General features: G+C 47.5%; 52 protein-coding genes, 1 other RNA gene, 1 pseudogene, 1 riboswitch and 1 other annotated feature (1 of these 56 running past the window's edge). Of the genes and pseudogenes, 5 read left to right on the top strand and 49 right to left on the bottom strand.

From position 1 onward, the window contains the following. Both nifS and Ga0451573_RS14035 read right to left on the bottom strand, forming a co-directional pair. Positions 1-474: the 5' end (the start) of a cysteine desulfurase NifS gene (gene nifS / locus Ga0451573_RS14040; protein WP_331459427.1), read on the bottom strand. The gene continues 735 nt to the left of window position 1, outside the view; the window shows 474 of its 1,209 coding nt (coding positions 1-474); the start codon lies at positions 472-474; its stop codon lies off the left edge, out of view. Then, the gene (locus Ga0451573_RS14035; RefSeq protein WP_231684761.1) at positions 467-901 is read right to left on the bottom strand and encodes an RrF2 family transcriptional regulator; all 435 of its coding nucleotides are present in this window, start codon (positions 899-901) and stop codon (positions 467-469) included. Before Ga0451573_RS14035 ends, nifS begins: the two co-directional genes overlap by 8 nt. A gap of 342 nt (positions 902-1,243) precedes the next feature. Between Ga0451573_RS14035 and Ga0451573_RS14030 the strand changes: the two genes are divergently transcribed. Then, the gene (locus tag Ga0451573_RS14030) at positions 1,244-1,501 is read left to right on the top strand and encodes a SpoVG family protein (protein WP_231684760.1); all 258 of its coding nucleotides are present in this window, start codon (positions 1,244-1,246) and stop codon (positions 1,499-1,501) included. A 143-nt stretch (positions 1,502-1,644) separates the two neighbouring features. On the opposite strand, the gene Ga0451573_RS14025 is transcribed toward Ga0451573_RS14030, so the two are convergent. The 15 genes from Ga0451573_RS14025 to Ga0451573_RS13955 form a co-directional block, all read right to left on the bottom strand. Next, a complete protein-coding gene (locus Ga0451573_RS14025) occupies positions 1,645-10,566 on the bottom strand; it encodes a S8 family serine peptidase (protein ID WP_231684759.1) in 8,922 nt (2,973 codons plus the stop codon). A 293-nt stretch (positions 10,567-10,859) separates the two neighbouring features. Next, a complete protein-coding gene (locus Ga0451573_RS14020; protein WP_231684758.1) occupies positions 10,860-12,266 on the bottom strand; it encodes an ArnT family glycosyltransferase in 1,407 nt (468 codons plus the stop codon). A 50-nt stretch (positions 12,267-12,316) separates the two neighbouring features. Beyond that, positions 12,317-12,526, bottom strand: coding sequence for a glutaredoxin family protein (locus Ga0451573_RS14015; protein WP_231684757.1), 210 nt, complete (start codon positions 12,524-12,526; stop codon positions 12,317-12,319). Then, on the bottom strand, positions 12,526-13,884 hold the full coding sequence (locus tag Ga0451573_RS14010) for an AAA family ATPase (protein WP_231684756.1): 1,359 nt from the start codon (positions 13,882-13,884) through the stop codon (positions 12,526-12,528). Before Ga0451573_RS14010 ends, Ga0451573_RS14015 begins: the two co-directional genes overlap by 1 nt. A gap of 98 nt (positions 13,885-13,982) precedes the next feature. Continuing rightward, entirely contained in the window at positions 13,983-14,312 is a 330-nt protein-coding gene (gene trxA / locus Ga0451573_RS14005; RefSeq protein ID WP_231684755.1) for a thioredoxin, read from the bottom strand. A gap of 30 nt (positions 14,313-14,342) precedes the next feature. Then, positions 14,343-14,624 carry a metal-sensitive transcriptional regulator gene (locus tag Ga0451573_RS14000; RefSeq protein ID WP_269438290.1) on the bottom strand — a complete coding sequence of 94 codons (282 nt, stop codon included), beginning with the start codon at positions 14,622-14,624 and terminating at the stop codon, positions 14,343-14,345. 92 nt (positions 14,625-14,716) lie between these two features. Further along, the gene (locus Ga0451573_RS13995) at positions 14,717-15,448 is read right to left on the bottom strand and encodes a tRNA threonylcarbamoyladenosine dehydratase (protein ID WP_231684754.1); all 732 of its coding nucleotides are present in this window, start codon (positions 15,446-15,448) and stop codon (positions 14,717-14,719) included. A 78-nt stretch (positions 15,449-15,526) separates the two neighbouring features. Next, positions 15,527-15,709: non-coding RNA, 6S RNA (gene ssrS / locus Ga0451573_RS13990), on the bottom strand. Positions 15,710-15,894: 185 nt separating this feature from the next. Beyond that, positions 15,895-17,688, bottom strand: a complete 1,794-nt coding sequence (aspS, locus tag Ga0451573_RS13985) for an aspartate--tRNA ligase (protein WP_231684753.1) — start codon at positions 17,686-17,688, stop codon at positions 15,895-15,897. A 62-nt stretch (positions 17,689-17,750) separates the two neighbouring features. After that, the gene (hisS, locus tag Ga0451573_RS13980; RefSeq protein WP_231684752.1) at positions 17,751-19,013 is read right to left on the bottom strand and encodes a histidine--tRNA ligase; all 1,263 of its coding nucleotides are present in this window, start codon (positions 19,011-19,013) and stop codon (positions 17,751-17,753) included. A 64-nt stretch (positions 19,014-19,077) separates the two neighbouring features. Then, positions 19,078-19,310, bottom strand: a binding site (T-box leader). 19 nt (positions 19,311-19,329) lie between these two features. Beyond that, positions 19,330-20,817, bottom strand: a complete 1,488-nt coding sequence (gene hemZ / locus Ga0451573_RS13975) for a coproporphyrinogen dehydrogenase HemZ (protein ID WP_231684751.1) — start codon at positions 20,815-20,817, stop codon at positions 19,330-19,332. A gap of 8 nt (positions 20,818-20,825) precedes the next feature. Then, positions 20,826-21,293, bottom strand: a complete 468-nt coding sequence (locus Ga0451573_RS13970) for a hypothetical protein (protein WP_231684750.1) — start codon at positions 21,291-21,293, stop codon at positions 20,826-20,828. 191 nt (positions 21,294-21,484) lie between these two features. Next, complete coding sequence (locus Ga0451573_RS13965; protein WP_231684749.1) at positions 21,485-22,048, bottom strand: DUF1638 domain-containing protein; 564 nt, start codon at positions 22,046-22,048, stop codon at positions 21,485-21,487. A gap of 193 nt (positions 22,049-22,241) precedes the next feature. Beyond that, a complete protein-coding gene (locus tag Ga0451573_RS13960) occupies positions 22,242-22,523 on the bottom strand; it encodes a hypothetical protein (protein ID WP_231684748.1) in 282 nt (93 codons plus the stop codon). Further along, complete coding sequence (locus Ga0451573_RS13955) at positions 22,516-23,202, bottom strand: Crp/Fnr family transcriptional regulator (RefSeq protein WP_231684747.1); 687 nt, start codon at positions 23,200-23,202, stop codon at positions 22,516-22,518. Before Ga0451573_RS13955 ends, Ga0451573_RS13960 begins: the two co-directional genes overlap by 8 nt. A gap of 217 nt (positions 23,203-23,419) precedes the next feature. Here Ga0451573_RS13955 and Ga0451573_RS13950 point away from each other — a divergent pair, with 217 nt between their 5' ends. Then, positions 23,420-23,569: a hypothetical protein gene (locus Ga0451573_RS13950; RefSeq protein ID WP_231684746.1), complete on the top strand. Its 150-nt coding sequence runs from the start codon at positions 23,420-23,422 to the stop codon at positions 23,567-23,569. A gap of 27 nt (positions 23,570-23,596) precedes the next feature. On the opposite strand, the gene Ga0451573_RS13945 is transcribed toward Ga0451573_RS13950, so the two are convergent. Continuing rightward, positions 23,597-24,430 (bottom strand): delta-lactam-biosynthetic de-N-acetylase, encoded by an 834-nt coding sequence (locus Ga0451573_RS13945; RefSeq protein WP_231684745.1) that lies wholly within the window; start codon positions 24,428-24,430, stop codon positions 23,597-23,599. 186 nt (positions 24,431-24,616) lie between these two features. Here Ga0451573_RS13945 and Ga0451573_RS13940 point away from each other — a divergent pair, with 186 nt between their 5' ends. Continuing rightward, on the top strand, positions 24,617-25,060 hold the full coding sequence (locus tag Ga0451573_RS13940) for an NUDIX domain-containing protein (protein ID WP_231684744.1): 444 nt from the start codon (positions 24,617-24,619) through the stop codon (positions 25,058-25,060). A gap of 10 nt (positions 25,061-25,070) precedes the next feature. Here the strand turns inward: Ga0451573_RS13940 and Ga0451573_RS13935 are convergent, their stop codons facing one another. From Ga0451573_RS13935 to Ga0451573_RS13805, 27 genes are all read right to left on the bottom strand, one after another. Then, on the bottom strand, positions 25,071-25,973 hold the full coding sequence (locus tag Ga0451573_RS13935; protein WP_331459426.1) for an S-layer homology domain-containing protein: 903 nt from the start codon (positions 25,971-25,973) through the stop codon (positions 25,071-25,073). Then, a complete protein-coding gene (locus Ga0451573_RS13930; RefSeq protein WP_231684811.1) occupies positions 25,940-26,692 on the bottom strand; it encodes a WG repeat-containing protein in 753 nt (250 codons plus the stop codon). Before Ga0451573_RS13930 ends, Ga0451573_RS13935 begins: the two co-directional genes overlap by 34 nt. 10 nt (positions 26,693-26,702) lie before the next feature. After that, positions 26,703-27,323 (bottom strand): MBL fold metallo-hydrolase, encoded by a 621-nt coding sequence (locus tag Ga0451573_RS13925; RefSeq protein ID WP_231684742.1) that lies wholly within the window; start codon positions 27,321-27,323, stop codon positions 26,703-26,705. Between the two features lie 355 nt (positions 27,324-27,678). Continuing rightward, entirely contained in the window at positions 27,679-28,128 is a 450-nt protein-coding gene (dtd, locus tag Ga0451573_RS13920; protein ID WP_231684741.1) for a D-aminoacyl-tRNA deacylase, read from the bottom strand. Between the two features lie 40 nt (positions 28,129-28,168). Continuing rightward, complete coding sequence (locus Ga0451573_RS13915) at positions 28,169-30,334, bottom strand: RelA/SpoT family protein (RefSeq protein WP_231684740.1); 2,166 nt, start codon at positions 30,332-30,334, stop codon at positions 28,169-28,171. Positions 30,335-30,408: 74 nt separating this feature from the next. Continuing rightward, entirely contained in the window at positions 30,409-34,173 is a 3,765-nt protein-coding gene (recJ, locus tag Ga0451573_RS13910) for a single-stranded-DNA-specific exonuclease RecJ (protein WP_231684739.1), read from the bottom strand. A 101-nt stretch (positions 34,174-34,274) separates the two neighbouring features. Then, positions 34,275-34,604, bottom strand: coding sequence for a LapA family protein (locus tag Ga0451573_RS13905; protein WP_231684738.1), 330 nt, complete (start codon positions 34,602-34,604; stop codon positions 34,275-34,277). A 356-nt stretch (positions 34,605-34,960) separates the two neighbouring features. Beyond that, positions 34,961-35,842, bottom strand: coding sequence for a protein translocase subunit SecF (gene secF / locus Ga0451573_RS13900; protein ID WP_231684737.1), 882 nt, complete (start codon positions 35,840-35,842; stop codon positions 34,961-34,963). A gap of 13 nt (positions 35,843-35,855) precedes the next feature. Further along, positions 35,856-37,097, bottom strand: coding sequence for a protein translocase subunit SecD (secD, locus tag Ga0451573_RS13895; protein WP_231684736.1), 1,242 nt, complete (start codon positions 37,095-37,097; stop codon positions 35,856-35,858). Between the two features lie 108 nt (positions 37,098-37,205). Then, positions 37,206-37,865 carry an HD domain-containing protein gene (locus tag Ga0451573_RS13890; protein WP_231684735.1) on the bottom strand — a complete coding sequence of 220 codons (660 nt, stop codon included), beginning with the start codon at positions 37,863-37,865 and terminating at the stop codon, positions 37,206-37,208. Between the two features lie 195 nt (positions 37,866-38,060). Further along, complete coding sequence (gene yajC / locus Ga0451573_RS13885) at positions 38,061-38,327, bottom strand: preprotein translocase subunit YajC (protein ID WP_231684734.1); 267 nt, start codon at positions 38,325-38,327, stop codon at positions 38,061-38,063. 30 nt (positions 38,328-38,357) lie between these two features. After that, positions 38,358-39,488, bottom strand: a complete 1,131-nt coding sequence (gene tgt, locus Ga0451573_RS13880) for a tRNA guanosine(34) transglycosylase Tgt (RefSeq protein ID WP_269438288.1) — start codon at positions 39,486-39,488, stop codon at positions 38,358-38,360. A gap of 56 nt (positions 39,489-39,544) precedes the next feature. Then, entirely contained in the window at positions 39,545-39,859 is a 315-nt protein-coding gene (locus Ga0451573_RS13875) for a type II toxin-antitoxin system RelE/ParE family toxin (protein WP_231684733.1), read from the bottom strand. Continuing rightward, positions 39,856-40,119: a type II toxin-antitoxin system prevent-host-death family antitoxin gene (locus Ga0451573_RS13870; protein ID WP_231684809.1), complete on the bottom strand. Its 264-nt coding sequence runs from the start codon at positions 40,117-40,119 to the stop codon at positions 39,856-39,858. Before Ga0451573_RS13870 ends, Ga0451573_RS13875 begins: the two co-directional genes overlap by 4 nt. A 104-nt stretch (positions 40,120-40,223) precedes the next feature. Then, positions 40,224-41,249, bottom strand: a complete 1,026-nt coding sequence (gene queA, locus Ga0451573_RS13865) for a tRNA preQ1(34) S-adenosylmethionine ribosyltransferase-isomerase QueA (RefSeq protein WP_231684732.1) — start codon at positions 41,247-41,249, stop codon at positions 40,224-40,226. Between the two features lie 125 nt (positions 41,250-41,374). Further along, a complete protein-coding gene (locus Ga0451573_RS13860; protein ID WP_231684731.1) occupies positions 41,375-42,829 on the bottom strand; it encodes a SpoIID/LytB domain-containing protein in 1,455 nt (484 codons plus the stop codon). Between the two features lie 124 nt (positions 42,830-42,953). After that, positions 42,954-44,153: an anti-sigma factor domain-containing protein gene (locus Ga0451573_RS13855; protein WP_231684730.1), complete on the bottom strand. Its 1,200-nt coding sequence runs from the start codon at positions 44,151-44,153 to the stop codon at positions 42,954-42,956. 86 nt (positions 44,154-44,239) lie between these two features. After that, positions 44,240-45,001 carry an RNA polymerase sigma factor SigI gene (gene sigI / locus Ga0451573_RS13850; RefSeq protein WP_231684729.1) on the bottom strand — a complete coding sequence of 254 codons (762 nt, stop codon included), beginning with the start codon at positions 44,999-45,001 and terminating at the stop codon, positions 44,240-44,242. Between the two features lie 68 nt (positions 45,002-45,069). Next, positions 45,070-45,294, bottom strand: coding sequence for a DUF2905 domain-containing protein (locus tag Ga0451573_RS13845; RefSeq protein ID WP_231684728.1), 225 nt, complete (start codon positions 45,292-45,294; stop codon positions 45,070-45,072). A gap of 16 nt (positions 45,295-45,310) precedes the next feature. After that, positions 45,311-46,339 carry a Holliday junction branch migration DNA helicase RuvB gene (ruvB, locus tag Ga0451573_RS13840; RefSeq protein WP_231684727.1) on the bottom strand — a complete coding sequence of 343 codons (1,029 nt, stop codon included), beginning with the start codon at positions 46,337-46,339 and terminating at the stop codon, positions 45,311-45,313. A gap of 68 nt (positions 46,340-46,407) precedes the next feature. Next, on the bottom strand, positions 46,408-47,010 hold the full coding sequence (gene ruvA / locus Ga0451573_RS13835; RefSeq protein ID WP_231684726.1) for a Holliday junction branch migration protein RuvA: 603 nt from the start codon (positions 47,008-47,010) through the stop codon (positions 46,408-46,410). Then, the gene (gene ruvC, locus Ga0451573_RS13830; RefSeq protein ID WP_231684725.1) at positions 47,007-47,504 is read right to left on the bottom strand and encodes a crossover junction endodeoxyribonuclease RuvC; all 498 of its coding nucleotides are present in this window, start codon (positions 47,502-47,504) and stop codon (positions 47,007-47,009) included. The genes ruvA and ruvC overlap by 4 nt, the downstream gene beginning before the upstream one ends. Before the next feature lie 139 nt (positions 47,505-47,643). Continuing rightward, on the bottom strand, positions 47,644-48,273 hold the full coding sequence (locus Ga0451573_RS13825) for a hypothetical protein (RefSeq protein ID WP_231684724.1): 630 nt from the start codon (positions 48,271-48,273) through the stop codon (positions 47,644-47,646). Positions 48,274-48,360: 87 nt separating this feature from the next. Continuing rightward, complete coding sequence (locus tag Ga0451573_RS13820; protein WP_231684723.1) at positions 48,361-49,104, bottom strand: YebC/PmpR family DNA-binding transcriptional regulator; 744 nt, start codon at positions 49,102-49,104, stop codon at positions 48,361-48,363. A gap of 65 nt (positions 49,105-49,169) precedes the next feature. Next, entirely contained in the window at positions 49,170-49,931 is a 762-nt protein-coding gene (locus Ga0451573_RS13815) for a UPF0280 family protein (protein WP_231684722.1), read from the bottom strand. 15 nt (positions 49,932-49,946) lie between these two features. After that, the gene (locus Ga0451573_RS13810; RefSeq protein ID WP_231684721.1) at positions 49,947-50,375 is read right to left on the bottom strand and encodes an NIL domain-containing protein; all 429 of its coding nucleotides are present in this window, start codon (positions 50,373-50,375) and stop codon (positions 49,947-49,949) included. Between the two features lie 25 nt (positions 50,376-50,400). Continuing rightward, the gene (locus Ga0451573_RS13805) at positions 50,401-51,606 is read right to left on the bottom strand and encodes a homocysteine biosynthesis protein (protein WP_231684720.1); all 1,206 of its coding nucleotides are present in this window, start codon (positions 51,604-51,606) and stop codon (positions 50,401-50,403) included. A gap of 103 nt (positions 51,607-51,709) precedes the next feature. Continuing rightward, positions 51,710-51,821: riboswitch (SAM riboswitch) on the bottom strand. A 137-nt stretch (positions 51,822-51,958) separates the two neighbouring features. Here Ga0451573_RS13805 and Ga0451573_RS13800 point away from each other — a divergent pair. Continuing rightward, complete coding sequence (locus tag Ga0451573_RS13800; protein ID WP_231684719.1) at positions 51,959-52,384, top strand: hypothetical protein; 426 nt, start codon at positions 51,959-51,961, stop codon at positions 52,382-52,384. A 277-nt stretch (positions 52,385-52,661) separates the two neighbouring features. Here the strand turns inward: Ga0451573_RS13800 and Ga0451573_RS13795 are convergent. The 4 genes and pseudogenes from Ga0451573_RS13795 to Ga0451573_RS13780 all read right to left on the bottom strand — a co-directional run. Beyond that, positions 52,662-54,212, bottom strand: a pseudogene (locus Ga0451573_RS13795) (methyl-accepting chemotaxis protein); the annotation flags it as partial. A 213-nt stretch (positions 54,213-54,425) separates the two neighbouring features. Then, entirely contained in the window at positions 54,426-55,325 is a 900-nt protein-coding gene (gene rocF, locus Ga0451573_RS13790) for an arginase (protein ID WP_231684717.1), read from the bottom strand. A 48-nt stretch (positions 55,326-55,373) separates the two neighbouring features. Beyond that, positions 55,374-56,459 (bottom strand): alanine/ornithine racemase family PLP-dependent enzyme, encoded by a 1,086-nt coding sequence (locus tag Ga0451573_RS13785; protein WP_231684716.1) that lies wholly within the window; start codon positions 56,457-56,459, stop codon positions 55,374-55,376. Further along, entirely contained in the window at positions 56,456-56,941 is a 486-nt protein-coding gene (locus Ga0451573_RS13780) for a GNAT family N-acetyltransferase (protein WP_231684715.1), read from the bottom strand. The genes Ga0451573_RS13785 and Ga0451573_RS13780 overlap by 4 nt, the downstream gene beginning before the upstream one ends. Positions 56,942-56,996: 55 nt before the next feature. Between Ga0451573_RS13780 and Ga0451573_RS13775 the strand changes: the two genes are divergently transcribed. Beyond that, positions 56,997-57,410 carry a zinc ribbon domain-containing protein gene (locus Ga0451573_RS13775; protein ID WP_331459428.1) on the top strand — a complete coding sequence of 138 codons (414 nt, stop codon included), beginning with the start codon at positions 56,997-56,999 and terminating at the stop codon, positions 57,408-57,410. Positions 57,411-57,671: the final 261 nt, after the last annotated feature.

Genomic DNA, 57,671 nt, shown 5'->3' with positions numbered 1-57,671 from the left:
GGGCTGGATTGTGCCAACTTCATTATTAGCATGCATTATCGAAATCAGAATAGTCTGGTCGGTAATAGCATTCCTGATATCATCAATATTTACCATACCATTTTCATCTACAGGAAGGTATGTTACCTGAAATCCTTCCCTTTCCAACGCTTTGCAGGCATCCAACACAGCGTGGTGCTCTATTGAAGAAGTAATAATATGATTACCTCTTTTTTTATTGGCAAAGGCTACTCCCCGGATAGCCAGGTTATCTGCTTCAGTTCCGCCGCTGGTAAAAATAATTTCATTCGGCTCTGCCCCGATTGCTTTTGCTACCTTCTCCCGGGCTTCTTCTACAACTTTCCGGGCTGACCGGCCAAAGGAATGTACACTGGAAGGATTTCCATAAATGTCGGTCATGTATTCGAGCATTGCTTTAGCAACATCTTCATCTGTTCTGGTCGTAGCGCTGTGATCAAGATATATTTTATTCACAATCCTTCATCTCCTTTTCGGCTTCCCTGCACATATCTGCAAGAGATATCGAATCCAGGACATCTTCAATGCTGTCCCTGACCTTTTCCCATACTCCTCGCGTAATGCAAAACTCTGACCTCAAACAGTGCTCTGTTTCATTGTCATTGACACATTCTACAGGTGCAATTGGACCCTCAAGAACCCTAACAATGTCCCCTACTTTAATATCTGCCGGATCCCGCGCGAGTATATACCCGCCCTGGGCGCCCCTCACACTTGAAACCAGTCCGGCCTTGCGGAGACCTGCGATCAACTGTTCCAGATAATGTTCCGATATCTCCTGAAGTTCTGCAATCGCTCTCAGGGATACCGGCCCTGTCCCATAGTGCTGGGCTAATTCAAACATCGCCTGGACTCCATAATGACCTTTGGTGGATATCCTCAAAGGCCTCCCTCCTCACATCTAATCCCTACTGTTTTACTAGGGTATCGTCTAAAAAATATGTTAACATATGGTTTCTCTTATGTCAACGAGAATTCCCACTATTTTAGTATGTTTTTTTTCATAAGTTTTTAAACAAAATATTTTAACTAATTCCATCACCTACTTTTTTTCAATTTATATATTGACCGCGAACACCTGTTCGTGGTATTATTTGGTTAAGGAGGTGATGCCTGGTAATCAGACGCTGTGAAGGTATCAACGACATGTGTTTATTGGGCCCGCACATGCATTAAAATGCCTTCCGGCAAATCAAAAATTTAGCTGTAAATTACCAGGCGGCAAATGAATATTACAGAGGTACGAATCAGAAGGTTTAGCGGGGACAGTAAGATCAGGGCTTTTGCTTCAGTTACAATTGATGATGCATTGGTAGTTCATGATATTAAGGTTATCGAAGGAAGAAACGGGTTATTTGTGGCTATGCCCAACAAAAAGGTTGGGGAAAAATATATAGATATATCCCATCCCATAACCGGTCAGAGCCGTTCCCTTCTCTTTGATGCAGTTTTAAATGAATACAGCCAATTAGCCATCGGATAAAGGAATCTTACTTAAGATGGAGTTTTAGGGGTGTCTGAATGTGCCGAAATGGCATGTGAAATGAAATAATATATGTTAAGCCCCCCATCCAGTAAGATGGGGGGCTTTACTAATTTCCCTCACGGGGAATATTATTGATTGGGTCAGCCGCCACAGTCCTTAGCTATCAGCCCGAGCCGGTTCATGGCTCTTAGAACAACTACAGCCGATTCTGCGCGTGTTGACTTCTCATTTGGGGCAAACAGGTTATTTTCCATGCCCTGCATTAATTTTGCCTGTGTGACAGCCGAAATATAGCCTGCAGCCCATGAAGCCGCTTCAGAGCCGTCATTATAGGATAAACTCCCTGCATCCCCGGCTGTCTGCAGTTGCAGTGCCCGGGCAAACATAACCGCCATTTCCTGTCTCGATACAGGATCATCTGGTCTGAATTCCCCATTATATCCCTGTACCAGGCCCAACTGTGATGCCGTCTCCACATAGGTGTAGTACCAGGTATTGGAAGGTACATCAGTATATGAGGTGTCAGTTGGAGCGGTCAGCCCGGTATCAGACCCCGTGGTCCGGCTGAGCATCACCACCAGAAGTTTAGCCAGTTCAGCCCTTGTAATTGGCCGGTCCGGGGCAAAGGTTGTACTGTTCAGCCCGTCAACCACATATCTGCTGACCAGGATTTCCACATTCGCCCTGCTCCAGTGGCCTGCCAGGTCCTCAAAGCTCTTGTCATAAGCAATAACAGCATAACTTCCTGTACCGGTTACCGGTGCTGTCAGACTGCCGTTTTCAGAGTCATATACACCGCCTGCATATTGCCATGACCCGGCTTCATCCTTCCTGTAAATGCCTAACTTAAGCGGGTCGATGCTGCCCAATAGCTGCGGGTCAAACCCTATGGTGAGTTCTGCCGCATGATTCCACCGGCTTTCAGTGTCAATATCATAAATATCACTCATTATTGTCATATTTAACAGGTTAAGCGGTTTCTGTCCCTGGCGTGTTATGGTGAGTTCTGTGTCAGCCGCAAAGGTGCCGGCGGCAATATCCATGTTTATTGCACCGTCAAATGCGGTTACCTCTTGTGCTGAAGTTACAAGCTTAACACTGTAAATATCTGAAGGCTTGGAGGAATTCTGACTGCCGCCCGAAACTCCTGATTCGGCCTCAGCGGTTACGACCACCGGCAGGGATTCCTTCCCACTGGTCATCTTGGATATAAGGCTTATTTCATAGGTAATTCCTTCTTCCAGCCCGCTGATATTAAACTCGCCAACTCCCTTATCAACTTCCTGGTAGCCGCCTGAACTGCTGCAAACGGTGCAGCCTGCCTCTTTCCACAGGACGCCTATTTTATATAACTCAGAATCAGCCGGGTCGTCCCAGGTGAGGCTTATTTCCCCATTACTGCGGACCAACTGTACATTACTCACCTGCCCAGTCGTTTCAGGGGCTTCGGGTGCAGCTGTCAAAAGAACTCCAGCTGTTTCAATTCCTGAGTTATCTACAGAAGTCAGTTTCACTTCATATTCCGCACCATTATACAGCTCGCTTAAGGTGTAGTATTGTACTCCCGGATTCACCTCAACAGGTGAGCCAAATACATCTCCAAAACCCTTCATACGCTGGTATATCCTTATTTTGGACAACACTTCACTGTCAGGGTCTGTCCAGGTAACTACAGCCTCTCCGTCACCGGAATCAACTACCCCATTCTGCACTTCACCAACTTCAGGAACAGTCACTGACAGCGTTACATCATCTGCCATCATCCTGTCATTATAGCTCTGGACAAGCTGGCTGACAACTACAGTATAGGTTTGGCCTGCTGTGAGAGTCTCATCAGGGATAAACCTGACCTTTTGCACCACATCCCTGCCTTGATACTCAACTGTGCCGGGATATTCAAGGGAACCTGCCACGTTGTTACTATCGTTATCAGAAACAGTGATTATATCTGCCGTCAGAGATGATGCCAGCATATACTTGTCAAAGGTAATTTCAACATACTGGCCTGCCGCATCAGGGGCGATACTCAACACGTCCGGTGATGCGTTACTCTCCATGGGAATGTTGACTTCCGTACGCGGCGGAGGCACAGTCATTGCATCGCTAAGGGCCGGATCATATCCCTGTTTTTGATATGATACCTGCCACAGTCCAGGCGGCACATCCCAGGCATACTTCCCTTCGGAATCTGTCAACTGGGGATTTTCCTGTTCATACCATTCAGCATCCCAGAATACCCATTCTCCCGTGGTCTCATCCTGATAGAGAGCAGTTGCCGTGACACCTTCAATGCGGTTTTCGGGAGCCACCTCATAGACATAACCGCTGGGGTCCCAGATCCAGGTGGGATCAGCCACCCTGTTACCATCGTCCTCGTCATCATGATTATTGTCACTATCTTTATCCCTTCGGCAGTCAGGGTCTGCACCTATAGCTTCTTTAACATTTTCAATAGACTTGTTAATTTTGGCATCCACGGCCTCTGACATAGCCAGGCTGACACCAAACATGGCCACACTTCCGCCAAAGGTAACGGGGGCAAAGACCACGCCGGCAATCCCCAGTAAACCATTGGACACATCACCGATAAGCATATCTGTACTAATATCTTCAATCCAGTCCCGGTAAAAATTACCGCCGCTGCTGCAGTCTTCACTCATTTCCAGCAGGGCATCCAGTTTGTCCCGGGCATCCATAGCATCCCAGGGCCATTCGGCAAGTCCCTTATAATCATAGAGATCCATGCCGACCTTGGCCACATCCTTGACATGGGTCCAAATAACAGAAGATGCTGCATGGAGAACCTGATCAGTACCCGCAATGACATACTCGTTATTTTCCAGCCGGATCTTGTCAAAAGGTATATAGCCGCTCAAAGTTATTTCGGTCCCTCCGGCTACAGGTCTGTGACTGAAGTTGATGCCATATACAGGTACACCGGTTTCCTGGACAAACTGCATTGCTGCAAATGTTGGTATATAATTCATCCCACACTCAATTGTCCGGGTGTATTCCACTTCAGTGTCTTCCATACCGGGAAGACCAAACCTTTCGGTACTGCTGACAGGCCCCTGGAAGGGGTCAGGGACCGACTGGGTACTCATAGCGCCGGCTTCTTCAGGCAGAACCTGATAGTCGCTGGCCCACAGCGGCAGACCCAAACGAAGCTGCTCTTCACTGGGTGCCGGCTGCCGGAAGGCGTCTTCTGCCGGCAGTGTTTCGTAACTGACATAAATCGGGCCCGGCATGTAGTTAATATTTAGTACTGTCCATCCCCTAAAGGTATCCTCTTGCGCATATAGATTAAATGAGGTATTGTCACCTATACGGATTTTTGCATTATAAACCCGTTCCGGCTGGTCGAACTCTACAGTAAACAAGAAATGCTGACTTGGTCTGAATACATAAGGGAACCTGGCAGTACCGGTTTCCTGCGGATTAAATGACATTTTCCGACCATCGGTCTGCTGCATGGTAAAACCGATAATTTTGGGTTTGGTGTTATCAAAACGAACCAGCGCCTCTTCTGACTGCAGCTCCTGCCCATTGTATTGAGTTTCCGCCCGCAGTAAATGCCAGGCAGGATTGCCGAAGTCAGGAAGCGCGGCATTCAGCTTCCATAAACCTCCCTGGGAGGCCTCTGCCTCCCCAACGGGAAAGTTCCTGTCAAATACTTTAACCGTGCTTCCTGCCGGCGCCTTTCCCGAAACGATTGTTTCCGGGCTGTCCAGTTTGGCAGGAACAGCTATTGTGATACCGGGAACCTTAACTACAGAGGAGCCGATAGTTTCCTGAGACTCCATGGAATCCAAATTGTTAGCGGCTCCATAGGAAAAAGCCATCCTGGCTGAAAAATTCAAAGCTGCAATCGATGAGTCAATATCTGGACTTACCTGCAGCTTACAGTCCATAATCCCGCTTTCACCTACATCAAGATAGCCGACCGGCACCTGAAGCACACCGCCTGCACTTACACTGTAGCCCTCGGCAGGCTGTCCGTTTAACATTACACTGTTTGCCACTAAAGTAGCGCCCTGAGGTAAATCAAGCAGCAGCTGAGAATCGTCCAGAACCCAAATACTGTTCCCATAGGGATGTTTACCGGTATTCTTATATACTGTGCGAAGGTTGATAATATCTCCGGGTACGGCATCACCGGGAAGGGCATGCAGGTAGTTTTCTTCACCCGCAAAAAACCCCTTTTTGGCCAGAATAATGGGACTGCTAAGTTCCACAATCTGATTTTCCGGCACATCTACCCTGGTTGAACCATAAAGCACATCATAAACCCCAATAGTTGCCTTAGGAACATTCAAGCTTATAGTTAAATCATAGGTTCCTGCGTCAGGTACACTGACCTTAAGTTTATCATACACGGAGGAGCCGGCCAGGTAATGAATGGGGCGCGCATTAACATGCTTACGCTGTCCATCAGAATCAACTTCAAATAAGGTATAGGTTCCCGACAGGCTTTCTCCCTGCCTCAAACCCGCTGGAGGCTCATCTGTGTATGCATCAAGCAATCCTGCCACAATCCGCCCCTTCTCGGCAAGACGGAATTCCACGCTGGCCTGTAAATTTTCGTCAAGGACAACCGTCTTGGACTGAGGAGACAGACCGCCCTCTTGACCGCTGAATGATATGGTAATTTCAGATCCGGGGGCTACATTTTTAAATACTAAAGGACTTACCGGACCGGTTCTTGTCCCCCCTTTGGTTAATAAACCCAAATGTGATGCTGCTGAATTATCTAGATCCAGAGGACCCATCCACTCTCCGCCCAGATATTTGGTATATACGTTGAGGTGTACTTCCCCGTATCCTTCCAGTTCGTTGAAGGTCAGGTCAAGCTGCTCTTCGCCACCGGAGGGAATAGTAAGATTTATCTCCTGTTCCCCTACAAGTTCATATCGCCCCACTCTGTCTCCCAGATTCACCCAGGCATCCCCTGCCAGAACAACTGCTTCATAATAGCCGTTGGCATCACTCACTGCGGAAAAGGAAAAGCTGCGTCGTTCAAAGGACTGAGAGACCGAAACATTAATCCCTTCGATTGGTTGACCCTCTGTATTTGTAATATATCCCTTAAGAGTACCTGTGGGCAGAGGCTCTAAAACCAAGGTTTTATCTACTGAACCCGGCTGCAGATCAATGGTATATTCCCGGTTATAGTAGTGCAAATTCCCTGTATCCACCTTAGCTCTGAGCTGGGAGGCATAACTCAGCTGTAAGGGCGCCATTCCCAATCTGTCGGTTAAGAACCGTCCCATAAATCCGTTATCATCATAGAAGTCAAGGGTGATACTTGGCACAGAGTCACCGTTTTCATCAGCAACCTTCACCTGCAGCAGGCTGGGGGACGGGACATTCAGGTCCACATTTTCTTTCCTGCCTGCGGCAACAACTGGAGCATCCTGGGTCACCCGGAAAACGCTATCCGGGCCCGTCACTTCCAGGCGGTAATCTCCTGATGGCGAAAGTCCCTTAAGCTCATAAATTTCGGCGCCGGAAATCTGCCTCTGGTCACCACTTGAGGCAAGATTGCTCCAGGTACTTAACCGGGCATCTGTCAGTATCTCAGGAGCATCACAGAGAATATTTACCACCAGTGATCCCGAAACCCCCAGTGCAATACTGCCGGTCTCTCTGGTTACCTCTGAACCTGCTCCGTCAGTGAGGATACCCTTAATAGAGATAATCTCTGCCGTGCCTTCAGCAAGCACAAATGTGCCCTCATACATGCCCGCCTGTTCAAGGTCTTCTGTGAGGCTTACATTAAAGGTTTCATTCTGCAGACTGCCATTTATATCATAAGCCTGATAAGTCACTTCTGCCACCGCTTGGCGGTTGGTTTCTCCCAAGAGGAGAATGTTCAGGCTCTCTTCAAGCCTGGCCAGTCCGTTAATGGTGCGGGGCACCCCCCACTGAATGCCGCTGACAAATATCTGGGGGGTGGCTGCCGTAACCTGTTCAGTATGGTCAAGCTGGCTCTGATCCCCGGTTATAATCCTGATTACATAGCTGTATTCAGTTCCCGCCGCTAAGCCGGTGTCCTGATAATCGGTCGTCCCCAGGGGCACTTCGGCAGCCTGTTCCAAGATGCCGCCGCTTTCTGCTCTCCAGACTGCATATGCTGCTGCCGGGCTTTCAGGAGGCGCTGCATCCCACTGGAGATTGGCTATACCACCGGGGTCCATATCAACCAGAAGGCTGGCAGTCCACGATGAAGCGGAAGTTGCAAAGGTGACAGAAGGGCCATAAACCCAATTGCCCACCGAATCAGCAGCGTCCACCCGGAAGGTGTATTCACTGTCAGGCTGCAGATTTTGAACCATGTAGCCGGTAGTCGCACCATCAACAGTGGCCATAACCTGTTGTGATTCCACCAGGCGGTAGGAATCTATGGCCACACCGTGCTGTGCCGGGGTCCATTCCAGTTGGGCAAAGGTCTGTCCCACATCAGCTGTCGTAAGCTCTGAACCGGCCGGCCAAACAGGCAAACCGAAGCCCGGCTCGGAAACAAATATGTCGTAATCTCCGTTTGTATCTCCATCTACCAGGTTAGTCGCATCTGATTGATAGGCAACTGCCCCGGTATCACTTACACTTAGATAATCACCCATCCACCAGGTGGTACTCTGTACGCCTCCTGATGATACATTCATACGCATAGTTTTGCCGTTCAGGAGGTCACGGAGAAAAACATCTTCAGATTCGTTGGTATCCCCGTACACCAGGTTGTCTGCAGATGACTTGAAGGCCACATAACGCCCGTTATCACTGATGGCCATATAATCGCCTACATAATCATTGCCCGGAGTCCCTCCGGAAGAGACATCAACCATTTCATTACTGACTCCGCCCGGATCGGAGGTCTCATCAAAAATTCCGTCATTATCAGCATCCCTGTCATGGACATAGATGTGCTGGTCGTAATCCACATACTCATCCAGCAGATTGCCTGACCAGGACAGGAAAACAACATAGCGGCCGCTGCCACTGATAGCAGGAAAGAAGCTGTCCGAATCCGCCGGGTCCCCTGAAGCCGAAACATCTACACGGGTATGATTCCCGGTAAAAATATCATAAACATAGATACCCCACCCGCCGGAATCCTTATTATAGACAACATACCTGCCTTCAGAGCCGATGGAAGCGTTTCCTCCGGTTCCGATATTCTGTGTGGTTGTCCCGTCAACTTCATCATAAATACCGTTATTATCACTGTCCCTGTCATAAAGATAAATGTAACCTGAACTTGTACTTACTATATAGCGCCCGTCATCGCTGATGGACGCATAATTCCCGTCAGTAATATATCCGGTTTCACCTGTCTGCCTGTCGTGGACATAGATCCCGCTGCCATTTGGGGATAAGTTGCCTCCGATAACATAAAAAACTACAAATCGTCCATCTGAACTCATATCAGTATCAAAGCCGTCTATGTACCCGGTTGATTCTATACCGTCACTGGTCACACTGACCCTTTCAACAGTCCCGGTTTCACGGTCATGGACAAAAACATCGTTTTTGGCGTTAGTATCATTATCAACAAGGTTACCGGCATCACTTACAAAAGCCACATACCTGCCGTCAGCGCTGATTACAGGCCTGTCCTCATTGTAATTATCGGCCTCTGCCCCGCTGGCGGAAACACTGACCCTTGTTGTATTAACCGATACTGCAGTTTCTGTCTCTGCAGTTATAGAAGCAGAACCTGACTCATTGCCCACTGCATCAACAGCGGTCAGAGTGTACTGATAAATTGTGGTAGGAGTGAGGCCGCCGTCGGTGTATCCTGTGACAACCCGGTCACCTTCATAGGTTGATTCAGTCTCAGTTATTTCTGCAATAAGGACACCGTCCCGGTATACCCGATAGGCTGCCAGGTCATAATCATTGTTTTCCCAGGAAACCCAGCCTCCCGGCTCGGACCAGGTTAACTGCACATTGCTGTCATTTGACATATAAGCCAGGTTTTGCGGAGCATCGGGCGGTTCCATTACTTTGAGTGCCTTGTCTGCATTAAGCACGCTGCGCATTTCATAATTCGACTCGCCCATCCATACCTCATATTCTTTTTCTGCTGCCAAAAGGGTGGAGGTTATTTTCTCTGCCGATTCTGCCGGGTAAGCCGTCCATAAGAGGGCCGCCGTGGCAGAGGCAAAAGGAGCTGCAAAAGAAGTCCCGGTACGGTTCTCATATTTGTAAACACTGCCGGTAACAGTTGTTAGTATATCGACTCCCGGGGCCATGATATCCGCACCGGTATTGGAAGATGATTCCGGAAGATAGTCCCTGTCTGCAGCGCCAACGGAAACCACTCCATTCAGATCAGCCGGGTAAAAACCGCTCACACTGCCGCTGTCATTACCGGCTGCAGCCACAACCACCACACCATTATCAATGGCACGCTGTACAGCATCATCAAGGGTCTGGGGAAATTCAGCCAGCCGTTCACCAAAGCTTAAATTGATAACTTTAACCTTTTCACCGGAAGGGCCTGTCCAATCCACAGCCCAGTTAATTCCATAGGCTATATCAGAAACTGTTCCGGACAAATCATTCTGAAGTACCCTTACGGGCAGAATTTTAACAGGGAATTCCCCTGCCGCCCCGGCGATACCCAGGCCGTTATTTGTGGAGGCAGCGATGATTCCGGCTACTGCAGTGCCATGACCTGAAGTGTCGGAGGTATCCTCAGGGTCAGGTGCACCGGTAATGAGGTTTTGGCCGGGAAGCAACCTTCCTGCCAGATCCTCATGGCCGGCATCCACACCGGTATCCAGCACAGCAACAACTACAGTTTCCGGAGGACTGCCGTTAAGCGCTGCATCTACGGTGTCCCATGCCTTATATGTTTCCACCTGCTCAAATTCCAGAGCCCACTGGTCACTGTACATGGGGTCAGTAGCATGACTCCGGACAATAACCTGCTCAAACTGCTGAATATCTTCGAAACCGTCATCTGCTGCGACAGAAATGCCGGGACTCAGTATCTGAAAAATAAATGAAAATATAATTACAAGGGTAAATGTTTTCCTTTTTTGCAGTTTAGTCACTTTTTCCCCTCCTTTTTTTTTTTAATTTATAGACCTCCTTTTCCTCTAAAAAATCCGAAAACTAACAATAATAATCATTCAGACTTATGGTAATTATAGCATTGTATAAAATTTATTGCCATAAAATATGTATATAAAAGTGATTTATTGATAATATTAAGCATTAGTATGTCTTCTCATAAGCTCTTCTTATAAGCACAGATTCAACCTATTAGGCGCTGACCATAAGCACAAAAAATAAGCCGAGTTATTAGTCAACATGACCAATAACCGGCTTTCTGGCGTTGCATCAATTAATTCATCTCAAACACATACACATCCCTACCATTAAACCTCACTTTCCCCCTGTAAACCGTTCTCTTCTGCAGAAACTCCACAAATTCATCCTCATTTCGGGTAAACAGTCTCCAGCTTTGCTCTACTGTAGCCCGCGGGTCCACAACCAGGTAATCAGGGTCAAGTTCCCCCAGAACTTCATTCATAGTCTTGTTTTCCAGGTCCATTTTCATTCTGACAACATGAAACCCGACGACCTCGGCGGTCTGCAGCGGCACACCCAGTTCCGGAGGACCCAGGATTTTGGATCCCGGCGGCAATAACATATTCACTCTGAACATATCTGTAGGTTCATGATGAAAAGATGCGGTGGCCATCCCGGATACTACACCATTTGCTGCCAGGCTGACGACCAGGAGGGCCACAACAGGGATATTCCGGTTACGTTTTACAGCCAATGCAACGAACAACAGCGTGTAAGGAAGAACAAGCGCAGTATAATAGTTTATATACTTATTGGGAACAAACAGAACCAAACCCAGAAAATTGATTACTGTAATCAGTATCACCGTTATGCCCAACTCATCTTTTTTCCTGCAAAGCCCCCATATAAACAGAAGAAACACCGGTATCTGCAGTTTCAGCCACAGCCCGGCCTTTTCCACAAGGAAAAGGAAGTTCTGCAGCTGAGTTTCTGGGCCGTTCAGCAGCCCCCTGGCATCATAAAGGTATTTCTGGACAACAACATATTGATTGATAAACTCACGCCAATCAAAAAGAACAAAAGATAAGGCAATGGCAAATGGCAACGCCAAACCTGCTGCATAGCGAATGTCAAACATACGGTGATACCGCATTACAACAAAAGTATTAAGTATCGTAAATGCCCCTATCGGGTGAGTGAGCAGCGCCAGAGAGGATACCAGCCCTGCAAGCAGATACTTTTTCTGCAGGGCGTAATAGAAGGCAGCCAGAGACAGGCACATGATGAGAATTTCCATCCTGCCGATTTTGGTAAGAAAAATAAACAGGACATTAAGGGTCAGCATAGCCGGATAAAGATATGGGAATTTCAACAGCCTGCCAATCCTGTAAGCATAAATTAGTGTAATCAGCCCAGTGATTACAGACATCATTTTAATCGACCAGAAGCTGTAGCCAAATATTCTGATGGGAAAATACATCAGCGCTAAATATAGCGGATGCTGCCAGTAGGTCTTTTGCTTAAACTCAAATATCCCGCTCAGGGAAGTGGTCCCAAAATGCCCGTTTTTAATAAAGTTATATGCCGGTTCAGCAAACTGCACCTCATCGGTAGTAATAGGCATATTGCCCAAAAAAGGTACTGTTAACAGGATATAGAGACAGATTCCCCCCATAACAAACAAGAGGAGCTTCCTGTTTAAAAAAACAAGCCGGTCCATAATTATCCCCCCAAGATATTCAACCCGGTTTCCAACCGGATTCAGATACCTCAGCCGCCACCGTTAAATCCTACCGTTACTTTATCTCCTTCTACAATCACCGGGACCTTACGAACCCCTGCAACCTTGACCAATTCATCAATTTTCCCCTTATCCTCGGAAATATTGATTTCAGTATAATCAATATTTTGTCTGCTGAAGTGTTCCTTGGCCGCCTGGCAGTGCGGACAGCCATCCTTGGTATAAATTGTTACACCCATTACTGTTCACCTCCCCCCTTATGCCGGCTTTTACTGGGATCATTTCCCTTCAGGTTCTCAAGCCGTTTGCCAATTTCCTTTTCATACCCGCTGTCATAGGGATGATAATAAGTGACGCCCAGCAATTCATCAGGCAGATACTGCTGTTCCACATAATTCCCTTCAAATTGATGGGGATACTTGTAATACTTGCCGTGCCCAAGTTTTGCTGCACCTTTATAATGAGCATCTCTCAGGTGAGCAGGTACAGTTCCAATCTTCTTTTTCTCAATATCACCCAGAGCGCTGTCTATTGCCTTGATGACAGCATTGCTCTTGGGCGCAGTGGCTATGTAAATAACGGCTTCAGCAAGGGGAAGCCTGGCCTCAGGCATACCGATATACTCAAGGGCATTAGCTGCAGACATAGCCACAACCAGGGCATTGGGGTCAGCCATCCCCACATCCTCGGCGGCATGCACCAGCAGCCTCCGGGCTATGAACCGGGGATCTTCACCGGCATAAATCATCCTGGCCAGCCAGTGCAGAGCCGCATCCGGGTCAGAACCCCTGAGGCTTTTGATAAAGGCTGAGATCACATCATAATGCTGGTCCCCCGACTTGTCATAAGTGACAGACCGTTTTTGAATAGATTCCTCGGCAACCTCCAGGGTTATCTCCCGCAAACCGTTCTCACCGGGCGGTGTCGTCAGCACAGCAAGTTCAATGGCATTCAGGGCTGAACGGGCATCCCCATTGGCAATATCCACTATATGCTTCAGGGCCTCTTCTTTCAGGTCGACCAGGTACTGTCCCAAGCCCCTCTCCTCATCTTGGAGAGCCACTGTAACCAGCCGGGCAATTTCGGCATCATTCAGATAATCAAACCTGAACACCCTGGACCGTGACAAAAGGGGCGCATTTACCTCGAAGTACGGGTTTTCTGTGGTAGCTCCAATCAAAATAACAGTTCCATCCTCGACAAAGGGCAGCAGGGCATCCTGCTGTGATTTGTTAAACCTGTGAATCTCATCAATAAAGAGAATCGTTCTCTGGCTGTACATTCCCAGCCTGTCGCCGGCGTTTTTGACTACCCGCTTGATATCGGCCACACCGGAAATTACAGCATTCAGCTGTTCAAAAAAAGCCCTGGTAGTATTGGCGATAACCCTGGCCAGTGTAGTCTTGCCTGTCCCCGGAGGACCGTAGAATATAACTGAGGACAATTTGTCTGCCTCAATCGCCCGCCGCAGCAGCTTGCCCTGGCCAACTATTTCCTCCTGCCCCACAAACTCATTAAGGGTGCGGGCCCGCATCCTTACCGCCAGAGGCGCCTCTTTTTTCATATGATTCTGCCTGCCTGCTTCAAACAGGTCCATACTGTCATCTCCAGTTTGTTTTTTAAATCATTTTTGAAAAAAAGAGCCGGTTCAACAACCAACTCTTTCATTCCAATTATACGATATTTTTCCAGCAGCTACACGTGTTTTTCCAGCACCGCTTTGAGATCGTTCTTTGACTTGAAACCAACTACCCGGTCAACAGCCTTCCCAGCTTTGAAGACAATCAGGGTCGGAATGCTCATAACCCCGTACTCAATGGCAATTTCACGATTTTCGTCCACATTCACCTTGCCAACCTTGATTTTCCCCTGATATTCACCTGCCAGTTCATCAACAATAGGTCCGATCATACGACACGGGGAACACCATGGGGCCCAGTAGTCAACCAATACCGGTTCTGATGCTTCCAACACTTCACCCTTAAAATTATTATTAGTCAGTACGAGTACCTTATCACTTGCCATATAAGCCATCTCCCTTCTGTAATAAAAAAATTAATCTGCAAACCTGGTAATGGTCTGGATAAGTTTTTGCAATTCCTCAAGTTTAGTCTTGTTATCATCAGCGGAAATAGAATTGCATAGACATTCGGCAGCATAATGGTTGAGTACTAAATTCCCCACCATTTTGAGGGCGGAACGCGCTGCCGAAACCTGGGTCAGGATTTCCTGACAGTTCTTGCCTTCATCAATCATCCTCCTGATACCCTTAACCTGGCCTTCAATCCTTTTTAGTCTCTTATCAAGATTGTCTTTAATATCCTCTACCTCGTGCAATTACTTCACCCTCCACAACTTACCCTACCAGGGTATTAGGTAATTTTATTATAATACCGGTAAAATATAATGTCAATTTATAACTCTGCCTTTTAGGTTCTCCCCAAGATGTCTCTGACAACGATTCCGGCAAGTATCATGCCCAATACCGGAGGTACAAACGAAATACTTCCCGGGACCTGCTTTGCCCTGTCATTTTTTTCATCAGGCTCCATGTCTGATGATTTGGCATGTCTCATGGGCTGTTCTTTGGAATAAACCACCTTAACCCCCTTTAAAATACCGGCATTCCTCAATTCCCGCCTGACCACACGCGCCAGGGGACAGACCGAAGTCTCAGAAATGTCGGCAGCTTCAAAGCCCGCGGGGTCTATTTTATTACCTGCCCCCATGGCTGATACAATTGGAATTCCTTTGCTCACTGAATTCTTAATTAAATCTATTTTACCGGTCACATTATCAATAGCATCAATTATGTAATCAGTTTCACTGTCCACCAGCCGAGAGCCATTTTCGGGAGTATAAAATTCCTGGATTGCCTCAACCCTGATGTCAGGATTAATTTCGAGAACCCTTGCTTTCATTGCCTGGACCTTAGGTTGACCCACCGTAGAAGTCAGTGCATGTATCTGCCGATTGATATTGGTCTCACAGATATTATCAAAGTCCACCATTACCAGACTGCCTATACCTGCCCGCGCCAGAGCCTCCACAGCAAAAGACCCAACTCCGCCGACACCGAAAACCGTAACCCGGCTGTTCTTTAATTTATCCAGGCCGTCCCGGCCTATCAGCATTTCAGTACGAGAAAATCTACGTGACATGACCTTTCCCTTCCCATCCTCTTGATCCATATCTTGCCCATAAATAATATTACCATATATTGAGCCAAAAAGACAAAAAAATACCCCACCTATGCCGTGAGACCGTTGTACGTTGAACCTGTACACAACAGGTGGGTGTCTGCCCAACTGCTTTATGTTTCCTCAACATGGAGGCATACAAGCCACAGCCGGAGCCAAAACTCCCTTAGTATTGATGTTGGCTCAATACTAATCGGTTGCTCACGCGCATCGCAGGGTGTTTTCATTTGCTTTATTAATCTTAATATATCATATAGGCCTAAAGGCTTCAAGTGACAATAACTGTAGTATTATCACGCTAGTAATAGTATTGTTTGAAGCAAACCCATTTATGCATTGTTTTCAGAGTAAGTAAACGGATTACCGGCCTTGACACAGTAAGACACGTTGGTCTATGCCGGCGAAACTTATTTCTTTGCCTTGGCCACATTGAGCCTCATGTGAAGCTCCTGAAGCTGCTTTGGGGCCACTTCCGAGGGCGCCTGGGTCATTAGGTCGGTGGCGCTCTGTGTTTTAGGGAATGGAATAACATCCCTGATAGTATTCTTACCTGCCATTAACATTATCATCCTGTCGAGCCCAAAGGCGATCCCGCCATGGGGCGGAGTTCCATATTCAAAGGCCTCCAGAAGGTAACCGAATTTATCTTTGGCCTCCTCTTCGGACAGACCGAGCAGTGAGAACATTTTTTCCTGGATATCACGCCTGTGAATTCTGATACTCCCGCCACCAAGTTCCACCCCGTTAAGCACCATGTCATAGGCGCGTGCCCTGACACTGCCGGGGTCAGTTTCCATAAGCCCATAATCTTCCTCGAAGGGTGAGGTGAACGGGTGGTGAATCGCAACATAGCGGCGCTCCTCCTCATCATATTCAACCAGAGGGAACTCTACCACCCAGGCAAATTTAAACACACCGGGATCAATCAGATTTTTCTTCCTGGCCAATTCTTCACGTAAGGCGCCCAATGCCGCAGCCACAACTGAAGGCTTGTCTGCCACAAAGAACAGCAAATCCCCGGGCTCGGCCCCGAACTTATCCAGCATAGCATTTATTTCTTCTTCTTTAAAGAACTTTAGAATGGGCGACTTCAGCCCCTCTTCAGTTACCACTATATATGCCAGGCCCTTGGCCCCGTATATGCTGACAAACTTGGTCAGGTCGTCAATCTCTTTTCTGGTGAAATCGGCACAGCCCTTGGCATTGATTCCCCTGACCTGCCCCCCGGCAGCAGCCACAGCGGCAAACACCTTGAAATCAGACGCTGCTGCGAGGCCGGTAAAGTCTTGCAGTTCCAACTCAAACCGCAGGTCCGGCTTGTCTGAACCATATCTGTCCATAGCCTCCCTGTATGTAAGTCTGGGGAACGGTTTCTCGATTTCAATTCCAGCCGCTTCGCTGAATGTGTGTGCTATCATTTCCTCCATCAAGGTGAGCACATCTTCCACATCCACAAAAGACATTTCCATGTCAATCTGGGTAAATTCCGGCTGCCTGTCGGCCCGTAAATCCTCATCACGGAAACAGCGCACAATCTGAAAATATTTATCGACCCCGGAAACCATCAGAAGCTGTTTAAATATCTGGGGTGACTGGGGCAGGGCATAAAATCTCCCCGGGTTAACCCGGCTGGGAACCAAATAATCCCTGGCCCCTTCGGGAGAGCTCTTGGTCAGCATCGGTGTCTCAATCTCCAGAAAACCTTTTTTATCCAGAAAATCCCTGGCAGCCTTAGCCACCTTGTGCCTCAGAATCAGGTTCCGCTGCATATCAGGCCGGCGCAGGTCCAGATACCGGTACCGCAGCCTCAGATTCTCATCAACATCAATACCTTCTTCAATATAAAAGGGCGGGGTCTTGGCAGCATTAAGGACCCTTAGTTCCGTTATATAGACCTCAATCTGACCGGTTTCCAGCTTGGGGTTCACAGCTTCATCACTCCGTCTGCGCACCTCCCCGATTGCTGCCAGGACATACTCCCCGCGAATTTTTTCAGCCTTCAGAAACGAGTCCTGATCAACCTCCGGGCTGAAAACCAGCTGAATAATCCCGGACCGGTCCCGCAAATCCACAAATATCAAGCCGCCGTGGTCCCTTCTGGCATCTACCCATCCCATCAGGGTTACCCTGTCCCCAACATTTGTAACTGAAACCTCGGTTGCCATATGTGTCCTCTTAATTCCCTGCAGTGACTCCATCATCTTTATGCCTTTCTCCTCTCCCTGGTCATCTTATTTTTAGACAGCTAACCGCCAAAACTCTGTTAAGCCAACTGCTCTAACAGGTATTCCACTACCCCGCTCAGGGATACCTCCTGCTGCTCTCCGGAGGTCATATCCCGCACCACGGCAGCCTTTTTCTCTATTTCCGTCTCACCCAGAATCACGGTATAGGCGGTTTCAAACCTGTTGGCAAATTTCATCTGTGCCTTCAGGCTCCTTCCCATCAGGTCAATCTCAGCAGCAAGCCCGGCCCGCCGCAGCTTATGTACCAGCTTAAAAGCTTCCTGCCTTGCTTTTTCACCAAGGGAAGCAATAAACACATCCAACTGCCCTTCTGCAGGAAATTCCACACCCTGCCTTTCCATTGTCGCGATGATTCGCTCTATTCCCAGGGCATACCCGATACCGGGAGTTTCCGGACCGCCAACCTGGGCAATCAGGCTGTCATATCTGCCGCCCCCGCCGATAGAGCTTTGGGCCCCGATATCACTGGCCATTATCTCAAAAGCAGTATTGGTATAGTAATCCAGACCCCGGACGAGCCTGTTATCAACAATATATTGCACACCCACATCATCAAGGTGTTTTTTCACCTGTTCAAAGTGAGCGGCACATGCTTCGCACAGGCAGTCTGTTGTTGTAGGGGCTTCCCTGTTCAGCTCCCGGCATATCTCTTCTTTACAGTCCAGAATCCGCATCGGATTCCGATCGAACCGAGACTGACACAGCTTACAGAGTTTTTCGACCCTGGAGGCCAGATAGCCCTGCAGTTTTTCCCGGTGTACCGGCCTGCAGCCGGGACAGCCAACACTATTGATATGCAGTTCCAGATCCCTGAGCCCCAATCGCCGGTAAAAATCCATGGCCATGGTGATAACCTCTGCGTCAACTGCAGGGTCCTTACTGCCCAGCGCCTCTACGCCAAACTGATGAAACTGCCGGTACCTGCCTGCCTGCACATTGGCATAACGAAACATCGGTCCGGCATAAAAAACCTTAACAGGCTGGGGCAGGGCATAAAGCTTATTCTCCACATAAGCCCTGACCACACAGGCTGTCTGTTCCGGTCTCAGACTAATACTTCTTTTGCCCTTGTCCTCAAATGTGTACATCTCTTTCTCAACCACATCCGTTGTATCCCCGACACCGCGCAAAAACAACTCGGTGTGCTCAAAGACCGGGGTTCTGACCTCAGTGTAACCGTATTCCCGGCAGATTTCCCTGATAACGGTTTCTATGTAGTGCCATTTACTGACCTCTCCCGGTAGAATGTCATTTGTTCCTTTAGGTCTTGAAGTTAACAATGGATATTCCCTCCTTCACCGGATAAATACAAAAACCTCTCATCCATGACAATGAAAATTCATCATCAGGGACGAGAGGATATTCCCGCGGTACCACCCTGTTTGGACAGCGCCAAAGCTGTCCCGCTTCAAATCCGGCATAACGGCGCCATCCGGGAAAACCTACTCACTTCGTCAGCTTCAGTTTTCCGGCTCCCGGGTGTCCTTCACCGTTCCATCCCTGGAGGCGCTTCCAGTCACGACGCCCCCTCCCTGTAAAGCAGGATTGCGGTTACTTTTCCCGATCAAAGCCTTTTTTCATAATTACTAGTCTATTTTAGTCAAAACTCCTGAGCTTGTCAACCTTCAGAGCGATTATTTCATCAATTCGCCTGATATATGTCTCCGGGTCTTTAGGATTATAGTGACTGGTCAGATACCAGGTCCCCGGTTCGACAAATTTTGACCCGGCCCCGCCCCCCAGCCCGATCACTGTCTGGCGTTCCTCGATCATCTGCACATTATAAATACAGTCATGGCCGCAGCGGGCATATCCGATATTCTCCAAGGGACTGACCATGTTTTTCTGCCGGTAGAGGTAGTATGGCCTCATACCCATTTTCCCGGCAGCCTCATGAGCAAGACGGAGCATTTTATCTACCTCCCGCGGCGGAGAAATCTCAAAATTATCTTTTGCTTCATTTATACGTGAAGCACGTTTCACTGCCATTGTATGTACCGTAAGGTTTTCCGGTTCAAATACTGCAATTGCAGCCAGGGTTTGCTGCACATCGGCGGCTGTTTCTCCGGGCAGGCCGGCAATAACATCCATATTTATTGTTTTAAAGCCTGCCTGCCTGGCTATGGCAAAGGCATCAGCCACCTGATGCGGTGAATGCCGGCGTCCGATAACCTCCAGGGTCACCGGGTTCATGGTCTGGGGGTTAATACTCACTCTGGTAACACCCTGTTCCCTGGCTGCCCTGAGTTTTTCCATAGTCACAGTGTCAGGCCGTCCCGCCTCCAAGGTTATTTCAACAGTTGCCTCTGATACTAGTGAATCATTGATAACCTCAAGCAGACGGCACATTTTTTCACTGTCCAGGACAGTGGGAGTCCCGCCGCCCACATAGACAGTCTGCACCTTGCGCCCCATTTCCCCGGCAGCCCTGCCAATCGCCCTGATTTCCCCTGCCAGGGCTTCCACAAACGGTTCAACCAGGCTGGCGCTGTTCTCCACTGAATATGAGGGGAAGGAACAGTACGCACACCTGGTCGGACAGAACGGTATCCCAATATATACACTGATTAATTCCCGGGCCTCTTTTCCTTTCAGCAGGTAAACTCTCTGGCGTAAGGCTGTGTCTGTGAGCAGAACAGCCTTTTCTGCCGACATCTCATATGCCGCAGTCAGGTACTGCTCTATGCTGTCAGGCAGCCATCCTGCATCAAGAAGCCGGTGAACAATCTTGGTTGGCCTGATTCCCGTAAGGATTCCCCATGGGCCGGCGGGTTGTCCGGTGTGTTTCGTCAGCAGCCTGAAAAGGGCCAGCTTAACCAGCCTCTTCAGGTGGTTCCGCAAATCATCCGGGAAAGGGAGTGATTCCAAGTCCCCAGATACCTGTTCGGCAGCAAATTTTCCGCCTTCTTTTAATTGGGCAGTTCCTCTGATAACTGACCCGTCTACATATGAGGCGGCCTTCAGGGAAAGTTCACATTCCTCTGTATGCTCCAGGCTTATTTCTGCATCAGGGAAAAATAAGCGGACCACATCCTGACAGGTAACAGCCAGTTCTTTTTGGTTAGATAACAGTTCAATTATCATGTTTCACCCTATGGAACCATGTCTTGTTCAATAATCCAGTTACCCTCAGGATTAAGTACTACGGTAACCAGGTGTTTTCTGTTACTCCAGGCGTCTTCTTTAGTAAACTCTGTCCCGGCAACCTTTGCCGGATCTACAAAATCCCACGTAACCACAACAGTTTCGAATACTTCTGCTGTTGCCCTTTTGCCGTCAATTTTTAGGCTGCTAATTCGGAGAGTTGTCGAATATTTCATGTCTTTCACATTGTTCCACCGACCATTAGGTGACCAGTCAAGGTAAGCCCTATTCTGTTCCATGGCCTCAGGGCTGAAATACCCGGAGAGTACTTCTTTATCCTTATACAAAAAGACCACATCTGCCCGTGTTTTAAAGGCATCCTCTATAAAAAGCCTGACTTCTTCTTTATTACTTCTTGAACAGCCGGAACTTATCATAAGTATCATCAAAATAAAAATTAAATATACCTTCTTCATCCGACCGCCTCCGTCCTAATGAGAAGAATTCCCTTGTTAATATTATACACTAATTACCTATAAAAACTAAGTGAATTGAATATAAATATTTGATTATCAAATAATAGCTTCATTACCTGGTTGTAGAAACAGGAAGCCCCCAGCTCTTAGCGTCTAGCGTAGCTGGGGGAGTATTCACAAATCCATTAAGTTCACCCTATCAGTCTGCCAATTTCTTTTTTCATGTTTTCCAGGTCTACCGGATAGATTTCCAGAGGAACCCCGGTATATTCATAGAATTCCAGGACCTCTTCATCATTTATTTCTTGAAGTCCGGTATCTATATAGACTATCCGGTCATAATACCCAAAATTAATTCTGGCATCAACAGAATCCCATTTCAGTTCTTCAACAAAAATTTTTTTCCAGTTCTTCAGCCACCCATAAGAGACATAAAAAGTCTTGGCTTCAGCATCCAGGTCCTTCATCTTTTCACCCAGCAGCAGCTCAATACAGTTAATTCCGCTTACTATTTTGGCTTGATACCGTGCAATGATATCCTGTATTTCCGGATGACATTTGGTGCCAACCAGCACTGCCGGTTTCTCATCCTTTCCGGCCTCTTCCAGCCTGCTGACCAGGGCCTTCTCCAGCCTGTCAAAGTCAACATGGAGCGCGGCGTCAAAAAATAATATCCGGTTTTCTGAATTAAGTTCTTCCATAACCTTCTCTATCTCTGCTTTCAGCATGGAGCAGGCTACAAAAACTGTCTTCATATTATTTCAGCCCGGCTCTTTTAAGAATAGTTTCAGCCACATCTTCAGAGCTTTTAATAGTCTCTCTTACTGACATCAGTAAACCACTCCTTTTCACAAATTTTTCTTTTGGAGAACCATGTCCTGTCCTTTATGTTACCGGATAGTTAGCACATTTTCAGTAAAGTGGTTTACAAAAATGAAAAACTATGGTTCAGTTGGCTTTTCCGAAAAGCCTGGTAACTGTTTCCATTACCAGTATAGTGTCAAAACCGGCCTCTATCAGGTTAAATATCAGCCTTTTTTCATTAATGGGGCCATTGTCTACGGCTATCCCTTCAGCTGCCCTGTCAATAAGAAAAATTATGCTTTTCAGCAGTCTGCCTGATTCAGAGTCCTGCTTGATCTCGTATAAAACCCAGCGTGCTGTTTCCAAGTCCCTGACCAACTTGCGAATAGCTGTTTCTGAGTAAGTAAAATTGCTGTAGTTAAGCATTTTTAATTTCATCCTTCACTAATTCACGTTCAGTAAGGTAAAACCGGCGTTCAAAAACAGCAATCCGGCCCTCTCCCTTAAGGTCATTGAGAGTGTTGGTGACCATTACCCGGGAAGCATTTACCAGGTTGGCCAGGTCCTGGTGATTTAACAGAATGTCAATTTTGACTCCTTTTGGAGTATTAAGACCGTAATCCCGGGCCAGGCGCTGCAGAACATCCATGACCCTGCCCTTCACATCCTTGAAAGCCATGTTCGCCATTTGCTCTGTATAGTTGTTTAGCTTGTCTGCCAAGGTTTTAATTATTTTGAGGGAGGTCATCGGATTTTGCAGGAGACGGGGGATATCTTCTCTGGCACAGGTACACACATAGGTATCTTCCATCGCCTTGGCATTCATACTCTGATCAACATTCTCAAAGATAGTGTTTTCTCCAAATATGTCATCCTCCTGAAGAATATCAAGAGTGATTTCCTTACCCTCTTCTGAAATTTTATAAAGCAGAACCCGTCCGGCCCTAACCAAATAAATAGTGTCAGCCGGGTCACCTTCCGAGAATATAAGATCACCCTTCCGGTAAAAGATGCCCCTGGCCAGTTTAGTTACAGTCTGCTTTTCTTCTTCACTGAGGGCGTCAAATAATGCCAGGTCCTTCATACACTTGATTTTTCCGGTCACTCTCCAAATCACCTCAATCGATTGATTCATCTGTATAGTTAAAAGTATATAATAAATTCCCACGTTCTTCAGTAAAACACTTTACAAAAACCGGGTAATCCTCTCATTTCTCCTGGCTGTAATTCGACATTATCTTCCCTTGACTTCTTTGTCCCATAAAATTAAAATTAACATGCAGTTATTTTATTACATATTTTTTAAAAGGAGGTATTTTTTCATGAAGAAATTGGCAGTACTTCTCACAACAGCCGCGTTATTGGTTTCATTCATCGGCGCTGTTCAGGCTACCCCTGATAAGGCGGACAAAACAGGCAAAACCTGTGGTGAATGCCATTCCAAGATAAGTCATAACCCGTTTGGAAGCTAATGAGGGAGGACCAGTATTGGTCCTCCCTTAAATTTTATATATCGGTACAATCCCATAACCCCGTTTTCTGATTTCCTTAATTATCCTGTCAAGCCCCTCAACCACGTCCTCCGAGTTGCCGTGCAGCAAGACAACTGCACCGTTATGCAGCTGAGCGGTTATCCCTTTTATGGCTTCCTGTGGACCTTCCATAGGCAGCCAGTCCTTGATAGCCACACTCCAAAATGCCGTCCGGTAGCCCATATCCCTGGTCAGCTTCAAGGTACGCTCACTATATTCCCCCATCGGCGGTCTCATGTACTTATGCTTAATTTTATAGCCGGCGGCATCTTTAGCGACTTTTTCCCAGCCGAGGATTTCCTCTTTCACTTCATTATCCGAAAGTGTGGGCAGGCTCTTATGTTTTACGGTGTGATTTCCCATAATGTGGCCTTCACTGATAAGCTGCCTGGCCAATTGCGGCTCTTTTTCAATCCAGTGGGTGGTGACAAAAAAACTTGCTTTGACATTATTTTCTTTTAATATTTTTAGTATTCTAGGGGTCAGGCCTTCCTTTTCGTAACCAAGGTCAAAGGTCAGAGTGACCTGTTTTTTGCTGTTATCTCCCATAAACAGGGCATCATATTTCTTCACCAGGTCACGCTGGTGAGCAGTCACCTCCGGAAGCTTCCCCTGTCTGGATTTGACAAACCCCCAGCCTTCCTTTTGGTCATAAACCTCTGCAGCGCCGCTGTTTTCCTGGCCCGGAATGAGGGAACTATGCTCCCGGGACCCTGTTTTATCACTTGTTAATATATTTAGCGCGGTTACGCTGACAACCACCAGGACAATAAAAGTCACCACAAACACCCTGTTTCGCATAACATAACCCCCTGTAGTTAATTAGTCCGCAAAACTGTTTGGTTAATAGTTTTTGCCGACCACAGGGAAGTTATGCCCTCACAGGCACAGGAAAATATTTGGCCTCTGATTAGGATTATGATAGGAATATCCAGTCATGGTGCCGAAAATATGTTGTGAAATATTTTTTTGTAAAGGAGAGTCATCATGAATGTCAGGCCAAGTATCCTCATCATTCAAAACAACAAAATACTCTTATTGAAATACAACTACAGTGGACAAGAAGTCTTTGCGCTCCCCGGAGGCAGTCCAGAAGGTGACGAAACGATGGAGCGCGCCCTTATCAGGGAGTTACACGAAGAACTGATGCTCAGTATATCTGTTGACAAGCTGGTATTTGCCGGAGAGGTTGTGCTGCCTGACAAAAAAAATTCCACCCTCCACTGTGTTTTCACCGGAGAAGTCATCAGCGGCATCCCTGTAGTGAATGCCGCCGAAACGTCAGCGCTGGGTTTTCAGTGGGTGGATGAAAAACTTCTTGATTCACTGAACCTGTACCCTAATATCGGCAGGCACATTCAGACCCTGATAAAAAACGGGCCGTCAAACGAAAATGTTTATCTGGGTAAAATTCCCCAGCAATGGTTTTAGTCGGCAAAATTCAAACCGCCAAAAACAATCGCAATACTGTAATATATGCCTGTTGTCTGGTGTACGGGCTAAAAGGTGAAAAATTGTCATTTCCCGTACCGGCCATAACTGAATTTCCGGTTTCTTTATCGGCTGCTGTGGAAACAAAGTCTATTGCTTCGACAGCATAATCGGAGAAGTTACCGCTGTCGGAAAATACCTTTGGATCACCCGGAGGCTCGGTAAAATCAAGCACTTTTGCTGTCCTCTGCAGCATCACTGCAGCATCCTGCCTGGTTATTGTTCCTGTAGGATTAAACCTGTTGTTTCCCACTCCGTTTACAATGCCCAGACGGCCGGCCGCTAAAATAACCGGTTCGGTTGTATCGGTAAATGTAATTGGTGCAGATACCCGCTTTGACATACCACGGGTATTCATAAATACATCAGCTTTCATCCCCGTTTTAATTTCAATAAGATTAATTGCAAGACGGCAAAAATCAGCCCTGGAGATATCATCCCGGTAATCTTTACGCATATCTTCAGGAACAAGTCCGACAGCAATAGCACGTTCCACCTCAGACTGAGCCCAGGATTCAGGCTGTTCCACGTACTCTGGAAGGCTTATGTATCCAATTAAACCGTTCTTTCTTACGTCCACCATGCTTTCACTGATACGGTATCCTATATACTCAAATTCCCCGAATGGGACAACTATATCTCCGTCTTTATTAAACACAGCATATCCTTTTTCGTTATTTGCTGTGATATAATTATCGTTCACAGGCCCAATACTCCAATATTCACAAGGCAGAACAGTCCTTCCGCTGCGGTCTTTCAGCCCCCATCTGCCAGTAACTGCTGATACAACCAAAATGCTTCCGGTATTATCCCATAGATTTACATTACCATACCTATCGAGCGGCAGTACCACTTTACCATTTTGATTAATAACCGCACACCTACTTCATTGGCCTGAAGGACGGTAAACAGTTTACCGTCATCTGATGATGAAATGTTATCATATTGAAGCGCCACCACAAAGTCACCCGAACTATTGACCAGTCCTGCTTTGCTGCCCAAAAACACACTAAAAGTTAATGAATCTTTGATCGGCATAATGTTTGCGTACATAACCGGCAGGACCTGCTGACCCGTATTCAAATCAAATATGCCCCAAACACCGTCAATTGACCCTGGACCCGGGCGCACCGTCCGACCCTTGCCCACAATCGCGAAACCAGTGCCGGTTATACTAATAGAGTCATAGATACAGGGAATCAGCGGCTTCCCCGAATTATCAATAACTCCCCATTTTTGATTCTGTACAGCAATTAGATAATTACCGGGAACGGGTTTGGCAGCATCAGGGAAATTATAGAAAAGATTATCATATACAAAATCTATGACCACATTACCCATTGTGTTAATAACACCGTATTTCCCGCCATTCTGTACTACAGCCAAGCCTCCATGAAATTGACCGGCATTCCCATCAAACCGGCAGGGAATCTCAACTGTGTAATTAGGTGAATCTGCCGCCCATACCGGAGTTATTATTGAGGATATCCAAATCATGCAAATCAATGTACTTATAAATCTTTTTACCGGTTTTATCGTTTTCATCGTTTTTATCGTTTTTATCGTTTTCATCACTATAGTGTTACCTTAAAAACGGGTTACACCGGCGTTCTGTCCCTATCGTGGATTGGCCCATATGTCCCGGATAAACCTCAGTATCGTCAGGCAGGGCGAGTATCTTTGTCTTGATGGAGTTAATTATGGTATCAAAATCCCCTCCCGGGAAATCTGTCCTCCCGATAGAACCGTTAAACAGGGTGTCACCGGTAAAGACCGCCCCTTCAGTCTTCAGGCTGATACCGCCCCTGGTATGTCCCGGCGTATGCAGGACTTCCAGCTTTATTTCTCCAAATTCGATAGTATCACCATCTGTCAACAGTTCATCAGCAGAATCGAAGGTCTTGGCAAAACCCATAAAAGCTGCCAGGTTCTGCTTAGCATCCCCCAGCATAGCGGCATCTGCCTCATGAATCATTATCTTAGCGCCTGTAGCCTCCCGTAGTTCATCATTTCCGGCAATATGGTCAATATGTCCATGGGTATCAATGATATACTTGAGGGTAAATCCCTGTTCATCAAGATATAACCGGATCTTGGCCACATCGCCTCCGGGGTCTATTACCACAGCTTCTTTGGTCTTTTCACAACCGACAACATAACAGTTCGCCCCCATAAATCCTACCGGGATACCTTTGATTATCATGCAACCGTCCTCCTTCTTTTCCTGTATATCATGGCTTTCCTTTTTCATTCAGCGAGTAGCTTAAGAAATGATTCGCAGCGGCTCTGGAAATGACCGTGAAATATGGTGAGGTGTTGTACAAGATTTTCCTTGCAGGGCCGCCGTAAGAAAGGTTACCGCAGTTCCGCTGAGCGAAGCCACAGACCGGAGCCATAGATGGCGGAGCCGCCACTGAGCCACGGATGGCGAATTGGCGGTTTAGTCTGTGGCTTCGCCAGGAACAAGGTTAGAATTCTCCGGCGGCACTGCGGAAAATCAGTACAATAACTCGCCATATTTCATTGCCGGTCATTTCCCAGAGCCTGCGAATCATTTCTTAAAACACCTTCTTACTATCCAAAAGCATGGTAACCGGACCATGGTTATGTATTTCAACCAGCATTGTCGTCTGAAACCGGCCGGTATTTACCGGGACGCCGGCTTCCCTAAGACTGGCCACAAAATCCTCATACAGGCGTTCTGCGGGTGACGCGGCAGCCGCCTCCGAGAAGCTCGGCCTGCGGCCCTTGCGGCAGTCCCCCATCAGGGTAAACTGGGATACGGCCAATACCGCTCCTCCGGTATCCAGGACCGATACATTCATTTTACCCTCCGGGTCCTCAAATATGCGAAGCCTGGCGATCTTCTCCGCCAGGTATCTGGCATCCTCTATGGTATCCTCACGGCCCACTCCCAGGAGCACAACCAGTCCTGGGCCAATATCCCCAACCACTTCATTTTCCACAGTGACCCTGCCCTTGGTTACCCGCTGCACCACAGCCCTCACATAGCCTTCCTCCCTGAATCTGCAAAATTCATGACGGTCATTATACCCGAGGGGTAACCCTCCAAATATCATAAAGGTCTTTGATTCGCCTGATTTTACTCATTATAAAATCCAACTGTTCCAGGCTGTTGACTTCCAGAACCAGGTCGATGGTTGCCATCCGGTTCTTGGTACCCCGGGCGCTGACCCAGTCGGCGCTGATTTTCATCTCTGAAAGTACTGTCATCACATCATTTAACAGGCCTGCCCGGTCCATAGCCGAAATCTCCAGGTGGACATGGTAAGAACCCTTATCGGTGTTATCCCAGGCTACCTCAATCATCCGTTCATCTTCCCCCAGGCCGTAGACCACCACATTACGGCAGTCCTTACGGTGTACCGAGACCCCCCGGCCCCTGGTTATATACCCGACAATGGGGTCTCCCGGAACCGGGTTGCAGCATCTCGCCAGGCGGACCAGGACATCCTCTTCACCCTTAACAATAACACCACTACCCGGCTTCTGGCTTCTCTTCCGGGGTTCTTTACTGACAAAATCCTCTATGCTGAGAACCTTTTCTTTTTTGGTATCATCCTTGACCCTTGTAATGATTTGCTGTGGTGTTACCACACCCATTCCGATAGCACAATACAGGTCATCAGTGGTCACAAAGTTCAATTTCCTGGCTATTTTGTTTAACTGGTCAGTCTTGATAATTTCAGCCGGTTCGTCATAACCCAGCTTCTTGACTTCCTTTTCAAGTATATCTTTGCCCTTAATGATGTTTTCATCCCTGTTCTCCTTCTTAAACCAGGCCCTGATCTTAGTCCTGGCCTCTGAAGTCTGCACCAGGTTCAGCCAGTCTCTGCTGGGTCCGTTAGCCTGTTTGGTGGTTACAATTTCAACAATATCACCATTCTTGAGCTTGTAGTCCAGGGGTACCAGTTTACCGTTAACCTTGGCCCCTACACAACGGTGTCCAACCTGGGTGTGTATCCTGTACGCAAAATCAATGGGCACAGCATCCCGCGGCAGCTCTACTACATCCCCTTTGGGAGTAAAAACAAAGACAGTGTCGGAAAAGAGGTCAATCTTGAGAGTCTCCATAAATTCCCTGGCATCACCCATGTCTGTCTGCCATTCCAGCAGTTGGCGCAGCCATGACAGCTTATGTTCAAAATCCTCATCCTTGCCGGTCCCCTCTTTATAGCGCCAATGAGCAGCAATACCGTACTCGGAAGTCCTGTGCATCTCCCAGGTCCTGATCTGTATTTCCAGGGGTTCCCCCTGGGGCCCGATAACAGTGGTGTGCAGGGACTGGTACATGTTTGACTTGGGCATGGCTATATAGTCTTTGAACCTGCCCGGTACCGGCTTCCAGAGGGTATGGATCATGCCAAGGGCACCATAACAGTCCTTGACACTTTCCACCAGCACCCTGATGGCCATCAGGTCATAAATCTGGCTCAGTTCCTTATTCTGTTCTTCCATTTTCTTATAAATGCTGTAGAAATTCTTCGGCCTTCCCTGAATCTCGGCCTCTACACCCACCGCTTCCAGTTTATCCTTTAATTCCCTGATAACATTACTGATGAACGCTTCCCTTACGGCGCGCTTTTTAGCAATTCCATCAACAAGGTCATAATAATTATCCGGGTTCAGAAAACGAAACGAAAGGTCTTCCAACTCCCACTTAAGCTTATAGATTCCCAGGCGGTGTGCCAGGGGAGCATATATTTCAAGGGTCTCAAAAGCGATTTCCTTCTGCTTGTCTTCTCTCATATACTTAAGGGTTCTCATGTTGTGCAGTCTGTCGGCAAGCTTTATCATAATGACACGGATGTCTTTTGCCATTGCCAGGAACATCTTGCGGAGGTTTTCCACCTGCTGCTCCATTTTAGTCTTGTATTCGATACGGCTCAATTTGGTAACCCCATCAACCAGAAGGGCGACCTCAGAGCCAAAATCCTCTTCAATATTCTCCAGTGTAATGCCGGTATCCTCCACCACATCATGCAGCAGCCCGGCTGCAATGGTGACTACATCAAGCTCCAGCTTCGCCAGGATAAAGGCCACATTAAGGGGATGATTTATATAGGCCTCCCCCGAAATCCGGGTCTGCCCCTGATGAGCATCCTTGGCAAAGACATATGCCTTTCTGATGAGCTCTATATCGACATATGGGGTATATTTTTGTATTTCTGCAATCAACTGGCGGAATTTCACAAAAGCACCTTCCTTAATTCAAACCCTCGAATGTATGAAGCGCCAATATATTAAAATGGCATTAAAAAAACACCTTAGTTAATAATTATATCACATTTATTCTCCGGTGGATAATGGATATCCAGGTATTTTTCCGGGTAAATGGGCCTGTTAATCAAGCACAGCAATTCATCTGATGATGCCGTAAGAAAACCCTCCTCGAATTCCTGAAAAGCCTGTTTTTCTTCCTGTCCTTCCAGAAATCTGAGTGATGATTCTAAAGCAACTTTTTTATTCGGAACCGATTCCAGGTATATTTCCCTGGCCCTTCCCACCGACTCCCTCCGGATAAGCCTCAATTCCTCCAGGATTCCCAGGCAGGCTGAGACCAGGTTTGGCCTGGCAAATTTTATCCCGGCATCTTTTAACCTTCCGGCTATTTCTTCATTTGATGCGTTTACAGGTTGTGACTTTTCCGCCAATTCCCGGAGAACCACAAAAAGCTTGGCCAAAGTATCCCTGTCAGGTGAGGATGCATCCAGAATAAAACTGTTGATGGCCGCATCCCGTTTCCCGCAGAGCAGGTGAATTTGTGCCTTTTCACCGTCCCGGCCGCATCTGCCGCACTGTTGGTTAAACTCGGTAAAATTAAAATTTAGGTGAAAAACCAGAATATGCCTGATATCCGGGATGTCAATCCCTTCACCAAAAGCGGATGTAGACACAACGGCAGTAATTTCCCCGGTCCGGAACATCCGTTCAATATTATTCCTCTGGGCGCTGCTTAACCCTGCATGATAGAACACAATCCTGTTGGCCTTAGCCGGGAGGGATTCCCGCAGCATTGCAGCCAACTCCACAGTCTGCAGCCTGCTGTTAACATATATAATGCACTTGGAACCGGTACTGACAACCTGTTTCAGATAATTGTTTTTGTCAGGACAGTCCCTTTGATCGATAAGCAGCAGGTTAGTCCTGACGTGTGGGTCAATGACGACCTTTGCCACCCCAAGGGTATGGATAATTTCTCCGGCAACCTCCTCATCGGCGGTTGCCGTAACAGCCAGGACCGGAGGACTGCCCAGAGAAGCGGCAATCTCACCGAGGCGTCTGTATATCGGCCGGTGAGCCATTGATGACATTCCGATATGGTGACTTTCGTCAACCACGAAAAGGCCCATTTTTCTGGTCATCTGCTGCAGCCTCAGCATATGGTGCAGGACAAACTCCGGAGTAGTTAGTAAGACATCTATCTCTTCCGCTTCTAAGGCTGCAAAAAGTTGTGCCCGCTCCATTTCAGATATGGAGCCATTCCCTTTAAAAACACGGAGTCCCAGCCGTTCCAATTTAACAGACATATTTTCGAACTGGTCATTTACCAGAGCCCGCAAAGGATAAACGATAACGGTAATTTCCCGGCTGCGGATCGCTTTAAAGGCGGCTGCCGTCTGAAATACCGCCGACTTGCCCCGCCCGGTTCCAAAAATAGCCAGGGTGTTACAGCCCTGCAACAGATATCTGACAGCCTCTTTTTGTTTGTCCCGGTAAGGCCACTCACCCAGCAGAGCCTGCCTGATCCTGTCCAGCAGTTTTTCGTCATCCAGAGCAGACAGTTCCTCCCTCATAGAGGCAAGTTTTTCCGTCAATTGTTCCCTTGCTTCTTCCCTGGTCTTTTGGATGATGATATTGACACCATAATTCCTGTCTTCACCACCGGTCACCTGGGATACATAGATATCATACCGTTCCCCGCGGTCCAACAGGGGGGCAAAATGCCTGGCCAGCCGCGCATTCAGATACCCGGCCTGGACACCTGAAACAGTCTCCACCCTGATGGCATTAGCATCATGCGGGTTATCCGGTTCCCTGACCAGGTACAGCCGCTGTCCTTCTACGAGGTGGGCTGCCACTTCCTGACGGTTGCCAAAGGTAACCCCGGCAATTTTTGTGTAAAATTCCTCTTTTGCGCCAATATCTCTATAATAATCATCAGTCAGGGATGAAACCGCGTCCCGAAACAGCTCATCAATAAAATTATTTTGGCTCTCGGAGTCTTCCTCCACAGAACCCAGGCTGCCACTTCCGGCAGAAACCTGGCTGTCACTTCCGGCAGCCTGCCGGGCAGGCCTGATGTCCTTGACATTCAGTTGAAGACGTGTCCTCCCGTTCCATTCGTTTTTTTCCAGGGCAAAGACCAAATCAAAACATTCGTCATCCTCCAGAATTGCTCCCTGAGCACCAAGGTTAAATCCTATCCCATCCATTACCAGCTTGTTATCGGTAACCCTTAGTTTGAGATGAGACCCATCTGAGCCGACCTTGCGGTAATCGAGCACCCCTGCATTGCGGCAGGCCAGGACCGGGTCAGGGTTCTGGCACCCATATGGAGCCAGCATCTCCAACTGACAGAATAATTTAATATCAAGTTCACTCAGTTCCACTTCAGTGTCAATAAACACCTCCGGAACCAGATCATCTTCCGTTATCAGCTGAGAGGCATGGCGGTTAACCGCCTCCCTAAATCCGGCAATGTTTTCCGCAGCCAGGGTCAGCCCTGCGGCCTGACTGTGTCCGCCGTACCTAATCAGGTAATCCTGGCCGGCCCTAAAGGCCTCAAAAATGTTAAATGGGGGGATACTTCTGGCTGATCCCTTGGCAGTTTCGCCATCAATGCCGAGAAGGACTACCGGCCTGTAAAAATCCTGCACCAGTTTGGAGGCCACGATCCCAATAACCCCCAGGTGCCAGCCCTCTTTTGCCAGGACTATGACCTTATCCCTGTCGAGGTCAATGCCGCCACCCGGTACGCCACCCTGTATCATTTCCAGAGCCTCCGCATAAATCCCGGCCTCAACGTTCTGTCTTCTCACATTTAATGAACACAGCTCCGCCGCCAGCGCCTTCGCTTCTGCCTCATCCTCGCTGAGCAGGAGCCTGACACAGATAGCGGCATCACCAAGCCTTCCGGCGGCATTGATTCTTGGCGCCATCTGGTAAGCAACCTGACGTGTACTCACATTAGCAGGGTCTATGCCGCACTCCTCCATAAGGGCCCGCAGCCCTATATTTACCGTACTGCCCAGGAATTTAAGCCCTTCCTTTACAAAGACCCTGTTCTCGCCCTTTAATGGCACTATATCGGCAATAGTACCCAGACTGAGAAGTTCTGCCATTTCCCTTAATTCCCCCAGGTCTGTCTCTTCAAGCAGACACTGTCCAAGCTTAAAGGCCACCCCAACTCCTGCCAGGTCCTTAAAGGGGTAAGGACAATCAGCCTGCTTGGGATTGATTACGGCAGATGCCACCGGCAGTTCTGCCGGTGGTTCATGATGGTCTGTAATAATAACATCTATGCCCAGAATGTTGGCCAACCCGACCTCTGCAAGGGCAGAAATTCCGCTGTCAACTGTAATTATCAGATTAACTCCGTCCCTGCCTGCGGCCCTCACCGCTTCCTGATTCATGCCATAACCTTCGGTCAGCCTTACAGGTATGTAATAATCGGCTGCAGCGCCTATCCTTTGCAGCGCTTTTAGCAGCACAGCAGTACTGGTAACCCCGTCAACATCGTAATCTCCGAAAATACGTATTTTTTCGCTGTTAGCCACAGCACGGCGTATTCTGTCCACAGCTTTTTCCATATCCTTCATCAACAACGGGGCATTCAGCAGCTCTGTTTTCCCTGACAGGAAGTTTCGTGCTTCTGCAGTTGTGGTGATCCCCCTGTTAATCAGGATCTGGGCAACCACCCTTGATATACCCAGTTTCAAAGAAAATATATCCATTAGTGCCGCATTTGGTTTTGGGATACGCCAATTCCGGGCAACTCCCGGACCCTGTTGAGAAATATTTTTTGTCACTCACTCTCAGCTCCGCCAAAATTTTATTGTGATATTGGTCCTGATACTCAAAATGAAAAATGGCTTGAGAAATTGATTCCCCCAGCCCTTTTTCACCATTTCTATTGATTACCGCTTTCCTCTGATTCCTGACCTGTACCGTTACTTTGCAGGTCATTCAGCTTTCGCTGCAGGAACCCGACTTCCGTCTCCAGAGTTTCCGCCTGAGATTTATACTGTTTTAACATCTTCCTGAGTTTTAGCTGTTTAACCACTCCAAAAAGCCCGGCTGCCAATGCTCCAATCAACGCTGAGCCAAAGATGACCACAACCAGTGAGATATTCTTCAACTGCCAGAAAAACAATGTAATCTCAACCCGGGAAGCATTCTGTACCGCAAAAACGGCCACACCAATGGAGAATAACAGAGCCAGTACCAGATAAATCTGCAACAGGCAAACCCCCTTAACGGTTTTTTTTAATTATTCTACCTTTTCTCGCAATTTCCTTTTTAAGTTTATCGCAATTTCTTGTTTAAGAAGCAGAAGAAGATGCTTTGTTTCACTCCCGTAATTAAATGTGGCGCTTGTTTTAATTTGGAACATTAATGTAGGAAGTGGCAGATGTATTCCGGAAGGATGAGTCTGACATCAGCTTGTCGGCCACCCGCTTTAGCGGGAGCCGGTAACAAGCTGAGTTGTAGCCATCCTGGAGGGATATATCTGTCACTTCCTTGCATAATCTAAATTTAAAGAGGCCCCCTTTTAATTATGGGAGCCCCCATTGAATCAATTTGCTTCTACAACCTCTATGCTCTGCCCTTCTCCATCCCTTTCAGCATAACCCACATCGGGCTGGCATTAAAGATTGATGAATAAGCCCCGCTGACCACCCCAATCAGGAGCGCCAGGGTGAAAATCTTGATGGTGGCTCCGCCGTAAACCAGCAGGGCCAAAAGAATGAAGACAACTGTCAATACGGTATTTATTGACCTGACCAGTGTCTGCAGAATACTTTTGTTGACCATCTGCTCCAGGTCTTCTCCCTTTTTCCGCTTATTCAGGTTTTCCCTGATGCGGTCAAAAATAACAATGGTATCATTAATGGAATAACCGATAATTGTCAGAATAGCCGCCACAAAGGTACTGTCAACCTCCCACCAGAATATTGAAAAGAGCCCCAGGGTGATAAAAACGTCATGAAGCAAAGCAACAATTGCCGATATCCCGAATCTGAATTCAAACCTGTAGGAAATATAGGCAACCATCAGCGCAGCTGCGATTAACAGCGCCAAAATAGCATTCCGGGTTAATTCCTTCCCGATGGTGGGTCCTATCTTGCTGATACTCAGCTTCTCTTCATCATAGGGACCGATTTTTTCCTTCAATAGAGACATCAAATCGGCCTGTTTCTTATCATCAAGAACTACAGTCCTGATAATTGCAGCCCGGCTGCCGGACATCTGGATACTGCTCTTCTCCAGACCAACTTCTTTTAAGACATCCCTTAACTGGGCAACGGTAACATCACTTTTAAACTCAATGTTAATCAGGTTACCACCGGTAAACTCAATCCCAAGGTTCAGGGGCGAACCCAGAGTAACCCATTTGAATGCCATGCTGATCAGCCCCGGGATAATTACCAGGAGTGAAATGGCAAACCATATCTTACGTCTTCCTACTATATCCATTACAATGCACCTCCTAGGCCCCAAAGAGCTTGGTATTTTTGATTCCGGTGTTCACGGTAAGCCTCAGCAGCCAACGCGTAAAGGTAATCGCTGTAAACATACTGGCAAGAATACCGATACTCAGCGTAATCGCAAAGCCCCTGATAGCTCCTGTACCCAGGAAATACAATATAGCAGCCGCAATCAGTGTCGTGGTATTGGCATCAAAAATTGTGGTAAAGGCCCTGGAAAAGCCTGATTCAATTGCCCTGCGCAGTGAATTCCCCTCCCTGAGTTCATCCTTGACACGCTCAAAAATTATAATATTGGCATCAACAGCCATCCCGATCGACAGGAGAAAACCCGCAATCCCCGGAAGGGTAAGGGTGGCATTCAAGGCAGCTAGAATCCCAAGAACCAGAAACATGTAAATAATCAGGGAAATATTAGCCAGTAAACCCGGCAGGCGATAAAAAGCTATCATAAAAATCAGGATGGCGGCAACGCCTATTATCCCCGCCTTGGTTGATTTCTGCAGGGAATCAACGCCAAGAGTCGGTCCCACGCTCTGCACGGCTACCTTATCCAGCTTAACCGGCAAAGCTCCGGAGCGCAGCAGGATGGCAATCTCGTTGGCATCCTCAAGAGTCTCATAGCCGCCGGAAATCTCGGCATCACCGGTAGTAATAGGTTCTTTTACATAAGGACTCGTCAGTACTTCTTCATCCAAAACTATGGAAATAACTCTGTTAGGGTCATCGGGGTTGGGATACTTGCGGACAAGCTCGGTGGTAATTTGAGAAAACTTCTTCTGCCCTTCAGCATTAAACCGCATGGCCACATATGGCTCATTATCTGTTGGTCTGATGGCTGCCGTGGCATCCTTCAGATCCTGACCCTTGAGAACAACCTTGCCGTCAGCGGTAACAAACGTGAGCTGTGCTGTCCGTCCGATCATGTCAATGGCTTCCTGGGTATTCTTGACCCCCGGAAGTTCCACAATCAGCCTGCGGGAACCTTCCTTCTGGATCATAGGCTCCTTAAGCCCTGTCTGGTTTACCCGGTTTTCGATGACAACTTTCACCCTATCAATGGAGTCCGGCTGCACCGGAGCTTCGGGAGTGTCTACGGCCTCGAGAACGACATGCACCCCACCCTGCAGGTCAAGCCCCAGGTTGATGTTTTTCTGTAAAACCTGATACCTGACCAGCAAATATCCGCCCACTCCTACAACAAGAAAAATAATTAAAAGTATTGCAAGACTTCTGCCCTTCATTATGAACGTTTCCTCCTTAGTTCAATTGTGCGGAACACACTCCCACAAAACCCCCACGGTATATTATATACCCGCCCAAAATGCTTGTCAATGAATGTGAATTCAAGGTTACAGCAGCTTGGCGCCATTGATTTCCAGGGCAAAACGGCTGTTCAGGAAGTCAGCAGCCCGGCGGCATAACACCATCCTGCTGAGAAATATTTCGAAATACTCCATTACAGGACATATTTGGATATCAATGGTTAGTTCCATGGTAATTTTCCTGGTTTCACCGGTAACCCTGAGGAATGAATGTTCCACAGCATAATTGACCCGGTCATGAATATCAAATGTAGCAAAATCCTGATTCCTTACCCTGGACCGGTGCACATCCGATTTATCGGCAAGGATTAGGGCTGCGGCCACACTGTTAACCGGATGCCCGTATTCTTCTTCATGGTTTCCGATTGCTGAGATGACCATGGCAATTTCTTCGGGAGACATGCCCATCTTGGACAGGACATGAAAAGCCAGAGTGGCACCCGACTGACCGTGGTCATAACGGCTGATGACATTGCCGATATCATGCATATACCCGGCAATTGCCGCCAGCTCAACTTCCCTCTGAGGATAATTGAGCCGTTCCAGGATGTTCCGCGAAATCCGGGAGATTAAATTAATATGCCTGTACCCATGTTCGGTAAATCCCATCACACCAAGATATTCATTACCCTTTCGGATACAGGTGTCAACTATGGGGTCCTTTTTTATGTCATCAAGAGTTATCATGTTGTCCTCCCTTTGGGTGCCTTACCCCAAAAATAAAGCTGTTTCTTTTTGCTTATGTTATTTATTTCTATTATTTATTTCTATTTTAATCGATAAAATACCTTTTGGGTACTGTTTACTTTTTTTATGTTCATGATAATCTGTTCCGCGGCAAAAAAAAGGGGCAGGTCTCTTCCCGCCCTTTTTCAGCTTAACTTATTCTGCTTCACCCAGGTAAGCAACAGATGATTTCAGCAGTTCAATATTTACATTATCTGCTACTTTAAGAATGATAGTTTTTTCCTTGACTTTTACCACTGTACCGATAATACCTCCAATGGTAGTAACCTTCACATTCGGTTCAAGACTTTCGACAGTCTGCAGGTGCTGTTTCTTCCTCTGCTGCTGAGGACGAATCAGCATAAAATAGAATATGGCCGCCAGGACTGCGAAATATATTATCGTGGTGCCGTACTGTTCCATAGTTGTTTCCCCCCTTTACTGTAAGTTATGCTAATTATATTCCTTCGCCTGCTCATAGCCGTATTTGGCAAAAAATCTGTCCCTCAATTCAGGGAGGTAATCACCGGCAATCGCCGCCCTGATATCCTTCATCAGGTTCAGCAGGAAATGCAGGTTATGGATGGTAGTCAGCCGCAAGCCCAGAATTTCATCTGCCTTAAAAAGATGCCTGATGTAAGCCCTGGTATAGTTGCGGCAGGTATAACACGAGCATTCCTCATCAAGAGGGCGAAAATCCCGGGCGTTGTTTGCATTTCTCACTACCAGCCTGCCATGTGAGGTCATCACTGTTCCATTCCTGGCAATGCGCGTGGGCAGGACACAGTCAAACATATCAACACCACGAATCACACCTTCAATCAGGCAGTCAGGTGAACCGACCCCCATCAGATACCGCGGTTTGCCTGCAGGAAGCAGGGGTACCGTGCATTCCAGCATTTCATACATCAGCGGCTTTGGCTCACCCACACTCAAGCCCCCGATTCCATAGCCGGGGAAATCCATTGCCGTCAGCTCCCTGACGCTCCGCTCCCGAAGGTCTGCATACATCCCCCCCTGGACAATGGCAAACAGGGCCTGAGCTTCATGGTGATGAGCCTCCTTACACCGTGCCGCCCAGCGAGTGGTACGCTCAAGGGCTGCTTCGGTATATTCCCTGGTACTGGGATATGGGGCACACTCATCAAAAGCCATTGCGATATCTGAGCCCAGAGCCATTTGTACCTGGGTAGCCCGCTCGGGACTCATAAAATGGGTCGAACCGTCAATATGGGATTTAAAAGTCACCCCATCCTCAGCTACTTTCCGCAGCGGTCCCAGGCTGAATACCTGAAATCCCCCGCTGTCGGTAAGTATCGGCCTGTCCCAGTTCATAAACCGGTGCAGCCCCCCGGCCTCTCTGATGAGATCCTCACCGGGCCTCAGATAAAGGTGATATGTATTACTGAGGATTATTTCAGCCTTAAGTTCCTTGAGCTCTTCTGGAGTCATCGCCTTAACAGTAGCCTGGGTACCCACAGGCATAAACACAGGAGTTTCAATAATTCCGTGTGGAGTTTGCAGCCTTCCCAGGCGCGCTCCGGTTCGTTTACATTCTTTTATCAATTCATATCTTACTGCCAAAATACCATGCCACCTTCTATTTGTCCATTATAGCAAAACTGCATAATAAAGGCAAACTATACTATACTCTCCCAGTCACGTCTTCCATGCAGAACACGGACGATGTTGATTGTGTTTTTACTTTTATTCACGGTATAGAATAACAGGTAATTATCAATCGGCAGCTTTCGCATTCCTTTTGCCGCCAGATATTTATCTTGGACGAGGCTATGACGTTCCGGAAGTTCTTCCAAAGCCATCATAGCCGCCTCTATTCTTTCCAGCTGTTTCAACGCCGTAATAGGCTCTTTTAGCTCACAGGAAATATAGTCTGCAATTCTATCAAGGTCAGCTTCGGCAGCTTCTGCGATAACCAGACAATATGTCTTCATTTCCTTAACCTGCCTTCTATCCTTGCAAACACTTCCCGCGCAGGTTTCACACGGCTATTTTCAATATCATCCAATCCCTTTTCAAGCAAGGCGTACAACTCAAATTTTCCAACAAGCCTTTCATATGTCTCAATGCTCATAACCGCAAGGTCCCCGGAACCATTCTTCGTGATATATACAGGCTCATTGTATTTATGGCAAAACTCCGAAATTTCATTATAGCTGTTTCTTAAGTCTGAACTTGGTCTAATGGTTGGCATTTCATCCACCTCCATATTTATCATACTCAAATCTTATCGAAATATTGATATATTGTCAAGAAGGTGTCCGAGCACTTCTTATCAATTCAGCAATGACCAATCTATTATAATATCAGCATAGCATCACCAAAACTGAAAAAACGATACCTTTGAGAAACTGCCTGCCGGTAAGCCTCCAATACCTTTTCCCGGCCCGCAAATGCAGCAACCAGCATCAGGAGGGTTGATTTGGGAAGGTGAAAATTTGTAATCAGCATATCGACAGCCTTAAACCGGTAACCGGGGTAGATGAAAATATCCGTCCACCCGCTGCCCGGAGTGACCATGCCATTATCACCGGCAGCTGTTTCCAGGGTCCTGGCAGAGGTTGTCCCTACTGAGATCACACGGCCCCCTTCCTTTTTAGCCCTGTTGACCGCAGTCGCAGCTTCCGGACTCATTTCATAATATTCCGCGTGCATTTTATGTTCCAGGATATTCTCGGTTTTAACCGGTCTGAAAGTTCCCAGGCCCACATGGAGCAGCAATTCGGCCTTCTCAATACCCGAGCCCGCAATTCTCTCCAGGAGTTCCGGGGTGAAATGAAGTCCCGCAGTAGGGGCAGCTGCCGACCCGGGGACTCTAGCATAAACTGTCTGATACCTTTCCCGGTCATGAAGCTCTTTCCTGATGTACGGGGGGAGGGGCATCTGCCCGAGCCGGTCAAGGATGTCTTCAAATACGCCGTCATAGCTAAAGCACAGCACACGGCCTCCGGCGTCGGTACTGCCGACAGCTTCGGCTGCCAGCATGCCGTCGCCAAAAACAATCCTGGTCCCGGGCCGGACCCTTTTCCCCGGTTTTACCAGGGTCTCCCATGTATTTAAAGCAGCTCTTTTTAACAGCACAACCTCAATCCTGGCCCCGGTCCCTTCCTTGACACCTATCAGTCTTGCGGGAATAACCCGGGTATTATTCAGTACCAATACATCTCCCGGTCTGAAATACTCAATACAGTCAGTAAACCGCCTGTGTTCTATGGCGCCGGTATCCCGGTGCAAAACCAGGAGCCTGGATTTATCCCTTGATTCGGCAGGTTCCTGGGCAATCAACTCCTCAGGAAGGTAATAATCAAATTCGGATAGCTTCACACTTCTGTCTCCTTTATAATAGGCCATTTCTAATGTTCTGATACATAATGCCGGTTCCGGCTGACTCCCGGAAACCGGCATTCATTTGCGCAGCTAATTATCAAATCATTATAGCAGGCTGCTTATCAGCCATCATAATCGTCAGTAACTTGCACTCCCGTATAATAAAAAGCCAAAATATCCAGGTGATTCTTGCCCTGCTGAGCCATTTCATAGGCTCCCCACTGGGACATCCCAACACCATGGCCCCAGCCGTGGCCTTCAAACACCACCATCCCGGTGGCCGACTTATTGTAGGCTGAAGTACTATTGGCATCAACAGCATAAAATTCTGCACTGGTTTGATTAAGGATCGCAGCAGCGCCATCTTCGCTTACCCCGTAAAGCTTTGTTCCCTCAACCGAGGCCTGCTGTCCCGAGCCGTTTAACACAGAATAACTGGGTTTGGTAACCTGGTCTGTCCTAACATCAAAAAACCGGCTCATGAAATTGGAGCTGCTTATATACGTATAAAAACTGGGGTTAAACATCTGCCCGAAACGGGTCCCGGTCATGGTAATAGTATTACCGTTTATATCTGTTATCATTACAGAGTCCACCCGCCCGGAAGGAAACTTGTCCAGCTTAAAGGAGCTAATCGGACCTATCTGCTGTCCGGCCTGGATAACCCGGTTCCTGACCTCATCCAGAGAAGCGGTAAATGTCCAGTTGGCATAACCGTGAACAGCGCTGTACGGGTCAGGTTTGCCCCTCAGGTAAGGGACAGGATCGGTGCCCCACACATTTTCATTATCCTCAGTATGACCCCCGCTGGTAGAGTGATAAACTGCGCTGATCGGTCTTTCGTTATATACAATTATTTTCTCCGAAGTCTCATTCACAGCCTTGGCGGCATTGGCCCCCTCGCTGTTAAAGCCGCCATAAGCCTGATCGCTGGGAGTATCCAGAACATTAAACCCTTCCACAATACGCTTGTTATAATTGGCCACAGTATAGGTACGTGCCGCAATCGCCTGTGCCTTTAATGCTTCCAGCGGCCAGCTATTACTCATCTCCCGGGGCACAACACCATAGAGGTATTCATCCATGGGGAGGTCATTGATCGCTGTGACAGCGCTGCCGGAGTTGCGGAATTCCATATTACCCCGATACCATTTGCCAAGATTTGTACCGGCGTCTTCCAGGTTTGCGTATCCTGAAAGTAATACCCTGTTATCAGAGCTGTGGGTAACTTCCCTGACCATAACAGCGCCTGTGGTTATTTTCTGTGCCTCCCCATTTTTATAAACCTGCACCCCGCTGGGAAGGTAATAAACCTGCCACTGCTCACCTTCTGCCGGTGTTCCGATCACTTCATCCCCCGGGATGGCGGCAAGGTCAACAATCTGGTAGTTTCCCTTGACTGAAAATGTGATTGAAGCCGCATTGCGGTACGCAGACCCGGTATTTGATGTGATGATGCCCACTCTGACCTTACCCGGAATCTGGGCCTGGGAAGATACAGCCGGCAGCAATACCATCAGTACCGCAGCAGTTAATAATATATGTATTTTTCCGGTTAATCTCTTTAAATCCGCCAAGTATGAATTCCCTCCCCAATGCAGTATAACTAAGGCATTTCGACAAAATCAGCTCAGTTTCCTGCTATGGGGGAAAATAAATAGGCTGCCTCCGTTATGTGGAGACAGCCCTGTACTTTTTGGATTAAAATTTGGGGCGCAGGATGTACATCGGTTCATCTGTCCCGGTAATTTCCCAGGGAAGTTCAGGCCCCATGTAATTATCCCTGGTGTTTTCATAAATACTTTCATTAACATTGTTGGGATCTTCAACCGGACCGGCTGCCGGTGTAGCAGCGCCGTTTTGCGGTGTCCCCGGCTGCTGACTGCCTGCCCCCTGACTGCCGGGAACAGTTGTCACTGCAACGCCCGGTTTCAGAGTATCGTTCCTTCTGATTGGATCAATATATCTTATCTTACCATCGGTTTTTTCCGTATCAGACCCTGTATCTGTTTTACCGGTCGACGGCCTTATATCACCAATACCGGAACGGGTATCATCATTTCCTTTTTTGGCGCTGGCAAGGGCAATATATCTTTGCTCCTTGATTCCAAACTGTTCCTCAGTCTGGGCCATTCCGATAATCATCTCCGTCTGGCCGCCCGCCTGTGAGATTACTTCGTCAATGCTATTTTGTTTCATCTCTTCTTCAGTAACCGTCAAGCCTTCATTGACAGCCTCAATAAGAAGGGCATACTTGCCGGTAGACATCCCTTTAACCCGGGCACTTTCCCTGATATCGGAAGGCACACTGATAGTTTTGACTTCACTGTTAATCTTACTGTCTGTAAGGACATTATTGGCAGATGCCAGAACTGCTTTTTCGATAGCATCCTTTTCCAACCCTGAATCAGGCAGAGGGGCAACACTTATCAGGACCGAATTTCCGTCAACATTTTGGATGTAACCCAGTTCCACAGCCTCCCTGGTAATGGAGGTAACTGCTTCATCAATTTTCATACCCTTCAGGTTAAGCCTTTCGAGAATTTCCCTGCCTTCGGAATTGTAGGCATGTGCTTCCAGAACATTCTCCCGGTTGCTTCTGGTTAACTCTATGCTTGGACCAATATCAATAGATACATAAGCGGTGGCAAATTCCGGAGGCTGGTTCATCACAGTCAGCAGGGGACTTGCTGTTAATAACAGGATAACAGCCGCAGCAACCGCTGCCCAACTGGCTCTGGGCAAATTAAAGAAACGCTTCCGGGCTACCGGAATTTGAACTTCCTCGCCAATTCCAGGTAATTTTCCGGTAACTCTGATACGTTTAAACTCACCTTTGGGGGTAATTAAAACCACATGGTTCCTTTCGGTCTCCATGACAACCCCTGTTACCCTTTCCATATCGTCCCCTCCTTCCTTGTAGATTTCAGACTTTCCCGAGCTTTTGCCTAGTATTGCCTCTAGAGAGCTGTGGCAATGTATTCTCTTTAGAGAGCCTTTGTAATATATTCTCTCAGATATTCAAAGTCATTCATCAGAATCAGCGTAATGGCGATAATATACTTTCGCTGTCTTTCCAATGTTTTGCGGCTGATATCAACTGATTTTTCCAACTGCTTCAGGGGCAGTTCTCTTTTGCTTAACAGGTGTGCAGCCAAATCGGCATTATTTGCAATTATTCCGGCCACTTCCATGGCTCTGATGCGGGCATCCTCATGTTTAGGAGATACCTGGACCAATTCCTGAAAACTAATGCCAAAATCCGCCAATTTTTTGGTGAAAATAATTATTTCTTCTTTTCGGTCAGCGGCAATATTTTGGGCCTGGTGCTCTTCTATCGACTGTTTGGCTTCCAGATAATAATGGATACCCTCGACGTTATCATCATCTGCCTGCTCGAAACTGGACATTGGTACTGTCCTTTTGCTGACAGTCGATTCTTTTCTGAAGTAATCTATCAGCCTTCTTTTAATAACAGTTTCAGCAAAGCTGATAAATGAAATGTTTTTGGTTGTGTCAAAACAGTCCATGGCTTCATTAAAAGCCATCAGACCGACACTGACCTCATCGTCTTCTCCCATACGGACATATCGTCCGCTTACCTTTGATACGGTCTTTAGAATAAAAGGGGTGTAACTTCGGAGCAGCCGTTCCCGCGCCATGCCGTTTCCCTTTTGTACCTCCAGGACCAGCGTTCCGCAGTCTTCAGCTTCCCCTTGTGAAGTTCTTTTCTGGAAGAGAAACCCCATGGCGGTTTACACCTCCTCCATTAATAATATTGTTCGAAAACAGTTATTGTTTTCTAAGGGTCAAAAATTTATTTTCTGAACAAAATATTCAACAAAATCGTTAGTACTATGCTTAAGATTATACTGGTAACCAAAGGAAAATAAAAGGTAAAGTTACCTTTCCGTACAAAGATATCGCCCGGCAGCCTGCCAATAGGCAATATCTTGCCTCCAAACGCAATTAAAAACCCCAGCGCCAGCAGGATGACGCCAAACAACATAATCATTTTCCCTAAGGAACCAAACTCTCCCATAAGCCAACTCCTTTGTCTATTTCCACAGGTTTTGCTGATCCGGTTTGTCACCGGGGGCTATCCCCATATGCTCATAAGCCGCAACAGTAACCACTCTGCCCCTGGGTGTACGGTTAATAAAACCAAGCTGCAAAAGGTAAGGTTCATAAACATCCTCAATTGTGTCTGACTCTTCTCCTGTTGCCGCACTGAGGGTATCCAGCCCCACCGGCCCGCCGCCGAATTTGCAGATCATTGTCGACAGGAGCCTGCGGTCGGTGTTGTCAAGCCCGAGCCGGTCAACCTCCAGCATGGTCAGGGCCTGCCGGGCCACCTCAAGGGTAATCCGGCCATCTGCCCGGACCTGGGCATAATCACGGACCCGCTTCAACAGCCGGTTGGCCACCCTGGGGGTCCCCCGGGAACGTGTGGCAACTTCCACGGCCCCCTCACTGTCAATTTCCACTCCAAGAATCCTGGCTGCTCTAACCACTATTTCAGTCAGTTCAGTGGTGTCATAAAATTCCAACCGGCTGATGACACCAAAACGGTCCCTTAACGGCGATGTCAACAGACCGGCCCGGGTAGTGGCCCCAATCAGGGTAAAGCTGGGCAGATCTATCCTGAGGGACCTGGCGCTGGGCCCCTTGCCTATTATTATATCCAAAGCATAATCTTCCATAGCCGGATAAAGCACTTCTTCCACACTGCGGTTTAAACGGTGTATCTCATCAATAAACAACACATCCCCATTGGAGAGGTTGGTAAGTATGGCGGCCAGGTCTCCGGGCCGCTCTATCGCCGGGCCTGAGGTTATCCTGACACTGACACCCATCTCATTGGCAATAATATGGGCAAGTGTTGTTTTGCCAAGACCGGGCGGTCCAAACAGGAGCACATGGTCCAGGGAATCTCCCCGCCCCTGGGCAGCTTCTATAAAAACAGAAAGGTTCTCCTTTATTTTGGACTGTCCAATGTACTCTGATAACCTGCGCGGTCTCAGGCTATATTCTATTTCCATATCCTCTTCCTTGACACCTGATGAAACAATACGTTCTTCCTCCATCTAAACCTCCACAACAAAATTGGCTTCCCTGCCTCCTGACTCCTGCCTCCTGTCTCCTAACTCCTGTCTCACCGCCCCAATTCCTTAAGAGCCAGCCTGACGGTTTCTTCCAGAGCCAGATCCTTATTGCCGGCCACCACTTTAGCCAACGCCTTTTTAGCCTCAGCAGGGTTATACCCAAGTGCGGCCAGGGCCTGCAGGGCATCTCCCGCATTATCCTCCGGGCCCGGAACAAATTCTGTTAGCCCGCTCTCACCGCCAATGTCTATTTTAGCGAACTTATCCTTTAGTTCGACAATCACCCGCTGCGCCATTTTTTTGCCCACACCCGGAATCTGTGTCAGCACATTGACCTGCTCATTGATAACGGCCTGGACCAATGCAGGCACAGTGGTCGCCGATAAAACCGCCAAAGCCACCTTAGGCCCGATCCCGGACACCTGAAGAAGCAGTTCAAATATACCGCGGTCACTTTCTGCCATAAATCCGAATAACTGCATCGCGTCTTCCCTGACATGGAGGTATGTATGCAGGGTTATATCCTGCTGCGGGTCAGCTGCCTTACCGATAACTGTGGTGGGGACAAAGACCTTGTACCCGATTCCGCCGACATCAATGACCACATGGTCTGTTCCGGTATTTACCGCTCTTCCTCTTAAGAATGATATCATTTATTACCTCCGATAATTTTAGCCATTTTATAGTAATGGGTGTGACAAATGGCCACAGCCAAAGCATCAGCGACATCATCAGGCCTGGGAATGTCCGGCAGGTTCAAAATGGTTTTCACCATATGCTGAACCTGAATTTTCTCTGCCCGGCCGAAACCTACCACCGCCTGTTTCACCTGCAAAGGCGTATATTCATGAGCCGGAAGGCCGCCGTCCGCTCCCGCAAGCATGATCACACCCCTGGCGTGACCCACCGTCAGGGCAGTGCGGACATTTTTATTGAAAAAAAGCTCCTCTATCGCAAAATGTTCCGGGCTGTATGTATCTATAAGCTCTTTTATCCCTTTATATATCTTTTGCAGCCTTAATTCCAGCGACAGGTCGGGAGAAGTCCGGATACAACCGTAATCCACGGCCTCCAGCCTGTTTCCGGTCTGTTTCACGATTCCGTAACCTGTAATTGCAGAACCGGGGTCTATTCCCAGAACCAGCATTGATACTTCAGCCCCTTTCCATTCCGAAACATTTCGACATTCACCTGAACTTATCCTGCCTGGGCCCCTCATTCTAAAATATGTAAACTAAAAACGGTTAATGGTCATTTTTCAACCATTAACCGCCCGGCAGTCAGCTCTATTGTTTAAATTCGTCGAAATTCTCCAGAGCCGAATTAAGCTTTTCTTCGGTTTCAAATTCATATAATGACTTTAGTAATCCTTGGGTATCCTGGGTCTGGTTTTCATAAGCAGTAGCCATTACCAGTTCATTCTGCAGCTCCGGGGGCAGGTTCTCCACCCCGATATTTTCCCTCAGCAGGACTTTGTGATTACAGCCCAGCGGCCCTTCATATACCGCCAGAAATCCGTCACTGATGCCCAGATGCCGGTAGTCCCTGTGGTAAAGACAAACCCTGTTTTCATTACGGGCCAGGATGAGGGTGTTTTCCTTGGTGTCATCAATACTCCATCCCTCTTCAGACGGATATTCACTAACCAGTGCGGCAAACTCCATTCCTATCAGGTCCGAAGTTGTCGGAATTCTGGTAGTGGCCCTGTCCCCACAGGTATATCTGATCTCTTCAAAAATCAGGGTGTCTTTTCCTATTGCCGGCCTGACTTCTTTGGTGTTTCCGGAAGCGGTGGTTCCCGGTCGGTACATTGTCCCGTTTTTACTGTAAATGCCATATGCTGAAGCAAAACACGCCAAAAAAATTATGGCAATACCAACATACATGAGTTTGCTTTCTTTTTTTCTGCGAAACATAGTTAACCCTCCTTTCAATGGGTCTAATTAATTACTAGTTATTTCCATTTTAAGGAGGGTTTATACATGCATATTAAATTTTTATGGTTATTCCATCATTTCATCATCAATATCAAAATTGGAATACACATTCTGCACATCGTCATGGTCCTCAAGGGCATCCATAAGCTTCAGCATCTTTTCGGCCTCACTGCCCTCAAGAGCCACTGTGGTCTGCGGGACCATGGTTATTTCCGCCACAGTGACAGGAAAACCGGCCTCACGCAAAGCAGTCTCAACGGCCTCGAATTCTTCCGGTGCACAGGTGACCTCAATACTGTCACCTTCATCTTTCATGTCCTCCGCTCCTGCCTCCAGAGCTGTCATCATTACATCATCCGGGTCAGCTTTCAAATCCTCTTTATCAATCATAATGAGTCCCTTTTTGTCAAACATCCAGGCTACACATCCCGATTCGCCCAGGTTACCGCCATACTTGGAAAACAGATGCCTGACCTCGCCGGCTGTCCTGTTCCGGTTGTCTGTCATTATGTCGAGCATAACAGCAGCGCCGCCGGGACCATAGCCTTCATAGGGAAATTCCTCGTAATTGACGCCTTCCAATTCTCCGGAAGCCTTCTGAATATTTCTGGTAATATTATCCATCGGCATATTGTTGGCCCTGGCCTTCTGGATAGCCATCTTCAGGCGGGCATTGACATCAGGGTCACTGCCGCCCTGCTTGACTGCGATAACAATTTCCTTGCCAATTTTGGTATATATCTTGGCCTTTTTGGCATCCTGCCTGCCCTTTCTATGTTTTATATTAGCCCATTTGGAATGGCCTGACATAATCAAATACCTCCCCTCGAATATAACGTTATAATTTTAGCACCGTCAATCAGATGTGTCAACAATCACCCGGGATTCTGCCCGGGGGAATTGAGAGGTACAATATCAACATCACCCCAGGCCGCCATTTTGTCATCCTTGATGGCCACGGCTCCCAGGACTCCGGGGATTTTGCGGGCAGCTTCAACACCCTTTTTGACTTCCTTTTTATCTTTGACTGCATTCCCGGCCGCTGAAGCAGCAGCATCTGCCAGAGGGGCTGATGCTGAAATAACAATAACCGCATCTGCAGCGCCCATGCTTAGAGATGGCCCCACTGTCCCGGATGAAGTACAGATTCCCAAGGGAGTCTTCTCAGGTGATATTTCAATGGCAAGACGACCGGTAAAAGGAGATTTTCCGGCAAAAACGGCCACCAGCCTTTTTCGGGCAGCTGCCATGAAAATATCGCCGCCGTTTTCCACGATTACCTCACTGCAGGTTTTGAGCAGTTCCCTGCCCACAGCCTCAGCAAAGGCGCCGGCTACGGCAGACATCGGCCCGACACCCGCCACCCGGGCTGCATCCGCCATGGCCCTGGCAAGCAAAGGGGCCCCCGGCGCAAGCGCATGGGGCCTGAGAGTTGTTTTAAACACCGGGTCTGCAGCTATATATTCTTCCAGGTCATATCGTAATGCCAGAACCAGGTTTTCTGTCTTCTTTTCCAATTGGGAACCATAACTTGGCTCATCTACACTGATATACAGGTCAGTCTCCTTTACCGTAACCCGGAAGCTTTTCAGATCCTGATTTGTCAGAGTATTCCTGTAGTCCCTGTTCACATACATATGTTTGGCTCCTGTTTACTGTTTTCCGTTACTGCCATTTACACTTGGCTCCAGGGCTTTAACCGGGCAGGTTTTTAAGCAAACCCCGCAGATAACACACTTTTCGTCATCAAATATTACTTCCATGGAAGGCCGGGAAATATACAGGGCTCCCGAAGGGCAGATACTGGTACAGGCCCCGCAGTGAGTGCACTTGTCGATATTCCTGACAATACCCTCACTGAGGTGATCTACAATAACCCCCTGACGGCGCAGGAAATCCAGCCCCTTGTCATAGTTGGGTGAATCCCCGCTCAGTTCCATGACCATAGAACCCTCTTTGCTGGGATTTACGTTTGCTTTAAGAATATTTACCATCAGGTCATAATCCTTGACCAGGTGATATATCAGAGGTTTTTCCACTATTCCTGAAGGAAATTTGAGAACAATTTTCTTTGGAGACATATTATTACTCCTTTCAGATTCAAATTTAGGGGGCAGACTTTTCTATAAGGCTTTTACCCGTAATTCCCGAATCTGCTGAAGGCAGTGTCTGAACGGGTTCGCCCAACAAAAAGTCCCCTTTGACAATCCATTGTTTCAATGTTTCAGCAATTTCCTTAGCCTTCACATAACTTGACAGAGGGGCTGTGGTCACCTCTTTGCCGTTCACCTCAATAACTCCTGATTTTAACTGGGCATAAGATACAGAAGCCAGGGTTTTGCCTGTACAGTTGGGATAGTCATAACTATAGTCAACTACAGGAGCATATATGTCCTCATCTTTAACAGAAACATACCTTACCATTTCTTCATTAAGTATCGGGATCGGGATTCCTATACCCACCGTCATGGTGGAACCATAGCCCCTGAAGCTGGTGCCTCTCAGCCATTCAGGCTTCATCTGCTTCAGGTCACCCACAACAGCCATTGTTCCCGAACCTCCCATGGGAACCCCGTTTTCACCCCTGGCTCCACACGGGCTGTGCTGAGTGCCATTCCAGGACACATACCCAATACCGCCGCCCAGAAATATCCTGGTTCCAATACCAATTGTCTTATAATACGGGTCATTAAGCAGCGGGCTCAACTGGCCGGCACTGCAATAATGGGCATTACCCATCCGTGGTTTAAGAGTACCCATATAGGTGTAAATTGTTTTCTCAGAAACATTTATAGCAATGTTATAATTCTGATAGGCATTGCGCGGGTTAAACAGAAAAGCTTCGTTAATATCATCAAGTGTTAAATATGTCTCTATCTTGCGGCGCGGATAACAATCCGTACCATATCCGGTTGCTTCAAATTTGATTGCTTTTCCTGCCAGCAGGTCTTCAATTACATGCCCCCCGCCATATCTGAAATCACCGGGATGATTCGAATTAAGGGGGTCATGGTCCGGCAGCTCGTTCACGCCCAGGTAGGCATCAACTGCGGCAACACCGGTATAAGCCGGAATACCGTTCATCCAGACCCGGTGCATTTTAATCCTGGGTTTGGAGTGTCCGAAGTTAAAAAACGCTCCTGATGAGCACATCGGTCCAAAAGTACCCGTTGTCACAACATCAACTTCCCTGGCAACGGCTTCCACCCCTTTTTCGGCAACCATGCCGATAATTTCCTCTGCCGTTACCACAACAACTTTTCCTGATTTGATTTTTTCGTTAATCTCCGCATAGGTTTTCTTCACACCCACGTGTACATCCTCCCCACTTATGCCTGGCATTTCTGCCGGCAGCAAAATAAAAAAACCTCTTCCGGCATAGGAGAGGTTTTTACACAAAAAAGCATATATCCCCCTCTTATCTGCCAGAAGAAAACTCTTCTGCAGGAATTGGCACCTTTCTCACAATAATGTGAAATGGTTGCCGGGTTTCATTGGGCCAGTCCCTCCACCTCTCTGGATAAGAGTACTTTGTATACAATTGTTAATAATATAACTGAAACTATCGTAACAACTTTTGGTCTTATTGTCAATCTATTTTTATTTAATACTTTCAACATGGGCCCGGTTATTATAGAATTAAAGCATAAAGGAGAATACCAATATGTTTAGTTTTACAGCCCAGCACATCCTGGCCATGCGCCTGATAACTCAATTTGAAATACATTCCCTGAGAGTGCTGCATAATTTTCTTTTCCTGGCCTCTGCCGAATCCCTGGAACACCATAATATCGGGTTCTATGACTTTGTCCGGGGCAAAAAAGGGGCTTACAGTCCTACTCTCCAGTCAATTATTGAAGAACTGCTGATAGGGAAAATGCTTGCCAAGGAACCCCTCAAACTTACTGAGCGGGGAATGGATACTTACTGCGCCCTGGCAAGTTCCCTGAAACCCTTTGAGGAATATGTCGACCGCTGTTTTAGTGTATATATGAAGTACAAGGACAGCCTTGAAGCCGTAAACCAGGCGATAAATAACCACTTGATTTTCCGCAGGGCCAAACCAGGTCACAAGGTCTTTACAGTCTGAACCTGGCTACTACTTCCCGGAGTTCCTCAGCCATTCCGGCAAGGTTATCTGACGCTGCTGAAATCTCTTCGATTGAAGCCGTCAACTGCTCTGTGGAAGCGGAAACCTCTTCAGCTGCAGCCGATGTTTCTTCGGTAATTGAGGCGACTCCTGCCATAGACCTGTTAACCTCTGCACTGGATGCCGTCAGTTGCTGTGTGGCAGCAGTGTTTTCCTCAGTAATGGCGCTGACATTATCTATAGCTCTGACAACCTCCTGACTGTTTCCCGAAATCTGTTGTGCAGCTGCGGAGATATTTTGCACCTGTGTATAGGTATCAGCAACGGTTATCAATATCTCTTTGAGGGCATTACCGGCATCAAGAGCCAGCCCGGTTCCTTTTTCAACTTCCCCGGTACCCTCTTCCATCGATATCACTGCAGCTTCTGTCAGTCGCTGGATATTTGTGATAAGTTCGGCTATTTCTTTGGTCGCCTTACCACTCCGTTCCGCTAGCTTCCTTACCTCATCTGCCACCACCGCAAACCCCTTGCCGTGTTCTCCGGCCCGGGCTGCTTCAATAGCCGCATTCAAAGCAAGAAGGTTGGTCTGTTCAGCAATTTCATCAATAACCTGGATTATTTCTCCTATATGCTGTGAGTGTTCCCCCAGTTCCTTTATCTTATTGGCAGAGTCAAAAACCTTGTGCTTAATCCCATCCATGCCCTGAATTGTAAATTCTACAGCATTCTCACCCTTATCGGCAGCCTGTTTCGTTTTCGCCGCAGACTCGGTTACTCTCTGAGCGCTGGAAGAAACCTCATGGATGGACCCGACCATTTGAGCCACCATTTCTGCAGTTGTGGTGATGTGGTTTGTCTGGTCCTGAGCCCCTGAAGCTATCTGCTCAATGGCCTGGCTCACCTGGCTTATTATACCCATTGAATCAGACACAAAGCCTGTCTGCTCAGAAGCTCCTCTGGCAACCTCCTGAATCGCACCGGCCACCTGCTGTGTCACTTTTGAAGCCTCACCGGAATTTACCGAGAGCTCTTCACTCGTAGCGGCAACATTTTGAGCGGACTCGGTCGTTTTTGATATTACGTCCCTTAGATTGCCCACCATTGTTTTAAAAGCGCCGGCCAGTGTTTCAATTTCATCCCCAGTCTTAACACGTGGCAGGTCTATACTCAAATCACCGTCGGCAATCTGGGAAGCAGCAGCCGTAAGGCCCGCGACAGGTCTGGAAATCCCCCTGCTCAGGACAATTCCGATTGTTAAACCCAGAACTGCGGCAGCCGCTATGATTATGTAATTGACCAACATTGCCGAATGGCTGCCCTCTTCAGCCGCCTTCACATGTTCGGCCACTTCCTGATCGTTAATATTGTCCCATTCATGTATTTTGTTATCTATCTGTTCTATTGCACTTTCAACTTTTTTCATATTTGCATAAGCGCCATCATTGTTTCCGCTGTCAACCAATTGAAATACTTCGATAATGGTACTACAAAATTCCTCATCAAGCGCCTTTATTTCAGAAACAACCTGTCTCTCATCTTCATCTAAGTCTGTACTGTCTAGCAGCTGTATAATCTCCTCAATTTCTTCTTCAAGTACATAAAACTCATCTTTTGCCGCCTTTTCTTTATTGACCAGGTACAGGAATGCATGGGCAAACTGCCCGTTATAATTATTAGACAGCTCCCAAATATGAGTACCCAGTGACCTGTGCCGGTCAACTTCGATGTACTGTCCTTCGATAGTGTTCATGCCTCTGATGCCAAAAAAACCTACAACTGCCAGGAAAAGAACAATTAAAACATATCCCGAGGTAATTTTCTGTACTAGTTTTAATTTCATTCCCCTACTCCCCCTATAGGTACTCTGAAGGTACTCATTCATTTATTAAACCAAAAGCATTTATTGTTTTATAACCGAAACCCCCTTCCTTTCGACATTGTTTTCTATATTTCGCGTTTCTTTGTTAGTTCCCTTTTTTTTCTTTTATTTTTTCCATTTATTTTTTATTATTAAGTTTTTTTCATATATTTTTTCCTTTCAATAGAAAATCCGCTTACCCAATGCAGATGTCACCAGTTCAACCGCCAATCTGGCAGTCCTGTTCCCTCCACTGTCCATAATGGGATTTACCTCACACACTTCCAGTGACCGGAGCATTTTGGTCTCAGCAATAAGCTCCAGGGCCAGGTGTGCCTCCCGGTAATTAAGGCCCCCTGTAACCGGTGTGCCGACTCCTGACGCTACTGCCGGTTCCACCACATCAAGGTCAAAGCTGACATGAATACCGTCACCGCCGCGTCCCGCTATAAGCAGCGCTTCCTTAACTACCTCTGCCATTCCCATTTCGTCTACTTTCTTCATGCTGAAAACCGTGATTTTAGACTCCCTGAGCTGTTGCTTTTCCTCAATATCAAGGTCTCTGATTCCAATTAATATTGTTTTTTCTTCTCTTATCTTTGGCGAAATACCGCCGATGTTAACAAGCTTGGGATTGCCGTGTCCTGTAACTGCCGCCAGAGACATCCCGTGAATATTGCCGGTTTCACTGGTTGACAGGGTATTGAAATCACCATGGGCATCAAACCATATTAAGCCCGGATCCTTTAACTCTTTGCTGACCCCTCCAAGTGTCCCCATAGCAATACTGTGATCTCCTCCCAGTACAAGCGGAAAATTACCTCTGCCGATCACTCTCCCTACCGCTTCAGCCAATTTTTCACAAACCTTCGCTATTTCATCAATAAACATAAGTTCCGGGTTAGCAATCTTAATACTTTCAGGTACAGGAACATCAATGTTGCCTTTATCAATAACCTCAAGACCCATTTCCTGCAGCGCCCTGCTGAGTCCCGCATACCGGACAGCGCTGGGCCCCATATCCGTTCCTCTCCTGTTGGCTCCCAGGTCCACAGGTGCCCCGATAATTTCAACAGTCATGACTTTTTCTTCCCCTTTAATTAATTTTTTCACTTGATTCTCAAAATCTCATTCAATATATTCTTTGTTTATATACGGTGAAGTCATAGCTGCAAGCAGTCCAGGATAATCCAGGTTAAACCTGACCTCGCTGCCAACAGCAAAAGTCCTGGTATCCTCGCCGAAATCCAGAACAGTATGGTCACTGGTTGCTCCAATTACATCTATATGGATTTTTTTCTGCGGACACAGAGGCAAAATCGAATCTGGCGGCACATCCTGCCTCCCCAGGGCAGCTATGCCCCGATAGTGCATCTGAAGTTCATTTTCTTCGGCATAATCGCCAAAAACATTTTTCCCGACTTCACCCATTGGAAGAGATGGCTTTTCCTTCATTTCTATCAGTTCAGCCTTCAGGGTAAAGGCATCCCGGTTGGTTCCCCCGATGGGTTCACCATTTGATAAATATCTGCCCAGCAGAATACTCTCACCGATGCGAAACTGGTTTATTCCCCGAGGCACTGAACCACTATCTACCATCTCCAGCCCACTGCTGTTGCCTCCGGAAATAATCTTCAGCTTATAGCCCAGAATGCTCTCCAGCTCACGCCCGGTCTCCAATAGCAGGTTCATATTTTTCGTGGTCGGCCTTACTCCGCTGTAACAGGCCAGATTAGTCCCTGCCCCGATAACCCTGATTCCTTTCAAAGTCTTTATCTCTTCCGCAGCCTGAAATATATCTGCCGGGAGAATCCCTTCGCGTATTTCTCCCACATCAATCATGATAATTACATCATGCCGGGTTCCGTAGTCTAAAGCACATTCAGACAGTCTGGCAAGAACGTCGGGCTCGGAATTCAAACTCATGCTGCTGTATTTGACAACATCTTTTATTTCCGACATCATCGGACTTCTGAGCAGCATCACGGGTTCTGTGACCCCTGCCTGACGCAGCCGTTTAATATTTTTAATTCTGGCATCGGCCAAAGCAGCGGCGCCGCCTTCAAGCATTGCCCTGCCCACCCTCGGGTCACCACATACTGCTTTGGTAACTGCGACTACGTTAATATTGTAAGAGGCGCACTTTTCGACAATTACCCTGGTATTTTCCTTGATTTTTTGTAAATCAATCAACAGTCCGGGGTTTTCCGTCATAAAATACACTCCATAATCAGCCGGTCCTCGCCGGGGCCGTATTCCCCGGCAATAGAGTTTACCGTCCTAAACCCGAATCGTTCCCGGTAAAGGTGAACCGCCCTTTTGTTTTGTGGGCTGACACTTAAAATGACTTTTCTGACCCCATCTTTTTTAAGATAGCTTAGAATATCCTTGAGAAATGCTGTTCCCAATCCCTGTCCCCTGTATTGGGGTAGCATAGAAACCCCATAAAAATATACAGTGTCGTGCCCTATCCAGGCTCTCATAAATTGTGCGCTGCCTACCAGCTGTCCCTCCAATTCAGCTGTGAAAACCCTGCCATACCTAATCATGGGGACCATCAGCCACTCATTATGGAGCCCGCCTTCTCCGAAAGCCTTATCTTCTATTTCAACAAGCCGCCTGGCAATATCACCGGTTAGATCGTCCACCACCTTTACTATCAGGTCAATTTTATTGGCCACAGGCAATATAGTCACATCCCTCCGGGAAAAATCAGCTTTACTAATATTCTGTATTTAACAAAGGCTTTTTATCCTGTGCGGCGAGAAGGCTCCCACCTCTTTAAGCCTTGGTCTTTTTGGCGGAAAACGCCAAAAGCCAATCATGGTGCGGATTAAGAAGCTGGCTAAATGCGAAAAGGGCTCCCGTCAGTGGGAAAAATATCGCCGGGCTTTTAACTACATCTTAGGAAAGAGTAATGCCCAGTTGACTGATATCCTCCATAAAACTACCCGCGAATTTGTCAACTGGTGCTTGGAGAATCAAGTCAGGGAAGTCGTGGTGGGAGACGTAGCAGGAGTACTGGCAGCCGAAGGGATAAGCCTGCAAAAAGTAGATGAAGCCTATACAACACAAACGTGTCCCGTTTGTGGAAGGAGGAAAAGAACCTCCTCCAGAAATTACAGCTGTCTGTGCGGATATCAGGATTTCGGAAATTATCTCTGACGGAACATAAGTATCTACGGATTGCATAAGCGAAAAGTAGTAGATGCCATGAACCTGGCCCGTATGCTAATTGGCATATAGTTGCCGGCTCTACCGGAATGATGTACTCACACCTGTCAGGTGAGGCGCCGTCGCAAGTCTGAAGCCCGGGTCGCGCTGATGGGTGGTAGCAGATAAATTCCTTCAGGATGGCTACAACTCAGCCGGCTTGCCACTCGCTCAGCTCGTGGGCCGGCTGACGTCAGACTCATCCTTCCGGAA

The sequence above is a fragment of the Phosphitispora fastidiosa genome (genome assembly GCF_019008365.1).
GTDB lineage: Bacteria > Bacillota > Thermincolia > Thermincolales > UBA2595 > Phosphitispora > Phosphitispora fastidiosa.
Note: the sequence above shows the minus strand (reverse complement) of the source record. Positions and strands in the feature narration are given on the sequence as shown.

Excerpts from the sequence above, each read along its gene's own strand:
- Ga0451573_RS14030 (WP_231684760.1), top strand. The coding sequence starts at position 1,244 with ATGAATATTACAGAGGTACGAATCAGAAGGTTTAGCGGGGACAGTAAG.
- Ga0451573_RS14020 (WP_231684758.1), bottom strand. The coding sequence starts at position 12,266 with ATGGACCGGCTTGTTTTTTTAAACAGGAAGCTCCTCTTGTTTGTTATG.
- Ga0451573_RS14015 (WP_231684757.1), bottom strand. The coding sequence starts at position 12,526 with ATGGGTGTAACAATTTATACCAAGGATGGCTGTCCGCACTGCCAGGCG.
- Ga0451573_RS14010 (WP_231684756.1), bottom strand. The coding sequence starts at position 13,884 with ATGGACCTGTTTGAAGCAGGCAGGCAGAATCATATGAAAAAAGAGGCG.
- trxA (WP_231684755.1), bottom strand. The coding sequence starts at position 14,312 with ATGGCAAGTGATAAGGTACTCGTACTGACTAATAATAATTTTAAGGGT.
- Ga0451573_RS13995 (WP_231684754.1), bottom strand. The coding sequence starts at position 15,448 with ATGTCACGTAGATTTTCTCGTACTGAAATGCTGATAGGCCGGGACGGC.
- aspS (WP_231684753.1), bottom strand. The coding sequence starts at position 17,688 with ATGATGGAGTCACTGCAGGGAATTAAGAGGACACATATGGCAACCGAG.
- hemZ (WP_231684751.1), bottom strand. The coding sequence starts at position 20,817 with ATGATAATTGAACTGTTATCTAACCAAAAAGAACTGGCTGTTACCTGT.
- Ga0451573_RS13970 (WP_231684750.1), bottom strand. The coding sequence starts at position 21,293 with ATGAAGAAGGTATATTTAATTTTTATTTTGATGATACTTATGATAAGT.
- Ga0451573_RS13965 (WP_231684749.1), bottom strand. The coding sequence starts at position 22,048 with ATGAAGACAGTTTTTGTAGCCTGCTCCATGCTGAAAGCAGAGATAGAG.
- Ga0451573_RS13960 (WP_231684748.1), bottom strand. The coding sequence starts at position 22,523 with ATGCTTAACTACAGCAATTTTACTTACTCAGAAACAGCTATTCGCAAG.
- Ga0451573_RS13950 (WP_231684746.1), top strand. The coding sequence starts at position 23,420 with ATGAAGAAATTGGCAGTACTTCTCACAACAGCCGCGTTATTGGTTTCA.
- Ga0451573_RS13945 (WP_231684745.1), bottom strand. The coding sequence starts at position 24,430 with ATGCGAAACAGGGTGTTTGTGGTGACTTTTATTGTCCTGGTGGTTGTC.
- Ga0451573_RS13940 (WP_231684744.1), top strand. The coding sequence starts at position 24,617 with ATGAATGTCAGGCCAAGTATCCTCATCATTCAAAACAACAAAATACTC.
- Ga0451573_RS13930 (WP_231684811.1), bottom strand. The coding sequence starts at position 26,692 with ATGAAAACGATAAAAACGATAAAAACGATGAAAACGATAAAACCGGTA.
- Ga0451573_RS13925 (WP_231684742.1), bottom strand. The coding sequence starts at position 27,323 with ATGATAATCAAAGGTATCCCGGTAGGATTTATGGGGGCGAACTGTTAT.
- secF (WP_231684737.1), bottom strand. The coding sequence starts at position 35,842 with ATGGATATAGTAGGAAGACGTAAGATATGGTTTGCCATTTCACTCCTG.
- secD (WP_231684736.1), bottom strand. The coding sequence starts at position 37,097 with ATGAAGGGCAGAAGTCTTGCAATACTTTTAATTATTTTTCTTGTTGTA.
- Ga0451573_RS13890 (WP_231684735.1), bottom strand. The coding sequence starts at position 37,865 with ATGATAACTCTTGATGACATAAAAAAGGACCCCATAGTTGACACCTGT.
- yajC (WP_231684734.1), bottom strand. The coding sequence starts at position 38,327 with ATGGAACAGTACGGCACCACGATAATATATTTCGCAGTCCTGGCGGCC.
- Ga0451573_RS13875 (WP_231684733.1), bottom strand. The coding sequence starts at position 39,859 with ATGAAGACATATTGTCTGGTTATCGCAGAAGCTGCCGAAGCTGACCTT.
- Ga0451573_RS13870 (WP_231684809.1), bottom strand. The coding sequence starts at position 40,119 with ATGCCAACCATTAGACCAAGTTCAGACTTAAGAAACAGCTATAATGAA.
- Ga0451573_RS13855 (WP_231684730.1), bottom strand. The coding sequence starts at position 44,153 with ATGGAAAGGGTAACAGGGGTTGTCATGGAGACCGAAAGGAACCATGTG.
- sigI (WP_231684729.1), bottom strand. The coding sequence starts at position 45,001 with ATGGGGTTTCTCTTCCAGAAAAGAACTTCACAAGGGGAAGCTGAAGAC.
- Ga0451573_RS13845 (WP_231684728.1), bottom strand. The coding sequence starts at position 45,294 with ATGGGAGAGTTTGGTTCCTTAGGGAAAATGATTATGTTGTTTGGCGTC.
- ruvB (WP_231684727.1), bottom strand. The coding sequence starts at position 46,339 with ATGGAGGAAGAACGTATTGTTTCATCAGGTGTCAAGGAAGAGGATATG.
- ruvA (WP_231684726.1), bottom strand. The coding sequence starts at position 47,010 with ATGATATCATTCTTAAGAGGAAGAGCGGTAAATACCGGAACAGACCAT.
- ruvC (WP_231684725.1), bottom strand. The coding sequence starts at position 47,504 with ATGCTGGTTCTGGGAATAGACCCCGGTTCTGCAATTACAGGTTACGGA.
- Ga0451573_RS13825 (WP_231684724.1), bottom strand. The coding sequence starts at position 48,273 with ATGTTTCGCAGAAAAAAAGAAAGCAAACTCATGTATGTTGGTATTGCC.
- Ga0451573_RS13820 (WP_231684723.1), bottom strand. The coding sequence starts at position 49,104 with ATGTCAGGCCATTCCAAATGGGCTAATATAAAACATAGAAAGGGCAGG.
- Ga0451573_RS13815 (WP_231684722.1), bottom strand. The coding sequence starts at position 49,931 with ATGTATGTGAACAGGGACTACAGGAATACTCTGACAAATCAGGATCTG.
- Ga0451573_RS13810 (WP_231684721.1), bottom strand. The coding sequence starts at position 50,375 with ATGTCTCCAAAGAAAATTGTTCTCAAATTTCCTTCAGGAATAGTGGAA.
- Ga0451573_RS13800 (WP_231684719.1), top strand. The coding sequence starts at position 51,959 with ATGTTTAGTTTTACAGCCCAGCACATCCTGGCCATGCGCCTGATAACT.
- rocF (WP_231684717.1), bottom strand. The coding sequence starts at position 55,325 with ATGACTGTTGAAATTATCGGGGCACCTGTGGACCTGGGAGCCAACAGG.
- Ga0451573_RS13785 (WP_231684716.1), bottom strand. The coding sequence starts at position 56,459 with ATGACGGAAAACCCCGGACTGTTGATTGATTTACAAAAAATCAAGGAA.